58 protein-coding genes and 1 pseudogene (2 of these 59 running past the window's edge) are annotated in these 57,052 nt (G+C 62.8%); 41 read left to right on the top strand and 18 right to left on the bottom strand.

The window, feature by feature from the left end:
* Together H2510_RS07840 and H2510_RS07845 are read right to left on the bottom strand one after the other, a co-directional pair.
* Positions 1-300 carry the 5' portion of a DUF2505 domain-containing protein gene (locus H2510_RS07840; RefSeq protein ID WP_186627768.1) on the bottom strand. The gene continues 204 nt to the left of window position 1, outside the view, so only the first 300 of its 504 coding nucleotides appear in the window; it begins with the start codon at positions 298-300; the stop codon falls past the left edge of the window.
* 65 nt (positions 301-365) lie between these two features.
* Positions 366-872, bottom strand: coding sequence for a DUF2505 domain-containing protein (locus H2510_RS07845; RefSeq protein ID WP_186627769.1), 507 nt, complete (start codon positions 870-872; stop codon positions 366-368).
* 57 nt (positions 873-929) lie between these two features.
* On the opposite strand from H2510_RS07845, the gene H2510_RS07850 reads away from it, so the two are divergent.
* From H2510_RS07850 to H2510_RS07860, 3 genes are all read left to right on the top strand, one after another.
* Entirely contained in the window at positions 930-1,946 is a 1,017-nt protein-coding gene (locus tag H2510_RS07850) for a UDP-N-acetylmuramate dehydrogenase (protein WP_186627770.1), read from the top strand.
* Positions 1,947-2,053: 107 nt separating this feature from the next.
* A complete protein-coding gene (locus H2510_RS07855) occupies positions 2,054-3,607 on the top strand; it encodes an MBL fold metallo-hydrolase (protein ID WP_186627771.1) in 1,554 nt (517 codons plus the stop codon).
* Positions 3,608-3,698: 91 nt separating this feature from the next.
* Positions 3,699-4,937 (top strand): Ig-like domain-containing protein, encoded by a 1,239-nt coding sequence (locus H2510_RS07860; protein ID WP_397517332.1) that lies wholly within the window; start codon positions 3,699-3,701, stop codon positions 4,935-4,937.
* A gap of 24 nt (positions 4,938-4,961) precedes the next feature.
* On the opposite strand, the gene H2510_RS07865 is transcribed toward H2510_RS07860, so the two are convergent.
* Positions 4,962-5,717, bottom strand: a complete 756-nt coding sequence (locus tag H2510_RS07865; RefSeq protein WP_186627773.1) for an SDR family NAD(P)-dependent oxidoreductase — start codon at positions 5,715-5,717, stop codon at positions 4,962-4,964.
* A gap of 302 nt (positions 5,718-6,019) precedes the next feature.
* Between H2510_RS07865 and H2510_RS07870 the strand changes: the two genes are divergently transcribed.
* The 6 genes from H2510_RS07870 (at position 6,020) to H2510_RS07895 (ending at position 13,039) form a co-directional block, all read left to right on the top strand.
* Positions 6,020-7,315 carry an ROK family protein gene (locus H2510_RS07870; RefSeq protein ID WP_397517333.1) on the top strand — a complete coding sequence of 432 codons (1,296 nt, stop codon included), beginning with the start codon at positions 6,020-6,022 and terminating at the stop codon, positions 7,313-7,315.
* A 54-nt stretch (positions 7,316-7,369) separates the two neighbouring features.
* Entirely contained in the window at positions 7,370-8,203 is an 834-nt protein-coding gene (locus H2510_RS07875; protein ID WP_186627774.1) for an alpha/beta fold hydrolase, read from the top strand.
* A gap of 19 nt (positions 8,204-8,222) precedes the next feature.
* Positions 8,223-9,566 carry a D-inositol-3-phosphate glycosyltransferase gene (mshA, locus tag H2510_RS07880; RefSeq protein ID WP_315901289.1) on the top strand — a complete coding sequence of 448 codons (1,344 nt, stop codon included), beginning with the start codon at positions 8,223-8,225 and terminating at the stop codon, positions 9,564-9,566.
* Positions 9,563-10,045, top strand: a complete 483-nt coding sequence (locus H2510_RS07885) for a YbjN domain-containing protein (RefSeq protein WP_186627775.1) — start codon at positions 9,563-9,565, stop codon at positions 10,043-10,045. The genes mshA and H2510_RS07885 overlap by 4 nt, the downstream gene beginning before the upstream one ends.
* Before the next feature lie 103 nt (positions 10,046-10,148).
* Positions 10,149-11,738: an AMP-binding protein gene (locus tag H2510_RS07890; protein WP_186627776.1), complete on the top strand. Its 1,590-nt coding sequence runs from the start codon at positions 10,149-10,151 to the stop codon at positions 11,736-11,738.
* 86 nt (positions 11,739-11,824) lie between these two features.
* Positions 11,825-13,039, top strand: a complete 1,215-nt coding sequence (locus H2510_RS07895) for an ATP-binding protein (RefSeq protein ID WP_186627777.1) — start codon at positions 11,825-11,827, stop codon at positions 13,037-13,039.
* Positions 13,040-13,060: 21 nt separating this feature from the next.
* Here H2510_RS07895 and H2510_RS07900 read toward each other — a convergent pair whose 3' ends face one another.
* Entirely contained in the window at positions 13,061-13,675 is a 615-nt protein-coding gene (locus H2510_RS07900; protein ID WP_397517334.1) for a helix-turn-helix domain-containing protein, read from the bottom strand.
* 78 nt (positions 13,676-13,753) lie between these two features.
* On the opposite strand from H2510_RS07900, the gene H2510_RS07905 reads away from it, so the two are divergent.
* From H2510_RS07905 to H2510_RS20760, 4 genes and pseudogenes are all read left to right on the top strand, one after another.
* Entirely contained in the window at positions 13,754-14,404 is a 651-nt protein-coding gene (locus H2510_RS07905) for a cyclopropane-fatty-acyl-phospholipid synthase family protein (protein ID WP_186627778.1), read from the top strand.
* Between the two features lie 117 nt (positions 14,405-14,521).
* Positions 14,522-15,991: a carboxylesterase/lipase family protein gene (locus H2510_RS07910; RefSeq protein WP_186627779.1), complete on the top strand. Its 1,470-nt coding sequence runs from the start codon at positions 14,522-14,524 to the stop codon at positions 15,989-15,991.
* 191 nt (positions 15,992-16,182) lie between these two features.
* Positions 16,183-17,124, top strand: coding sequence for a hypothetical protein (locus H2510_RS07915; protein ID WP_186627780.1), 942 nt, complete (start codon positions 16,183-16,185; stop codon positions 17,122-17,124).
* Positions 17,109-17,270 (top strand): annotated as a pseudogene (locus H2510_RS20760) (ISL3 family transposase); the annotation flags it as partial. The gene H2510_RS07915 and the pseudogene H2510_RS20760, both read left to right, overlap by 16 nt.
* A gap of 11 nt (positions 17,271-17,281) precedes the next feature.
* Here the strand turns inward: H2510_RS20760 and H2510_RS07920 are convergent.
* Genes H2510_RS07920 through H2510_RS07935 form a run of 4 tightly spaced genes read right to left on the bottom strand, consistent with a single transcriptional unit; the run spans position 17,282 to position 20,346 of the window.
* Complete coding sequence (locus H2510_RS07920; protein WP_186627781.1) at positions 17,282-18,031, bottom strand: enoyl-CoA hydratase-related protein; 750 nt, start codon at positions 18,029-18,031, stop codon at positions 17,282-17,284.
* Positions 18,028-18,720, bottom strand: a complete 693-nt coding sequence (locus tag H2510_RS07925) for a nitroreductase (protein WP_186627782.1) — start codon at positions 18,718-18,720, stop codon at positions 18,028-18,030. The genes H2510_RS07920 and H2510_RS07925 overlap by 4 nt, the downstream gene beginning before the upstream one ends.
* A gap of 50 nt (positions 18,721-18,770) precedes the next feature.
* Positions 18,771-19,715 carry a TauD/TfdA family dioxygenase gene (locus H2510_RS07930; RefSeq protein WP_186627783.1) on the bottom strand — a complete coding sequence of 315 codons (945 nt, stop codon included), beginning with the start codon at positions 19,713-19,715 and terminating at the stop codon, positions 18,771-18,773.
* A 10-nt stretch (positions 19,716-19,725) separates the two neighbouring features.
* Positions 19,726-20,346: a TetR/AcrR family transcriptional regulator gene (locus H2510_RS07935; protein WP_315901290.1), complete on the bottom strand. Its 621-nt coding sequence runs from the start codon at positions 20,344-20,346 to the stop codon at positions 19,726-19,728.
* A gap of 101 nt (positions 20,347-20,447) precedes the next feature.
* On the opposite strand from H2510_RS07935, the gene H2510_RS07940 reads away from it, so the two are divergent.
* Together H2510_RS07940 and H2510_RS07945 are read left to right on the top strand one after the other, a co-directional pair.
* Positions 20,448-22,046, top strand: a complete 1,599-nt coding sequence (locus tag H2510_RS07940; protein ID WP_186627784.1) for an ABC transporter substrate-binding protein — start codon at positions 20,448-20,450, stop codon at positions 22,044-22,046.
* A 131-nt stretch (positions 22,047-22,177) separates the two neighbouring features.
* Positions 22,178-23,713 (top strand): acyl-CoA synthetase, encoded by a 1,536-nt coding sequence (locus H2510_RS07945; RefSeq protein ID WP_186627785.1) that lies wholly within the window; start codon positions 22,178-22,180, stop codon positions 23,711-23,713.
* Positions 23,714-23,789: 76 nt separating this feature from the next.
* On the opposite strand, the gene H2510_RS07950 is transcribed toward H2510_RS07945, so the two are convergent.
* Positions 23,790-24,263 carry a carboxymuconolactone decarboxylase family protein gene (locus H2510_RS07950; protein WP_186627786.1) on the bottom strand — a complete coding sequence of 158 codons (474 nt, stop codon included), beginning with the start codon at positions 24,261-24,263 and terminating at the stop codon, positions 23,790-23,792.
* A complete protein-coding gene (locus H2510_RS07955; RefSeq protein ID WP_186627787.1) occupies positions 24,260-24,613 on the bottom strand; it encodes a GNAT family N-acetyltransferase in 354 nt (117 codons plus the stop codon). Before H2510_RS07955 ends, H2510_RS07950 begins: the two co-directional genes overlap by 4 nt.
* A gap of 74 nt (positions 24,614-24,687) precedes the next feature.
* Here H2510_RS07955 and H2510_RS07960 point away from each other — a divergent pair, with 74 nt between their 5' ends.
* From H2510_RS07960 to H2510_RS07975, 4 genes are all read left to right on the top strand, one after another.
* Positions 24,688-25,659 carry a pirin family protein gene (locus H2510_RS07960; protein WP_186627788.1) on the top strand — a complete coding sequence of 324 codons (972 nt, stop codon included), beginning with the start codon at positions 24,688-24,690 and terminating at the stop codon, positions 25,657-25,659.
* 235 nt (positions 25,660-25,894) lie between these two features.
* Entirely contained in the window at positions 25,895-26,650 is a 756-nt protein-coding gene (locus tag H2510_RS07965; protein ID WP_186627789.1) for a phosphoglyceromutase, read from the top strand.
* A gap of 150 nt (positions 26,651-26,800) precedes the next feature.
* A complete protein-coding gene (locus H2510_RS07970; RefSeq protein WP_186627790.1) occupies positions 26,801-27,979 on the top strand; it encodes a cell wall metabolism sensor histidine kinase WalK in 1,179 nt (392 codons plus the stop codon).
* On the top strand, positions 27,976-28,665 hold the full coding sequence (locus tag H2510_RS07975; protein WP_084346208.1) for a response regulator transcription factor: 690 nt from the start codon (positions 27,976-27,978) through the stop codon (positions 28,663-28,665). The genes H2510_RS07970 and H2510_RS07975 overlap by 4 nt, the downstream gene beginning before the upstream one ends.
* Positions 28,666-28,725: 60 nt before the next feature.
* On the opposite strand, the gene H2510_RS07980 is transcribed toward H2510_RS07975, so the two are convergent.
* Positions 28,726-29,559, bottom strand: a complete 834-nt coding sequence (locus H2510_RS07980; RefSeq protein ID WP_261392814.1) for a hypothetical protein — start codon at positions 29,557-29,559, stop codon at positions 28,726-28,728.
* Between H2510_RS07980 and H2510_RS21200 the strand changes: the two genes are divergently transcribed.
* The 10 genes from H2510_RS21200 to H2510_RS08030 all read left to right on the top strand — a co-directional run bounded on the left by H2510_RS21200 (position 29,560) and on the right by H2510_RS08030 (position 37,623).
* Positions 29,560-29,982, top strand: a complete 423-nt coding sequence (locus tag H2510_RS21200; protein ID WP_397517335.1) for a hypothetical protein — start codon at positions 29,560-29,562, stop codon at positions 29,980-29,982.
* Positions 29,979-31,328: a DUF2157 domain-containing protein gene (locus H2510_RS07990; RefSeq protein WP_186627792.1), complete on the top strand. Its 1,350-nt coding sequence runs from the start codon at positions 29,979-29,981 to the stop codon at positions 31,326-31,328. Before H2510_RS21200 ends, H2510_RS07990 begins: the two co-directional genes overlap by 4 nt.
* Positions 31,329-31,335: 7 nt before the next feature.
* Positions 31,336-32,181, top strand: a complete 846-nt coding sequence (locus tag H2510_RS07995) for a sugar phosphate isomerase/epimerase (protein WP_186627793.1) — start codon at positions 31,336-31,338, stop codon at positions 32,179-32,181.
* 150 nt (positions 32,182-32,331) lie between these two features.
* Positions 32,332-33,168 (top strand): thioesterase family protein, encoded by an 837-nt coding sequence (locus tag H2510_RS08000; RefSeq protein WP_186627794.1) that lies wholly within the window; start codon positions 32,332-32,334, stop codon positions 33,166-33,168.
* Positions 33,169-33,199: 31 nt separating this feature from the next.
* Positions 33,200-34,015 (top strand): pyrroline-5-carboxylate reductase, encoded by an 816-nt coding sequence (proC, locus tag H2510_RS08005; RefSeq protein ID WP_186627795.1) that lies wholly within the window; start codon positions 33,200-33,202, stop codon positions 34,013-34,015.
* A gap of 127 nt (positions 34,016-34,142) precedes the next feature.
* Complete coding sequence (locus tag H2510_RS08010; protein ID WP_136171125.1) at positions 34,143-34,379, top strand: helix-turn-helix domain-containing protein; 237 nt, start codon at positions 34,143-34,145, stop codon at positions 34,377-34,379.
* Between the two features lie 232 nt (positions 34,380-34,611).
* On the top strand, positions 34,612-34,713 hold the full coding sequence (locus H2510_RS08015; protein WP_003402602.1) for a 30S ribosomal protein bS22: 102 nt from the start codon (positions 34,612-34,614) through the stop codon (positions 34,711-34,713).
* Between the two features lie 196 nt (positions 34,714-34,909).
* On the top strand, positions 34,910-36,025 hold the full coding sequence (locus H2510_RS08020; protein ID WP_397517336.1) for an NAD-dependent epimerase/dehydratase family protein: 1,116 nt from the start codon (positions 34,910-34,912) through the stop codon (positions 36,023-36,025).
* On the top strand, positions 36,022-37,116 hold the full coding sequence (locus H2510_RS08025) for a 1-acyl-sn-glycerol-3-phosphate acyltransferase (RefSeq protein ID WP_186627797.1): 1,095 nt from the start codon (positions 36,022-36,024) through the stop codon (positions 37,114-37,116). Before H2510_RS08020 ends, H2510_RS08025 begins: the two co-directional genes overlap by 4 nt.
* Before the next feature lie 18 nt (positions 37,117-37,134).
* The gene (locus H2510_RS08030) at positions 37,135-37,623 is read left to right on the top strand and encodes a GNAT family N-acetyltransferase (protein ID WP_186627798.1); all 489 of its coding nucleotides are present in this window, start codon (positions 37,135-37,137) and stop codon (positions 37,621-37,623) included.
* 19 nt (positions 37,624-37,642) lie between these two features.
* Here the strand turns inward: H2510_RS08030 and H2510_RS08035 are convergent, their stop codons facing one another.
* Entirely contained in the window at positions 37,643-38,572 is a 930-nt protein-coding gene (locus tag H2510_RS08035; RefSeq protein WP_084346389.1) for an HAD family phosphatase, read from the bottom strand.
* A 333-nt stretch (positions 38,573-38,905) separates the two neighbouring features.
* Between H2510_RS08035 and H2510_RS08040 the strand changes: the two genes are divergently transcribed.
* The 7 genes from H2510_RS08040 (at position 38,906) to H2510_RS08070 (ending at position 45,788) form a co-directional block, all read left to right on the top strand.
* Positions 38,906-39,178, top strand: a complete 273-nt coding sequence (locus H2510_RS08040) for a glutaredoxin family protein (protein WP_186627799.1) — start codon at positions 38,906-38,908, stop codon at positions 39,176-39,178.
* Between the two features lie 181 nt (positions 39,179-39,359).
* Positions 39,360-40,178, top strand: a complete 819-nt coding sequence (locus H2510_RS08045; protein WP_186627800.1) for a redox-sensing transcriptional repressor Rex — start codon at positions 39,360-39,362, stop codon at positions 40,176-40,178.
* Positions 40,175-41,557 (top strand): glutamyl-tRNA reductase, encoded by a 1,383-nt coding sequence (locus H2510_RS08050; protein ID WP_186627801.1) that lies wholly within the window; start codon positions 40,175-40,177, stop codon positions 41,555-41,557. The genes H2510_RS08045 and H2510_RS08050 overlap by 4 nt, the downstream gene beginning before the upstream one ends.
* Entirely contained in the window at positions 41,554-42,540 is a 987-nt protein-coding gene (gene hemC, locus H2510_RS08055; protein ID WP_186627802.1) for a hydroxymethylbilane synthase, read from the top strand. Before H2510_RS08050 ends, hemC begins: the two co-directional genes overlap by 4 nt.
* On the top strand, positions 42,537-44,099 hold the full coding sequence (locus H2510_RS08060) for a bifunctional uroporphyrinogen-III C-methyltransferase/uroporphyrinogen-III synthase (RefSeq protein ID WP_136171132.1): 1,563 nt from the start codon (positions 42,537-42,539) through the stop codon (positions 44,097-44,099). The genes hemC and H2510_RS08060 overlap by 4 nt, the downstream gene beginning before the upstream one ends.
* A gap of 74 nt (positions 44,100-44,173) precedes the next feature.
* The gene (hemB, locus tag H2510_RS08065; RefSeq protein WP_186627803.1) at positions 44,174-45,148 is read left to right on the top strand and encodes a porphobilinogen synthase; all 975 of its coding nucleotides are present in this window, start codon (positions 44,174-44,176) and stop codon (positions 45,146-45,148) included.
* Between the two features lie 16 nt (positions 45,149-45,164).
* Complete coding sequence (locus tag H2510_RS08070) at positions 45,165-45,788, top strand: hypothetical protein (protein ID WP_186627804.1); 624 nt, start codon at positions 45,165-45,167, stop codon at positions 45,786-45,788.
* 257 nt (positions 45,789-46,045) lie between these two features.
* On the opposite strand, the gene H2510_RS08075 is transcribed toward H2510_RS08070, so the two are convergent.
* From H2510_RS08075 to H2510_RS08095, 5 genes are all read right to left on the bottom strand, one after another.
* Positions 46,046-47,146 carry a hypothetical protein gene (locus H2510_RS08075; RefSeq protein WP_186627805.1) on the bottom strand — a complete coding sequence of 367 codons (1,101 nt, stop codon included), beginning with the start codon at positions 47,144-47,146 and terminating at the stop codon, positions 46,046-46,048.
* Positions 47,146-48,399, bottom strand: a complete 1,254-nt coding sequence (locus H2510_RS08080) for a phosphotransferase family protein (RefSeq protein WP_315901291.1) — start codon at positions 48,397-48,399, stop codon at positions 47,146-47,148. The genes H2510_RS08075 and H2510_RS08080 overlap by 1 nt, the downstream gene beginning before the upstream one ends.
* A 129-nt stretch (positions 48,400-48,528) precedes the next feature.
* The gene (locus H2510_RS08085; protein WP_186627806.1) at positions 48,529-49,566 is read right to left on the bottom strand and encodes an NAD(P)-dependent alcohol dehydrogenase; all 1,038 of its coding nucleotides are present in this window, start codon (positions 49,564-49,566) and stop codon (positions 48,529-48,531) included.
* A gap of 66 nt (positions 49,567-49,632) precedes the next feature.
* Positions 49,633-50,775 carry a serine hydrolase gene (locus H2510_RS08090; protein WP_186627807.1) on the bottom strand — a complete coding sequence of 381 codons (1,143 nt, stop codon included), beginning with the start codon at positions 50,773-50,775 and terminating at the stop codon, positions 49,633-49,635.
* A complete protein-coding gene (locus H2510_RS08095) occupies positions 50,775-52,133 on the bottom strand; it encodes a flavin-containing monooxygenase (RefSeq protein ID WP_397517337.1) in 1,359 nt (452 codons plus the stop codon). Before H2510_RS08095 ends, H2510_RS08090 begins: the two co-directional genes overlap by 1 nt.
* Before the next feature lie 446 nt (positions 52,134-52,579).
* On the opposite strand from H2510_RS08095, the gene H2510_RS08100 reads away from it, so the two are divergent.
* Entirely contained in the window at positions 52,580-53,134 is a 555-nt protein-coding gene (locus H2510_RS08100; protein ID WP_261392815.1) for a TetR/AcrR family transcriptional regulator, read from the top strand.
* 100 nt (positions 53,135-53,234) lie between these two features.
* Here the strand turns inward: H2510_RS08100 and H2510_RS08105 are convergent, their stop codons facing one another.
* On the bottom strand, positions 53,235-54,689 hold the full coding sequence (locus H2510_RS08105) for an ABC transporter substrate-binding protein (protein WP_186627810.1): 1,455 nt from the start codon (positions 54,687-54,689) through the stop codon (positions 53,235-53,237).
* Between the two features lie 792 nt (positions 54,690-55,481).
* On the opposite strand from H2510_RS08105, the gene H2510_RS08110 reads away from it, so the two are divergent.
* The 4 genes from H2510_RS08110 to H2510_RS08120 all read left to right on the top strand — a co-directional run.
* Positions 55,482-56,276 carry an SDR family NAD(P)-dependent oxidoreductase gene (locus H2510_RS08110; RefSeq protein ID WP_186627811.1) on the top strand — a complete coding sequence of 265 codons (795 nt, stop codon included), beginning with the start codon at positions 55,482-55,484 and terminating at the stop codon, positions 56,274-56,276.
* A gap of 137 nt (positions 56,277-56,413) precedes the next feature.
* Positions 56,414-56,536, top strand: a complete 123-nt coding sequence (locus tag H2510_RS20765; protein ID WP_261392816.1) for a hypothetical protein — start codon at positions 56,414-56,416, stop codon at positions 56,534-56,536.
* A gap of 72 nt (positions 56,537-56,608) precedes the next feature.
* Positions 56,609-56,767 (top strand): hypothetical protein, encoded by a 159-nt coding sequence (locus H2510_RS08115; protein WP_176224685.1) that lies wholly within the window; start codon positions 56,609-56,611, stop codon positions 56,765-56,767.
* A 65-nt stretch (positions 56,768-56,832) separates the two neighbouring features.
* Positions 56,833-57,052: the 5' portion of a hypothetical protein gene (locus H2510_RS08120; RefSeq protein ID WP_397517345.1), read on the top strand. The gene runs 245 nt beyond the window's last position; 220 of the gene's 465 nt are visible here — the first part of the coding sequence; its start codon is at positions 56,833-56,835; its stop codon lies off the right edge, out of view.

Genomic DNA, 57,052 nt, shown 5'->3' on the forward strand with positions numbered 1-57,052 from the left:
GGAGGCATCGTATTTGCCCGAAGTCGTTTCGCCGAATGGGTCGAAGTGCACGTTCCGGGTGATGATCATGTCCTTTTTGAGGACCGTCTGCGCGATGTCCGGCAGTTCGGTCCGCGGAATGATGTGGTGCATCACGATGTCGATTCCGTCGTCTCCGACCTCGAAACTTTTCAGCTCGTTGTGGGAGTACTTCTTCATCTCCTCGATACGGGCGTCCCAGTGATCGCGGCTGGACAACGCGGCGTACACCTGCTCGGTGGAGTGGGTGAACCGGGCTGAGTAGTTCATGCGGCGAGCCATAGTGCAACAGGGTACCGGCTTCGTCGGCGGGCCTGGCCAGGGTGCCTACCCGCCGGTATAACCGGTCAGCTCAGATTTTTCGCGATCCATTCCGCTGTGAATCCGTGCTCGTCGTCGATGAGCGAGAGGACCTGCTCGCTGATCATGGCTTCGATCTTGCCGCCGAAGATCGGCACCTTTACTTCCGTGGTGCCGGACAACGACATGGTCGACGCTTCGGCGTTTCCTTCGAGCAGCGTGGTTCCGGAGACCGCGGCGGGAGCTCCCTCGACTGTGGCACCGAACTTGCCCTCGGCGCGGTTTCCACCGATCGGGCCCCAGGACTCGGTGCGCTCGATGACGAGCGGGCCCTTCTTGAATGCGGTGACGGCAGCGGGCAGTTCTTCTTCCGGGATGGATTGGGACATGACGACGCTGATCGTCCCGTTAATTGCATGCACGCTGACCAGGCGTGCGCTGGGACCGCCGATCTCCTCGATGCGGTCCTTCCAGTACTGCTCGGACACGAGCGCGGCGTGCACCTTGTCGACGGGTGCGGGAACGGACGCGCTGTGCGCGATGGGGCGAGGCATACGCGGAGGTTACCGGGTGGCTCGGAGGACTATGTGAGACCGGTACCCTGGGTTCCCGTGCCTACCGCAATTTCCGAGCTCACCACGATGCGTGTCGGCGGCCCGGCTCGCGAGTTCGCCGTCGCCGCCAGTAGTGACGAGCTTGTAGCCCTGGTCCAGGATGCTGATGCGTCGGGGACGCCCGTGCTACTCGTCGGCGGGGGATCGAACCTCGTTGTCGGCGACGACGGCTTCGACGGCCTGGTCGTCAAGGTCGAGACGTCGGGGATGCGGATCGACGGTGAGTCGCTCTGGGTCGCTGCGGGGACGCCGTGGGATTCGGTGGTGGCCGCCTCGCTGGACGAGGGATTGGCCGGACTCGAAGCGCTCTCGGGTATTCCCGGGCTCTCCGGTGCGACGCCCGTTCAGAACGTCGGCGCGTACGGCACGGTGACGTCGGACGTGTTGGCGAGCTTGAGCGTGTACGACCGTGAGACCGGGGAGAGAGCAACCTGGACGCCGGATCGGTGTGGGTTCGGATTACATCGCCAGTCGGTGTTCAAGCACTCGAGCCGGTACGTCATTCTCGATACCACTATGAAGCTTCGTCGGTCCGAATCCTCGGATCCGGTCCGGTATGCGGGCCTTGCCGACCGACTCGGGGTGAGCATCGGCGACACGGTCGCAGCCAAGGAAGTTCGTGAAGCAGTGCTGGATCTGCGCGGGCAGAAGGGCATGGTTCTCGACGCCGAGGACCATGACACCTGGAGTGTCGGATCATTTTTTCTCAATCCGGTGATGACCACGGTTCCGGCCAAGGCAGCGCGCGCCCCGCAGTACCCTGACCCGTCGGGTATCAAGGTGCACGCTGCATGGCTCATCCAGAACGCGGGCTTCGCGCACGGGTACGGCCGTGAGTTCGGTGCAGGGACCGTCTCGCTGTCGACCAAGCACGTGCTGGCCGTCACCAACCGGGGCGGTGCACGCACAGCGGATGTCATGGCCTTCGCTTCACACATTCGCGACGGAGTCGAAGCAGAGTTCGGCATCACACTCGTCCCCGAATGCGATTTGGTCGGTTGCTCGCTGAACTGACCTGTTCACTCGGCATACCATCGAATAGCAGTTACATGGGAGTTCTGATCCGCAGCAGCTGCGGGAGTGCAGGCTATGGGTACCACTCATGAAAGAGGAGTAATTCTTTGCAGGTCACAAGCGTCGGACATGCCGGATTTCATATTCAGACCGATGCCGGCAGCATTCTGTGCGATCCGTGGGTGAACCCCGCCTACTTCACCTCGTGGTTCCCTTTCCCCGACAACTCGCAGCTGGACTGGGACGTTCTCGGCGATTGTGACTACCTCTACGTCTCGCACCTGCACAAGGATCACTTCGACCCGAAGAATCTGGCCGAGCACGTCAACAAGGACACGACCGTGCTGTTGCCGGACTACCCGGTCCCGGACCTTCGGCACGAGCTCGAGAAGCTCGGCTTCCACAAATTCTTCGAGACCACGACGTCGGTGAAGCACACGGTGTCCGGCCCCAAGGGCGACCTGGACATCATGATCATCGCGCTCCGCGCACCCGCGGACGGCCCCATCGGTGACTCGGGGCTCGTAGTGTCCGACGGCAAGACCGTCGCGTTCAACATGAACGACGCGCGGCCGGTCGACCTCGATGTCCTCACCGAGCAGTTCGGGCACGTGGACGTGCACATGCTGCAGTACTCCGGCGCAATCTGGTACCCGATGGTCTACGACATGGTCGAGCGCGCGAAGCGAACGTTCGGTGAACAGAAGCGTCAGCGTCAGATGGACCGTGCGCGTCAGTACATCGAGCAGATCGACGCCACCTGGGTCATCCCGTCGGCTGGGCCGCCGTGCTTCCTCGACGACGAGTTGCGGTTCCTCAACGACGTCTACGAAGATCCGTCGAACATCTTCCCGGACCAGATGGTCTTCCTCGACCAGATGCGTCGCAACGGCCATGACAAGGGTCTGTTGATGATGCCGGGAACCACCTCGACGTTCGAGGGCAGTGAGCTGCTCGCGCACGAGCATCCGATTCCGGTCGAGGAGGTCGAGGCGATCTTCACCACCGGAAAGGCCGACTACATCGAGGCGTATGCCCAGCGTCAAGCCGGGGTCATCGCCGCGGAGAAAGCTGCGTGGGCTCCGGCCGAGGGTGAGCTTTTGCTCGAGCCGCTTCGCGCCTTGTTCGAACCGATCATGATTCAGTCCGATCAGATCTGCGACGGCATCGGCTACCCGGTTGCGATGATGCTCGGCGAGGAAACCGTCGTACTCGATTTTCCGAAACGGATCGTGCGTGAGCCGATCGCGAAGGAACGGTTCCGCTACAGCTTCACGATCGCGCCCGAACTGGTTCGCACGGCCGTGCGTGACGAGGAGCCCGATTGGGTCAACTCGATCTTCCTGTCCACACGCTTCCGGGCTCGCCGAGTCGGCGGATACAACGAGTTCCTGTACACATTTTTCAAATGCTTGACGGACGAGCGCATTGCGTACGCGGACGGTTGGTTCGCCGAAGCACACGACGACACCGCGACCATCGTCAAGGACGGCTACGAGATCCAGCGTCGTTGCCCGCACTTGAAGGCCGATCTGTCGAAGTTCGGAATCGTCGAGGGCAACAAGCTGACCTGCAATTTGCATGGGTGGGACTGGAACCTCGACACCGGGCGTTGCCTGACATCGAATGGGCACGAGTTGCGGACGAGAAAGCTCGACTGACGGCTCGGGCCGAAGTGAATTCGATGTGAATCTGCCCGCACCGGCGGCTCGGATAGGCCGGACTGCGATCTCCGCAGGTACGTTGGAAAGCGTGCATACGCAGGTAGAACGGACAAATCGAACGCGATTGCTGTGGTTGATCACGGTTTTCGCAGCATTGGCGGCATTGGTTTCGGGCTGCACCATCGGCGGTAACGACGCGGGCTCCTCCGGCAGTGGAGCGTCCGCGGCCGAGGCCGCTCCCGTCGCCGAGGTGTCCTCGACTCCCGCCGACGGCGCCGAGGACGTCAGTCCTATCGCGCCGATTTCGGTGTCGGTGAAGAACGGGACGCTGGGCGAGGTCACGCTCACCAACGAAGACGGCAAAGTAGTTCAGGGTGCCCTCGCGCCGGACAAGACGTCGTATGCCGTCACCGAGCCGCTCGGGTACGGCATCACGTACAGCTGGGCGGGCACTGCAGTCGGCACCGACGGTAAGTCCGTCGCAGTCGAGGCAAGCTTCACCACGGTCGAGCCGGACAGCCGTACCTCGGTCAGCACCAACATCGGTGACGGCCAAGAGGTGGGCATCGCGGCGCCGATCATTCTGCAGTTCGATTCGGCGATCGAGAACAAGGCCGCGGTCGAGAAGGCATTGACGGTCACCACCAACCCTCCGACGCCCGGTGCCTGGGCCTGGTTCCCCGATGACAACGGCTCACGCGTGCACTGGCGCCCGACGAACTACTGGGCGCCCGGCACGGCCGTATCGGTCGAGGCCAAACTGTACGGCTTGGATTATGGCAACGGCGCGTACGGCGCTGACGATGTGTCCATCGACTTCACTGTCGGGCGCAGTCAGGTGGTGAAAGCTGATGCCACCAGTCACCGCATGCAGGTCGTCCGTGACGGCCAGACCATCATGGACATCCCTGTCAGCTACGGCGAGGGCGACGAGGAACGCAATGTGACGCGCAGCGGTATCCATGTGGTGACCGAGAAGCACGAGGACTTCCTCATGTCGAACCCGCCGTTCTACGAGAATGTGCGCGAACGCTGGGCAGTGCGGATTTCCAACAACGGCGAGTTCATTCACGCCAACCCGCTGACCACGGGTGTTCAGGGCGCATCCAACGTCACCAACGGCTGCATCAACCTCTCGGACGCCGATGCTCAGCAGTACTTCGCTACGGCGATGTACGGCGACCCGGTGGAGGTCACGGGTACGCGCATCGACCTCTCCGCTGCGGATGGCGACCTGTACGACTGGGCGATCGACTGGCCGACGTGGCAGTCGATGTCCGAGCTGCCCGTTGGAGCAGCGACTCCGGCGCCGGTCCCGGCAAACTAGTTACCGGACCCGGCTACGGAAGGGCTACGTGCGCGAAAAGCGCCCTGGACCCGCTTGATCACGCGGCTTGATGATGATCTGGTCCAGATTCACATGCGACGGACGCGACGCCACGAAGCCGATCACCTCGGCGATGTCCTGCGCAACGAGCGGGGTGATTCCCTGGTACACCGCGTCGGCCTTGGCCTCGTCGCCATCGAATCGCACCAGCGAAAACTCGGTCTCGACGGCACCCGGCGCGACCTCGGTGAGGCGGACGGGCCGGCCCAACAATTCGCCGCGCAGCGTGCGATGCAGCACCGCCTGTGCGTGCTTGGCCGAGGTGTATCCCGACCCGTTGTCGTACGCCTCGAAGGCTGCAACCGAGGTGATGGTCACCACGAGCCCGTCGCCGGATTCGATCAACTTGGGCAGTAGTGCCTTGGTGATACGAAGGGTCCCCAGGACATTGGTCTCCCACATCCAGCGCCAGTCCTCGAGGTCGGCGTCGATGACAGGTGCCAGTCCTTTGGCGCCGCCGGCATTGTTGATCAGCACGTGAACCCTGGGGATGACTGCGGTGAATGCGGCCACCGAATCCTCGTCTGTCACATCGAGTTCCAGTGCGGTGCCGCCGATTTCGTCGGCAATTGCTTCGAGTCGATCGAGTCGACGTGCCCCGATGACGACGTGGTATCCCTGGGCGGCGAGCTGGCGAGCAGTGGCTTCGCCGATTCCTGAGCTTGCGCCGGTGACGACGGCAATGCGAGCGTCGGGCGAAATGTTTTCGGACAATGTCATGCATCGATCCTAGACGCCGATTTCGCCTGCATACCGGACCCGGGATTGGTGAAATGGCCGTCCAGTGCTAATTTTGCCCCCATGTCCGCAAGCCTCACCCTCACGTTGCGGGTCACCTATGTGACCGTCGCCCTGGGGTCTCGGCTGCCACTTCCCAGGGAACTGTGTTGTCCCGGTCTCGGAACCTGCCGCTAGTTTCCGCACTCGCCTGGCTGAATCGCGTCATATTGCGCGTCTTCTGCCTCGAGTTTCATGCACCACCTGTCTCGCGAAGACGGGTTCATTGCTGAGGACCGAACACTGTGTCTATCGCCATTTTGCCTACTACGACGCCGATTCCATTGCGGCGCAACGCTCGATCCACTCCCACGCTCGCGGCATCGTCCGCACCGCCGAGGGCAGGTGTGCAGGTGGTCGCTCCGGATCTTCGGATCGCGGACAACCCTGCTGCATCGGTCCTTCGTGTCGCTTCCACGGAAGGCCCGATTTCACGTGATAGTGCTGCTCGTGCAACAGGCTTGAGCATCGCAACCGTCAACCGTCAAGTATCCGCACTGCTCGGTGTCGGACTTCTTCGTGAGCGAGCAGACCTCACCGCCTCCGGTGCCGTCGGACGTCCGCGGATACCGTTCGAGATCAACCACGAGTCCTACGCCACCATCGGAATTCACATCGGTGCCGTGGCCACCAAAGTCGTCATCAGCGACTTGCGTGGTCGTATTCTCGGCGCTGTCGAGATTTCGACGCCTCCAGCGTCGGCGCCGACTGCACTTGCCTCCATCACCCGGAGCGCAGGTGCCTTCGCCGCGCGGTGGCATCGCCGCACCCCACTTTGGGTGGGAGTTGCAGTGGGTGGTCGCGTCGATACGGCAACCGGCTCGGTCGATCATCCACGACTGGGTTGGGAAGGCGCTCAGGTCGGGACGATCATCGGTGGGGGACTGGGGCTTCCGGTGTCCGTGTCAGGGCACGTCGAAGCCATGGCCGCGTCGGAGCTGTTGCTGGCGCCGGTACGGACCGACGAGGTCACGACCGGAACGAGCCTGTACTTCTACGCCCGGGAAACCGCCGGAATCGCGCTGACCATCGACGGACGCGTCCACACTCCGTCGACCGGCCCGGGATCGATCGCGCATGTGCCGACCGGATCGGATGCACAGTGCTTCTGCGGCAGTCGCGGATGCCTCGAAGCCACCGTCAGCGATCGAGCCGTCGTAGCGGCGGCCGTCGAGCGAGGTGTGTTGACGGCGGACGATCCGCGCCGGTCGGTCGCGGCGTTGCATCAACTCGCACAGAATGGATCACTCGGAGCTCAGGAGGTGCTGACCGAGCGAGCGCAGGCACTCGGGAAGACCGTCGGGTTGTTGCGTGATCTCTTCAACCCGGATCGGGTCATGCTCGGTGGCCAGGCCTTCACCGAGTATCCCGCCGGAATCCCACACGTCGCAGCGGCGTTCTCGCGATCATCGACGTTGCCGCGCAGGGATATTCGCATCACCGGCTTCGGCGGCAAGGTTCAAGAGTTCGCGGCAGCAGTGGTCTCGCTCAGTTCGGTGTACTCCGATCCGCTCGCCTCCATGCGTCGGGCCGCAGCCTGAGCGGGCGTTGGGCCGCTGCCGAGTCGAGGCCGACTCTCGGCGACAATGGGCGCCATGGCAAAGAGCGAGGTTCGGCAGGCATCCAGCATCGACGGCACCAACATCGTCTATCGAGTTTCGGGTGATCCTGCCGCTCGACCGTTGGTATTGCTGCACGGTTGGGCGCAGTCCTCGGTGTGCTGGGGCGAGGGCGTGCTGAACGGGTTGGCCGACTCCTACCGGTTGATTGCCGTGGATCTGCGTGGACACGGATACTCGGACGCGCCTGCCGACGGGTACGCGGACCCCCTCAATTGGGCGGGCGACGTCCACGCAGTCCTCACCGCGGAGGCAATAGACGCGAATGCAGTTCTACTCGGCTGGTCCTACGGTGGTCTGGTGATCTGCGACTACCTCGCCGAGCACGGGAGCGCGGCGGCAGCGGGCGTCGTGCTCGTGGGCGCGATCACCGGTATCGGCCGCGGGGAAGCCGGCGGAAAGGTCGGGAGTTCGATGCGCGCGGCGATCCCCGATGCCATGTCGGAGGTGCCGAGCGTCGCCATTCGTGCACTCGGCAGCTTCGGTAATGCACTCACTGGTCCGGTCGAGGGGAAGGGCGCGCAGGCGCAGCAACTATTCGGGCTCACTCTCGCGACACCGCCTCGCGTCCGGGCTGCGTTGTTCGACCGGACGGCCTCACATGATGCTCTCCTGAGCAGCCTCGAGGTGCCGGCCCTCGTCCTGCACGGAACCGCCGATACGGTCGTCGACGTCTCGTCCGGACGGCACGCAGCGTCGTTGATCCCGCAGGTCACCGAGTCGTACTGGGAGGGTGTCGACCACGGTCCGTTCGTCACCGACCCCGCTCGTTTCGTGGCGGAGGTCGGGGCGTTCATCGAGGGTCTGTGAACGTCCGTACTGTGGGGGAGTGCAAACTGGAACGGTGAGTGGTCGCCAGTTGAACCGGGTTGCGGTGCTGTCTCTGCATACCTCTCCACTGGCACAGCCCGGCATGGGTGATGCCGGTGGCATGAATGTCTATGTGCTTCAGAGCGCTAAAGAGCTGGCCAAACGCGGCGTCGAGGTGGAGATATTCACCCGGGCGACGTCCTCGGCCGACGAACCGGTCACCGAGGCAGCACCAGGTGTTCTGGTGCGCAACATCGTGGCCGGACCGTTCGAGGGCCTGGACAAGCAGGATCTGCCGACGCAGTTGTGCGCATTCGCGGCCGGTGTACTTCGCGAAGAAGCGCGTCACGACGTCGGATACTACGACCTCGTTCACTCCCACTATTGGCTATCCGGACAAGTTGGTTGGCTTGCGCGCGATCGATGGGGTGTGCCATTGGTGCACACCGCTCATACGCTCGCCGCCGTGAAGAACGCATCGATGGCCGCGGGTGACTCACCGGAACCAGCAGCCCGGCAGATCGGTGAACAACAGGTCGTGGCCGAGGCAGATCGGTTGATCGCCAACACCTCGGGAGAGGCCCAGCAGCTCGTCGATATCTACGGGGCATCACCGGATTCGATCGACGTCGTTGCGCCCGGCGCCGATCTGACCAGGTATCGACCGGGTGAGATGAAAGCGGCTCGCGCGGAGTTCGGAATCGACCCGAGTGAGACGGTCGTCGCGTTCGTCGGCAGGATCCAACCGCTCAAAGCTCCCGACGTACTGCTCCGGGCCGCCGCGGAGCTTCTCGCACGTGACCCGAGTGTGCCGCTTCGGATTCTCGTGGTCGGCGGGCCGTCGGGCAGCGGTATGGACCGGCCCGACAGTCTCATCGAACTTGCTGCTGCACTGGGCATTTCGGCACGTGTGACATTTCTGCCGCCACAGCGTTCGGAGAAGCTCGCGCAGATCTACCGCGCCGCTGACGTGGTAGCCGTTCCGAGTTACAACGAGTCGTTCGGATTGGTTGCCATCGAAGCACAAGCATGCGGAACCCCCGTGATTGCTGCCGATGTAGGCGGTCTCGGTGTCGCGGTCCGATCGGGCGAGACCGGAGTGTTGGTGCAGGGGCACCGCACCGAGGACTGGGCCACTGCGTTGGGAAACATGCTGCGCGACCGTACTGCGCTCGCGCACATGGCATCTGCCGCGCCGATTCACGCCGCGGACTTCTCGTGGGAGCACACCGCCGAAGGTCTGATGGAGAGCTACCGGGCAGCCAAGTTCCACTTCGATCGCCACGAAGCGCCGAGTGAATTCTCGCCACGTCGAGCACGGGGACTGTGGAAACTACGAAGAGCAGGAGCCGTCACGGCATGAGCGACACGATCACCGTCATCGACGAGGTGTTGACCGAGCGCGGGCTCGAATATCAACGGAAGAACGACAATTCCTTCATCGTCGAGTTGCCGGGTGAGCGGAAGCTCAAGACCACGGCCATGCTCACAGTCGGTCGTCACGGCGTTCGCATCGAGGCATTCGTGTGCCGCAAGCCCGACGAGAACTTCGAAGGCGTCTACAAGTACCTGCTTCGTCGCAACCGCAGACTGTACGGAGTTCACTACACGATCGACAAAGTGGGCGATATCTACCTCGTCGGTGGGATGTCGCTGCATGCGGTGACCGGGGACGAGATCGACCGAGTGCTGGGGCAGGTTCTCGAGGCTGCCGACGGCGACTTCAATGTTCTACTGGAACTCGGTTTCGCCGAATCCATCAAACGTGAATGGGCATGGCGTGTTTCGCGGGGAGAACCGTTGACCAATCTCGCGGCCTTCGAGCATCTGATCGAGGACTGATCGGTGCGGCCGACGGCCGGTTGCGAACAGGCCTGTCGCCCGTTGTGACGGGGTTCACTGTAGGATTTCGAGCATCTGCCGTAAGCGTGTTCGAAGGAGAGCCATGAGCTTCAACAGCCCCTTTCCCGATGTCGAGATCCCGAACCTCAGTGTCTACGACTTTCTGTTCGGGTCCATCGCAGAGGCTGATCTGGACAAGCCTGCGCTCGTCGACGGCAGCTCCGGAGCAGTCACTACCTACAAGGCTCTCATCGGGCAGATCGACGGCGTAGCCGGAGCCCTCGCGGCCCGTGGCCTCGAGGTCGGCGACGTCGTGGCACTGCACTCGCCGAACATCCCCGCCTTCGCCTCGGTGCTGCACGGCATTCTGCGCGCCGGTGGTACCGCAACGACGATCAACGCGCTGTACACGGCCGAGGACATCGCCAAGCAGCTCACCGGGTCCGGCGCGAAGTTCCTGTTCACCGTCTCACCGCTGTACCCGCAGGCCAAGGCCGCGGCCGATAAGGTCGGTATGGCGGACGATCACATCATCGTTCTCGACGGCGCAGAGGGCCACCCCAGTCTGCGGGACCTACTGACCGAGGGCGCGCCGGCCCCGGACGTGTCGTTCGATCCGTCGACTCATATCGCCGTGCTGCCATACTCCTCGGGCACGACAGGCGTCCCCAAGGGCGTGATTCTGACGCACCGCAACCTCGTGGCGAACGTTGCCCAGATGGAACCTCGCGTCGGCATCGACACCGACGACGCGATCCTCGCGCTCTTGCCGTTCTTCCATATCTATGGGCTGACGGTTCTGCTCAACATCGCGCTGAAGCTGCGTGCGCGTCTGGTCACGATGCCGAAATTCGACCTTGTCGAGTTCTTGCGCATCATCCAAGACCACAAGCTCACCTACCTCTTCATCGCACCTCCCGTTGCCGTGGCGTTGGCCAAGCATCCGATGGTGGACCAGTACGACCTCTCCAGCGTGCACACCATCTTCTCCGGTGCTGCCCCGCTCGACGAGGAGCTCGGTAAGGCCGTCGCGAAGCGTCTGAACACGCGGGTTCGCCAGGGCTACGGGATGAGTGAACTCAGCCCCGTCAGCCATGCCATTCCATTCGACCGCGACGACATGCCGCTGAGTTCGGTCGGGCTGCCGCTGGCGAACACCGTCAACAAGATCGTCGACCCGGGGACACTCGAAGAGATCGCTCTTCCGACCGAGGGGCTTTCGGAGCCCGGCGAGCTGTGGGTCAAGGGCCCGAACGTCATGGTCGGTTACCTCAACAACCCCGAGGCGACAGCTGAAACACTCGACGCCGACGGCTATCTGCACACCGGCGACATCGCCGTCGTCGATGCCGAGGGCGTCGTGTACATCGTCGATCGCCTGAAGGAACTGATCAAGTACAAGGGCTACCAGGTGCCGCCCGCAGAACTGGAAGCGTTACTGCTGACGCACCCGGATATCGCCGATGCGGCCGTCATCGGAGTCATCGACGAAGCAGGCGAAGAGGTTCCGAAGGCATTCATCGTGCTGCAGGCCGATGCAAAGATCGACGCGGACGGCGTGATGGCCTTCGTCGCCGAGCGTGTCTCGCCGCACAAGAAGGTGCGCAAGGTCGAATTCATCGATATCGTGCCGAAGTCCGCGGCAGGCAAAATTCTGCGCAAAGACCTTCGCGCCGCGGAATCGGGCAAGTAGCAACAGCAGGTAAGGACAAGCGCACCCCGTTCCGCGAGGAGCGGGGTGCGCTGTGTGTTGGTGGGGGACTTCTAGGGGGCGTCGTCATGGTGGGGACAAGTAATCCGTACACCCCTGGCGCGGGGGAACGACCGCAGGCGTTGATCGGGCGAACCGATCAACAGGGCTTGTTCGACGCGCTGCTTATCGGGTTGGAGCGGCAACGATCCATGCGTTCGATGCTCGTGGTCGGGCTACGCGGGGTCGGTAAGACAGCACTGTTGCGCGATTGCGTGGAGAAGGCACGTGCGCGGAACTGGGTGATCATCGATATCGAGGTGAGCAAACGCGAAGACGACTCGTTTCGCCGTCAACTCACGTTCGAATTGCGGGGAGCCCTGCTCGGACTGTCACCCCGCTCACGGTGGGGCGAGGCTGCCACTCGCGCAGCCGCAGTGCTGCAGTCTTTCGGGCTCGGTGCAGACGGCTCGATGATGGCCAAGTGGGAGGTCGCAGCCGCTGATGGAGTAGCGGACAGTGGTGATCTGGCCGCCGACCTGACTCAGGTCATCTTGGCAATGGGCGACGCTGCACTCGAGAACTCGCGGGGCGTGGTGATAGCAGTCGACGAAATCCAGCTCTTGTCGCAGACTCAGTACGCTGCACTGGTCTCGGCATTTCACCGACCGTTCCTGCGTGAGTTGCCGATTACGTTGGTGGGGGCAGGTTTACCGCGCGCGGGCCTGACTCCCGAGATCGAGCGTTACGCCAAGCGGATCTTCGAGTTCCCTGTCCTGGGTGCCTTGACGGACTCAGACGCCCGGCGTGTCCTGAGTGAACCGGCGGCTGCACTCGGAGTGGAGTTCGAGAAGGCCGCGTTGGATGCTGCAGTCGAACTCACCGGCCGGTACCCCTACTTCCTGCAGGAACTCGGCAGTGCTGTCTGGTCCACGAAGGTTGGCAGCACCATCAGCGCGCAGGATGTTACTGCTTCGTCGGCGCAGTATTACAAGGCGCTCGATGCCACGTTCTTCGCCAGAAAGTTCGGTCCGACAACTGATCTGGATCGTTCGTATCTGCGGGCGATGGCAGAGGCCGGTCCCGATCCGCAGCACGAGAGCGATATCGCCCGGATGCTCGACCGCACGGTTACACAGTGTTCACAGACCCGCCGATCATTGTTGGACCGAGGTCTGTTGCACGAATTCGACAGTGGCGGTGTGGCATTCACTGCTCCCCACTTCGACCGGTTCATCAAGAGGATCATGCCTTCTCTCACCGTTCCCGCTCGGGCCGCGCGTCGGCGTCGGTTCGATCCGTAGCCGTTGCGATCCGTAGCCGTCCTATTCTGAACTCGCCCTCGTCGGGGCGGCGCGGACGTGCGCGCGTTCACCCTGCTTGCCGACGAGACTGAGAAACTCCACCGGGCCCGAGCTGGTCGCGCCGAACCAGTGTGGGGTCCGGGTATCGAACTCCGCAGCCTCGCCGGGTTCGAGAATCAGATCGAGCTCGCCGAGAACGAGACGTAGTCTGCCGTCGAGAACGAAGGCCCAGTCGAAACCTTCGTGAGTGCGGAGAACAGGAGTTGCGTCGTCACGCCCGGCGGGGAGGACGAACTTATAGGCCTGAATACCTCCAGGCCGACGCGACAAAGGCACGATGGTGGTGCCGTCATCGGTGGGCAGTGGACGCATGTTGATGCGGGGATCGCCGGTGGGAGGGGCGTCGACAAGCTCGTCCAGAGTGACGCCGTAAGCGCGAGCCAGCGGCAACAGCTGTTCGAGGGTGGGGCGCCGAAGGCCTGCTTCGAGTCGGGACAGCGTGCTGGTCGAAATGCCCGTCTCTTCGGCGAGAGCGATCAACGTGATGTCGCGGCGCTGTCGCAATTGCTTGAGCCGCGGTCCCACGGCGTCGATGGTGCGGTTCGTGGCCTTGTCCATGCGGTTCGACTTTGCCATTCGGCAACAAGGTTTGCAATGCCGTGCTGCTCCGGTCACTGTCGAAGAAGCCACCCATATCGAGAAAGAGAACATACGATGACGCACTCGTTCGACAAGAACTACTGGGACCAGATCTGGCAAGGAGACCGCGCTGCGGGAATGGCTGCCAGTGAACCGAACCTGCACCTCGTCCGCGAATTTGCAGACTCGACCCCCGGCACCGCACTCGAAGCGGGCTGCGGCGCCGGAGCCGAAGCGATCTGGCTCGCCGCACACGGCTGGCAGGTCACGGCAGCCGACATCGCCACCGATGCTCTCGCTCACGCGGCCCAGCGATCCACCGCCATGGGCGTCGCCGATCAGGTGCAGTGGATCGAAGCAGACCTGTCCACCTGGGAACCCGACGCGAAGTACGACCTGGTGACCACCCACTATGCGCATCCCGCGATGCCTCAGCTCGAGTTCTACGACCGCATCGCATCCTGGGTTGCCCCAGCAGGCACCTTGTTCATCGTCGGCCACCTTCATCACGAGAACCACGGCGCGGACACCGGGCATGGTCATGGTCATGGTGACGAAAATCCACCCGCGTCGGCCTCTGCGACGGCCGCCGGCATCACGGCGCGCCTCGACCCTGCCATGTGGGAGGTCGTCACCGCCGCCGAATCACACCGAGAATCGACTGCACCCGACGGCCGCCGTACCCCGATTCACGACGTGGTCGTCAAGGCCGTCCGCCGCCAGTGAGCTTGTGGGCGACCGGCGTGGGCGTGGTGTTCCACCGAGACGAACCACGAGTCGGGATCCCGACTGAAAACCGCGCAACCGGAACACCATGCCCACTTGTTCGGGTACCAATGAGGGATGGACGTCACTGTCGAGATCGCTCAGGGCCGGTTGCGCGGACAACGCGTCGGCGCTGTCACGTCGTTCCTCGGAATTCCGTACGCGGAAGCACCCTTCGGGCCGAACCGCTTTGCGGCACCGACGCCTCCGCCGAGGTGGGCGGGCGTTCGTGATGCAGTTGCCTACGGCGCGACGGCACCGAAGATCGGCTATCGGCCGCCGACCAGCACTATTCTCAGTGAGCCGGTGGTGCCGGGCGAAGAGTGCCTCAACCTCAATATCTGGACGCCGGATATTGCCGAGACCGGTTTGCCGGTCTTCGTGTGGATCCACGGTGGCGCATTCGTCAACGGCAGCAATGCAGTACCGATCTACGACGGCAGCGCCTTCGCCCGCGACGGGATCGTCGCTGTCGTCATCAACTATCGACTCGGAGCCGACGGTTTCGCACGGATCGAGGGTGCGCCGGCAAACCGAGGGCTGCTCGACCAGGTCGCAGCTCTGGAGTGGGTACGCGACAACATCGGAGTGTTCGGGGGCGATCCGGGGAAAGTGACCGTCGCGGGGGAGTCCGCCGGAGCAATGAGCATCGGGACGCTGTTGTCGATGCCGCGCGCGGATGGGTTGTTTTGCCGGGCGATCCTGCAGAGCGGCGCCGGTTATCACGTCATCTCCGAATCAACGGCAGCCAAAGTTTCCACTGCGCTCGCCCACGCGGTGGGGGTGAGCGCCGATGTCGAGGGGTTCGGTTCGGTCCCCGTCGACACGCTCGTGGATGCGCAACGCGACCTCGGTGACCGCATCACTGCCGAGGCGCCTACCGGAGCGTGGGGCGAACTCGCTTTCAACATAATGCCGTTCGAGCCCTACATCGACGGGGATATCGTTCCAGAGTTGCCGTACACGCGAATCGCGGAAGGCGCCGGTGCCGACGTCGACATGCTGATCGGAACCACCAGTGAGGAGTTCGCGTTCTTCCTCGTTCCAGCCGGGGTAACCCAGTACGTCGACGAAGCCCGCCTGCGCCTCGTGCTCGGCACGTATGGCGCCGACGTCGATGCCGCGCTTGCCGAGTATGCCGCACTGTCGCCCAACGCGTCACCGGGTGAGCTTCTCATCGCGGTGATGACCGACTGGTTCTTCCGATTGCCGGCGTTACGAGTCGTCGAGGCCAGAGGCGGGCAGGCATTCGTCTACGAATTCACTTGGCGGTCAACGCTGTACGACGGTAACCTCGGCGCCTGCCATGCCTTGGAAATTGGTTTCGTGTTCGACGCACTGGAGCGAAGCGAACGAATCACCGGAACCGGCCCACCGCAGCAGCTGGCCGAAAAAATGCACAGAGCCTGGGTGGATTTCGTGCGCGACGGCACACCCGGGTGGACTCCTTACGGTAGCGAGCGTTCGGTCATGATGTTCGGTGAGCAGTCCGGCGTCGTCGACGATCCCAGGGCGACGACGCGCGAACTATGGTCGGGGGTGCGCTGATCGGCATCACGTGGCGGTAGTGCGTGGCCTTCGGTGCGAGCATCTTTACCCGAGCTGGAGTGCCGTTCGGGGATCACGATTGGGGGAATCGTTGAAGGTCGACACTGAAATTTTGCGAATGTTCGCCGCGGCCCCGGGCGGTCTCGTTGCCTGGGGCGGTTCCAAAGTCATGCAGAATCTGTGGGATTGACATGGGTTCTGAAAGGGACTATCAGCAACCTCGCACAGATCTTCCAGTGCTGCAGTGGATTCCACGGTGGCCGCAGAGGATTCGGTGGACGGGTTTCTCGAGTGCAGTGTTCATTGCGGCGTTCGCCGTACTGGTTTTCGTAGCGTTGTTCAAGGGAGTTGCCAACGGAAGTTGGCTGGCCACTGCAGGATTCGTCGGTCTGGCCATCGTGTTCGTGATCATGGCCGCGCATATGTCGGGCACAGCTGGTATTCGGTACGTGTCACTTTCTCGACGCGTGAGAAGCTGTGACCACCCCCTCTACGGGAAAGGCGTCGAGATCGGACAGCAAAGACTGGCCTACGCGGCCATGTTGACTGTTCTGGCTGGGGCGATGACCTACGGGTTCGCGGCAGTTTTCGCATGGGCCGTTGGCCAAGGCTCGACACTTCTACCTGCTGGTCGTGACGGTCGTACCGGTGCAATGATCGCCGGTGCAGCCGGCGTCGTTCTGTTGGCCGCAATGCTACTGCTTGTGCTCTTACGCAATGTTGTGACCATGTCGATCTTCGAAAGCGGACTTCACAGGACGGTAGCGAAATGGCGGTTCGGTCGAGTGCAGGTTGTAGACAGTTTTCTGCCATGGGAAGACATCGACGACGTCGTTGCCGATGACTATGTCGTCCACGTCGGTAAGTCGGTCGCGAACCCGATAATTCGTCTGAGCCATCACGACGCCGTCCTTGACGACACGTGTGTCGGACAGGATCAGAAAGGAGAACTGGTCGTGCTCGCGTACTACATGGTGTCCGAGCCGAACATGTTGCTGGCGCTGGTGAACTTTATGCGTCAAAACCCTGATGAGCGAACAGCAGTGACGCGAACGGACGCCGTCGAGATGCTGCGGCCGCCCCTATTGTCTACTCGTTTTCGGCTCTCCAGCCTATCGACGGGGTCCGCATAATCGGCGTGGACGAGCACAAGTGGAGACACGTGCGTGGACACGGCGAACCCAGTTTCGTCACGGCGATCTTGGATCTGACGCCGGTCCACGACGGGACCTTTCCCGCTCGTTTGCCGGCCATGGCCCCGGGGCGTTCCACCGCGGCGCTGCTGGACGGTCAGCGGCCGCGCCACTGGGGCGGGCGCTTTTCGAAGAATGCGCTGATGCCCTCGCTCATGTCCTCGGAGGCGCGGAAAACCTCGATGGCCTGTTCGGTGGCCTGCCAGCCGAGCTTGTCCTCGGCGGCCGTGATTGCACGCAGCGCGCGCAGGGTTTCGCCCACCGCCATGGGGGAGGACAGACAGATGTCCTCGGCGAGCGCGAGTGCCCGCTCGAGCGCGCAGCCCGGCTCGGCCACCTCGTTGACCAGACCCAACTGGTATGCGCGTTCTGGTTCCAGATGGCGGCCGGAGATGAGTAGCTCCCGCGCGATGTTCGGCGGCAGTGCCCGGGCGGCGCGGAAGAGTGCGCCCGAGGTGGCGACGAGTCCGCGTCGGGTCTCGGGAAGCCCGAAACGTGCTGTGCGGGAGGCGATGATCGCGTCGCAGGCGAGTGCGATCTCGAACCCGCCGCCGAGCGCGAGTCCTTCGACCGCGGCGATGAGCGGCGTGCGGCGCTCGCGCCGAATGACCCCGTACTCCCCGCCCCGCTCGGTCCGCAGGCTCACGCCCGCGCTGAGGTCGGTGCCCGCGCTGAACACCTGAGTGGTCCCGGTGATGACGCCGGCCCACAAATCCGGGTCGTCCTCGAGCCGGTTCAGCGCCGCGTCGATGCCCTCCGCGGTGGCCCGGTCGATGGCGTTGCGTTTGGCCTCCCGCTCGAGGCGGATGACGAGGACCCGGCCAAGACGCTCCTCGACGACGCTCATGCCCGCACCCAGGTCGTGGCCGTGCCGATGTCCGCTCGCGGGGTGCGAAAGGAATTGGCGGGGTGCGCGTCGTCGGCGTAGCCGAACGAGATGGAACAGACCACCTTCCGGTCCTCGGGCAGGCCGAAGAAGTCGCGTATGTAAGGCGCGCTGCCGGCGAGCGCGGCCTGCGGGATCGTCGCCACGCCGAGGCTGTGTGCGGCGAGCAGGAAGGTGTTGACGTACAGGCCGCAGTCGACGGCTCCGTAGATCCCGAGGGCCTCGTCCGAGGTGATGACGGCGACATGGGGTGCGCCGAACAGCTCGAAATTCTTCATCGTCTGAGCCGACGAGGCCTGGCGGTCGCCGGGCGCGATGCCCACGCTGGCGTAGAGCTGCATCGCGCAGTCCTTACGGCGGGCGCCGTAGTCACCCTGATACGCGGTGGGGAAGGGGAAGTCCGGCGCCTGCGGAGAGGACCGCACGTACTCGCCGAGCCCCTTCCGGAACCGTTCGGTGCCCTCACCCTCGGTGATCGACACCTGCCAGGGCTGGGTGTTGCACCAGGACGGCGTGCGCTGCGCCATCTCGAGGATCTGCTCGATCGTGCTGCGGGGCACGGGGTCGGTGCGGAATGCGCGGCAACTGCTGCGCGTGTCGAGCAGCGCTTTCAGCTCGGTGTGGTGGCTGGGGGCCGGCGCCTCTATCAAGATGGGACTCTCCTAATTTGATTGCAGAACAGGGGGATAGCGCGTTGGGTTTAGTCGACACCGATGGGCGTGTCGCCGGCGATCGAAATTCGCTCCATGACGCGTCGCGCCGGGAAGTAGTCGCTCGAGGCGTAGTGCTGGCTGGCGCGGTTGTCCCAGAATGCGATCGTATTCGGTTGCCAGCGCAGCCGAACCTGCAGCTCTGGGCGCATGGCATGCCGGTAGAGCATGCGCAGCAGCTCGTTCGATTCGTCCGCGGAGACGCCGAGGATGCGCTGGGTGAAGGCGACGTTGACGAACAGCACGCGGCGGCCGGTTTCGGGGATGACCCGCACCACCGGGTGCGTGACCGGCGGGAACTGGGGTCGCAGCATATCGATCGCGTCCTGTGGCATCCCGGACCCGAACGAACGGAGCCAGTCGTGCTCGGCCTCGAGGTGGTCGATCCGCGCCTTGATGTCTTCGGGCAGCAGATCGTATGCCGCGCCCATGTCGGCCCACAGCGTGTCCCCGCCGACTGGGGGGATCTCGACCGCGCGCAGTACTGCCGCGAACGAGGGCGTCCGATGCCAGGTGACGTCGTTGTGCCAGATGTTCTCGGCGCCGACGGCGGTCGCGTCCTTGGCCAGCGTCGCGACGTCGATGTCGCTCTGCCCGGGCTGGGTGTACTTGTAGAACGGATGCTGCTCGAGCTCTCCCCACCGTGCGGCGAACGCGCGGTGCTCGGCCCGCGTGACGTCCTGGTCGCGGAAGAACAGCACCTTCCACTCGAGCAGCGCGCGTCGCAGCTCTGCCAGAACCTCCTCGGTGAGGTTCCCGCCGAGCTGGATGCCGGAGATCTCGGCGCCGATGGTGGGGGTCTGCGGGTTCAGCGTGAACAGCTCGTAGGGCCGGTCGTCCGCGGCTGCCGCTAGACGGGGGGCGATGATCGGCCCGAAGTATGCCAGCGGGTCGGTCGGGGTGGGGGCCGCAGTGCTGGGAAGCGCATATGTCATGGCGTGGCTCCTAAAAATATGGGGTGGGGGTCGAGACCGGGGCTTCGATCATGGCGGCGAGGGTGTCGACGAGGTTGGAGACGATCGCCGTGGTCTCGGCGTCGGTCCGTTCGGTGCCTTCCCTCGTGGCGAGGGCCGTCATGCTGAACATGACGGCGTTGTTCGTGCGCCAGGTCGCGATCTTTCCTGGCGCAGGGCAGAGTGCGACCAATAGCTGGTGGACGCGACGGTAGCTTTCCGCCTGCAGGTGTTTCTGGGTCACCTCGGCGAGAACCGGGTCGATCACTGCCTGCACGAGAAAGCGCGCGTAGCGGCTGCCGGGCCGGCCGAGTGTCTCCGCGGCGAGGGGGTGCACGAGGGCTTCCACGGCTTGTCGGACGGGCGTCGGATCATCGGACCTCTCGATCTCCTCGAGCAGTTCTGTCCTGCGGGCGTTGATGGGCCCCATTCGCGCTGTGACGAGGGCCTCGATGAGTCCCTCGCGGGACCCGAAGTGGTACTTGGCCGCCGACTTGTTGGACTGGTCGGCCGCGAGCTGGACGCCTTTGAGCGTGAGCGCGGGCAGCCCGCGTTCGGCGATGATTCGCTCGGCGGCGTCGATCATTGCGATTCGTGCCGTGATGGGGGTCACAAGATGTAGGTTAAGGTCGTAACCTTAAGCTGTCAAACGTCACCTGAGCTGGTGTTGGCGGCGAAGTCCGGCATGCCCTCGACCGAAGGAAAAAGAGCGATATGGCTTTGCGTGCACTATCGGGAACCGGCCGCGTGTTGACCGCGTTCGCTGCGGTGGGACTGCTCATCGTGGGTTGTTCGAGCGGCGAATCCGCCTCATCGGCGAGTTCGGACGACGTGGCCAACGGGCTCGTCGGGGTGCAGTCCGACGGCGATCCGAGGCAGGGCGGAACCATCGCTTACGCCGGCTACTCCTCGGTGAGCAGCCTGGACCCGGCCGCCCGTCAGGATGGCGGCTCCACTGGCGGCACCGAGATGGCCGCGCTCTACGACCTGTTGCTGCGCTATGACCAGGATGCCGGCGAGTACGTCCCCCAACTCGCGGAGTCGATCACCGCGAACGAGGACAACACCGTCTGGACCGTGAAACTCCGCGACGGCGCCACCTTCAGCGACGGCACGCCCGTCGACGCGTCGGCGGTGACCTGGAGTATCGAGCGCTACCTGGAGAAGAAGGGCACTCACACGCAGGTGTGGACGGCCTCGGTCGAGAAGACGCAGGCGACCGACGACTCGACGGTCACGTTCACGCTCAAGCGTCCGTGGCGGGAGTTCCCGGCACTGCTGACCAGCGGGCCGGGCATGGTCGTCGCGCCGTCGTCGATGGCCGGCGGCGAGTTCGCTCCCATCGGGGCGGGCCCGTTCACGCTGGAGCGGTTCGCCTCGCAGGAGGAGCTGGTGCTGACGGCGCGGGCGGACTACTGGGGCGGCAAGCCGTACCTGGACTCCGTGCGCTTCCCCGCGATCGTCAACGAGACCACTCGTCTGGAGTCGGTGCAGTCCGACAACGTGCAGATCGCCTACCTGCGTAACCCCGAGAACGTGCACAAGGCAGAGGAGGCCGGTCTGCCCGGCGCGGTGTACACGGCCAACATGAGCGGCACGGTAATCATCAACAACCGCGAGGGTCGCCCGGGCGCGGACGAACGGGTCCGTCGGGCGCTGGTCGCTGCGTACAGTCCCGATCTGTTCAACCAGCGCGTGCAGAGCGACAGCGGAGTGGCGAGCAGCGACATGTTCGCGCCGCAGTCGCAGTGGCACTCCGATGTCTCGGGCACCGGCTACGACCCGGACACGGCCCGCAGCCTGCTCGCCGAGGCCAAGGCCGATGGCTACGACGGCAAGATCACTTACGTCGGCACCAACGACCCCGAGACCCAGCGGAGTGCCCTCGCGATTCAGGCGATGCTCCAGGATGTGGGCTTCGAGGTGCAGATCACGTACGCCACCTCGATCAGCGACCTGGTCAAAATGCTGTACGCGCAGCACGACTACGACGTCTCCTACGCAGGCTTCAACGTGCTCGACGACGCGCCGTTCATTCGGATGTACGGCAATCTCCACAGCGCGTCCGCGTCCAACGTGCTCGGCTATGCGAACCCCGCCATGGACGAGCTACTGGGCCGTCTTCAGACGGCTCGCGACGATGACGAACAGCGCCAGACCCTGGCGGAGATCCAGACATTGGTCAACGAGACCGCGCCGATGGCGGTGACCGGTCCGTATCGGTTGTTCATGCCCTTTGCGGACAACGTGCGCGGCGTGCAAATGAGCTCGGACGGCATCTTGCTGTTCGACAAAGCGTGGACCACCGACTGATCACCTCTTCCGGGGAGATCGACGCGATACGACGCCAGCTGACCGAGCCCGGACGATCGTCAGTTTTGTAGAGACAAAACAATCCCGGCTCCGTGCCGGTGAAACCATTCGACCAACACTGGAGGACCTCGATGTACCCCGCACTGCACGCCCGCACCCATCCCGACCGCGTCGCCGTCCGGATGAGCGATGGCCCCGGCGTCACCTACGCCGAGCTCGACGAGCGCTCCATCCGGCTGGCCCGCGAACTGCGGGGGCGGGGTCTGCAGGTGGGCGACGGCATCGCGATCTTGTCCGAAAACCACGTCCGGTTCTTCGAGAGCTATTGGGCTGCAGTGCGTTCCGGTCTCTACATCACTGCGATCAACCGGCACAGCACGCCAGAAGAGGCCGCGTACATCATGGCGGACGCCGGCGCGAAGGTGCTGATCTGCTCGCACGGCCTGCGGAAGACTGCCGCCGGGCTGCTGCCGCTGCTCGACCCCGCCGTGCACCGCATCATGTTCGACGGCGTGATCGACGGCGTCGAACCCTACGAGGACCTGCTGGCGCGGCAGTCGGCGGAGCCTCTCGACGACGAGCCCCGCGGTCAGCTGATGCTCTACTCGTCCGGCACGACGGGCCGGCCCAAGGGCGTCAAGCGCGCGCTGACCGGCCTGCGGGTCGACGATGCGGCCGCACCCCGGAGCTCCGGTCTGGCCCGCAAGATCACCACGATCGACGAGGAGTCGGTGTACCTCGTGCCCGCGCCGCTCTATCACGCGGCGGCGTTCAACTGGTCGATCGCGGTGCAGGAGATCGGCGGCACCGTCGTGGTGATGCCGAAGTGGGATCCCGAGGAGTTCCTCGCCCAGATCGAGCGGCACCGCGTCACCCACACCCAGGTCGTCCCCACGATGATGGTGCGGCTGCTCAAGCTCGACCCGGAGATCCGCACTCGCCACGACTTGTCCTCGCTGCAGGGACTGCTCCACTCCGCCGCGCCGTGCCCTGTCGACGTCAAGCGGGGGGTGTTGGACTGGTTGGGTCCGATCGTCGACGAGTACTACACCGGCACCGAAGGTGTCGGCGTCACGTTCATCGCGGCGCGGGACTGGGGGGAGCGGCCGGGCACCGTCGGCCGGTCGGTGACGGGCGTGATCCATATCTGCGACGACGACGGTGCGGAGGTGGCTACGGGGGAGGTCGGGACCGTGTACTTCGCGCGGGACGACATACCCTTCAACTATCACAATGACGACGTGAAGACCGCCGGCGCGATGCACCCGGACCGGCCCACGTGGTGGACGATCGGCGACATGGGCCGCGTCGACGCCGACGGCTACCTGTACCTGACCGACCGCAAGGCGTTCATGATCATCTCCGGCGGCGTCAACATCTACCCCGCTGAGATCGAGGGCCACATGATCATGCACCCGGCGGTCGCCGACGTCGCCGTGTTCGGCCTGCCCGACGCAGACATGGGCGAGTACGTGCATGCCGTCGTGCAGCCGGCGGAGGGCATCGTTCCTGGTCCTGAGCTGGCTGCGGAACTCCTGGAGTTCGCGCGTGAGGGGCTCTCGCGGTTCAAGGTGCCGCGGGTCCTCGACTTCCGGGACGAGCTGCCCCGGATGGAGTCCGGCAAACTCCGCAAGGACGTCTTGCGCGCGGACTACCTTCCCGTGTGAGCTGAGAGTGGCCGGCCGTGGTGGTGCGGGGTATGGAATTTTCTTTGCGCTCGTGACACCCGTAGCTTTGCTTCGATCAGGTCGAATGCGGCCGTGCCACAACGGGATGCCCACTGAAGATCGAAATGCGGTTGAAAGAGTTGATGGTGATCGCGGTGAGGATCAGCAACGAAATCTCGTCGTCGGAGAGGCATTGCCGAACCAGCTCGTAGTCTTCGTCGCTCAAGTGTTCGTCGCTCACCAGAGTGACGGCTTCGGCGATGTGCAGGGCTGCACGTTCTTTCACGGTATACAGGGTGGTTTCGCGCCAGCTGGGTAGGACCGCGACGCGTTGCGGGGTTTCACCAGCCTTGAACGCTGCGGCGCTGTGGACGTCGAGGCAGAAGGCACACCCGTTGAGTTGTGAAACCCGAAGGTTTACCAGCTCCAGAATGATTCGGTCGAGCCCGACGTCAGCGGCCTGCGAGCGGAGTTCAACGGCGGCAGCGGCCATTGCCTTGTACACCGTTGGGCTTTGCTTGTCGATGAATACTCTGGAGGCTGCGGTCATTTGTTCTCGGCCTGGGCGATCTCGAGTGCGGCAGGCGTCACCGGGTCGACGACATCGTCGAAGTCGTGGTGTTTTTCGACGAATCTGGCAACGTACGAGCAGACCGGGACTATGCGCTTACCGGCATCGCGGGTGCGACTCAACGCAGCGGCTACCAATTCTCCCGCCAGGCCTTGTCCGGAATGCTCATCGTCGATCACAGTGTGATGAAAAATTCGCTGGTTGTCGGCATCGATGTAGGCAGCGAACCCGGCGCGCTGCCCGTCCACATGGATTTCGTAACGGTGATGATCGGGAGCATCGACTACTGTCGACCCGTGGCCAGCGTTGTTTTGGTCTCCATTGGTCATGATCCCACTATGCCCCAGAATGCCGGGCCGTCGTCAGAATCGGCATCCCGGATGTCACGAGATGAGGGTCGGTTGTGAGTAACCTGGAAGCCTCGCCGCAGGAGTTCGCATGTGAATCGCGTCCCGATCACGTAATACAAGTTCTCGAGGCGCGAGAAGTCCCGTTGGGTGGTCCTCGCGCAATGACCGTCCGGCGCACTCTGCCGCAGCGCGCTCGATCATTGATCGGGTCATGGTGTTTCGTCGATCATTACGGGCCCGATGACGTCTCTACCGGCGTTGGCATGCGGGTCCCGGGTCATCCGCATACCGGGCTGCAAACCGTGTCATGGCTTTTTCGCGGTGAAATCGAGCATCGTGACACCACTGGAACGCACGCGATGGTCCGCCCCGGTGAATTGAACGTGATGACTGCGGGCACAGGAATAGCGCACTCGGAATTCTCGACACCGGACACTTCCATCCTGCACGGTGTGCAGTTGTGGATAGCATTGCCGGCCGAGCAACGGTTCACCGAACCTGCGTTTCACCACTACGTTCCGCCGATAGTCGAGCACGACGGGGTGCGTGCAGCGGTCTTTCTAGGATCGCTGTTCGGACAGACTTCGCCCGTCGAAATGTTCAGCCCCTTGGTGGGAGCCGAGATCATCGTGGCGGCAGGGAGTACTGCACGCCTCGATGTCGATGTCACATTCGAACACGGCGTGCTCGTCGACACGGGTGAGGTCACCGTGTCCGGGGTAGCAGCCACCACCGGGCAATTGATCTATCACGAGCCCGGCGTGGAGACGATTACCGTGCACGCATCCACAGACGTCGACGCACGAGTTCTGCTCCTCGGAGGCGAACCGCTGAACGAGCGAATCATCATGTGGTGGAACCTCATTGGTCGCAGTCATGAGGAGATAGTCCAGTTCCGCGCGGAGTGGGAGCAGGCGCGTCGGGACACTTCGTCCGTCACGCAGTACGGGGCATTTCCCGCAGAATGGGAAAGCACGCTGCCTGCACCGGAATTGCCGAACACCCGGTTGCAACCGCGCAAATGAGATGGCGGCGAGCAGAGGCCGAGCGCGTGTACGAGTGAATCGACGTAAGTGCAACGCAGTGCTACCGAACCAGCAGCGGTGGGAAAACTCGTTGTGACGCGCAAGTCGGCAGACCGAACACCCTTTTTGCAAACCCCGCACACCTGCTCGGACCTGAATGTGGCGCGCAGGTCGGTAAAAAGGGTGTCCGGTCCACCCGCGCCAACTGTTGCGCGGTTCATGAGAAACTGACCCCATGAGTATCGGAACCTTGATTCTGCTCCGCCACGGCGAGAGTGAATGGAACTTCTCCAACCAGTTCACCGGGTGGGTCGACGTCCGCTTGACGGACAAGGGAGAGGCCGAGGGCAAGCGTGCCGGCGAGCTCCTTGTCGACGCGAACCTGCTGCCCGACGTGCTGTACACCTCCCTACTGCGTCGAGCGATCAGCACGGCGAACCTCGCGCTCGACGCAGCGGACCGGCATTGGATCCCCGTCATTCGTGACTGGCGCCTCAACGAGCGTCACTACGGTGCGCTTCAGGGATTGAACAAGGCGGAGACCAAGGACAAGTACGGCGACGAGCAGTTCATGCTGTGGCGTCGTAGCTACGACACGCCGCCGCCCGCGATCGAAGCAGGCAGCAAATACAGCCAGGACGCGGACCCGCGTTACGCCGACCTGCCGACCGTGCCGCTGACCGAATGCCTGAAGGACGTCGTCGACCGGCTCATCCCGTACTTCGAGGACACGATCGTTGCCGAGCTCGAGGCGGGCAAGAACGTTCTGGTCGCCGCGCACGGCAACTCGCTGCGGGCGCTGGTGAAGTATCTCGACGAGATTTCCGACGCCGATATCGCGGCACTGAACATTCCTACCGGCATTCCGCTGCGCTACGACTTCGAAGCCGGCGAGGGCAAGCTGGTTCCGAGCAACCCGGGCGGAACATACCTGGACCCCGAAGCAGCGGCAGCGGGAGCAGCAGCTGTCGCCAATCAGGGCGGAAAGTAGACGCTTCGGTAGTTCGGTTGGCTCCGTTCGTGTCCGATTCCCCGAACTCGAGATGAACGGTCGGAGAACACTGTCGCCGAGGGCGGTGGCCACCAGGGGAATGCCTGCGCCCCGTGTTTGCAACCTCCACATCGAACGTACGATTCCGGTGTGAGTGTTGCATCGGCTGTGCTGCTGGCTATCGCTGCGGCCTTCGTTGGGTACCTCGTCGGCGGTGTTCTGATCCCGTACCTCGCGACTCGGCATTCGGCGCGGACACGTGCGGCATCGGGATTGACGATGCCGCAGGTGCTGGACCTGATCATTCTCGCGTCCGAGAGCGGCATCGCCGTCGTCGACAGGTTCCACGACGTCGTCCTGTCGAATCCGAGGGCGGAGGAGCTCGGCCTGGTGCGGAATCGACTCATCGACGGTCGTGCATGGGAAGCCGCACAGAAGGTCCTCGGTGACGGGAATCCCGTCGAGGTCGACATCAGTTCGAAGGAAGCCAGGACGACGACGACGAGCCGGGACCGGATGGCGGTGCGGTGCGTGGCTCGGCTGCTGAGCAAAGAGGACCAACGTTTCGTTGTCCTGTTCGCCGACGACGACTCCGAGCAGGCCCGGATGGAAGCGACGCGTCGGGACTTCGTCGCCAACGTCAGTCACGAATTGAAGACACCCGTCGGTGCGATGAGCCTGCTGGCCGAAGCATTACTCGAATCCGCAGACGACCCCGACTCGGTCCGGCATTTCGGCGGTAAGGTCGTTGCCGAATCCAAGAGGCTGGGCAGCATGGTGAGCGAGCTGATCGCACTCTCTCGCCTGCAGGGCGCCGAGAGGCTCCCCGACCTCGACGTCGTGGATGTCGATACCGTCGTCAACGAAGCCCTCGATCGGTCGAAGCTCGCATCGGAGAACGCCGGAATCAGTGTCACCACGGACCACCCGAGCGGCCTCGAGGTGCTGGGGGACCAGGCGCTACTCGTGACGGCCCTCGCCAACCTGATTCAGAACGCGATCGCATACTCGCCCGATGGTTCACCGGTCTCGGTGAGTCGAGGTCTTCGTGGCTCGAATGTTGCGTTCGCGGTTACGGATCGGGGAATCGGCATCGCCAAGGAAGACCAGGAGCGGGTCTTCGAGCGATTCTTCCGTGTCGACAAAGCGCGTTCGAGAGCCACCGGCGGCACCGGCCTCGGTCTGGCGATCGCCAAACACGTCGCAGCGAACCACAACGGCAGTCTTTCGTTGTGGAGCAAGCTCGGCACCGGATCCACCTTCACCCTGCAGATCCCGGCGTACTTCGAAGAAGACGACCCTGCGTCGACAGAAAGAGAGACACAGTGACCAACGTGCTTATCGTCGAGGACGAGGAATCGTTGGCCGAACCTTTGGCCTTCATCCTCCGGAAGGAGGGTTTCGAGGTCACCGTCGCTGTAGACGGCCCTTCGGCGCTCGCAGAATTCGATCGGGCAGGCGCGGACATCGTGCTCCTCGACCTGATGCTTCCCGGCATGAGCGGAACGGACGTCTGCAAGCAACTGCGTTCGCGCTCAGGTGTTCCCGTCATCATGGTGACGGCGCGTGACAGTGAGATCGACAAGGTGGTCGGGCTCGAACTCGGCGCGGACGACTACGTCACCAAGCCTTACTCCGCCAGAGAGTTGATCGCACGTATCCGTGCGGTATTGCGTCGTGGCAACGATGCCGAGCTCGATGGCATCGTCGACACCGGTGTGCTGGAAGCGGGGCCGGTTCGCATGGACGTCGAACGGCACGTCGTGCTGGTGAACACCGAGCAGATCACGTTGCCGCTCAAGGAATTCGACCTGCTCGAATATTTGCTGCGGAACTCCGGGCGGGTACTCACCCGCGGTCAGTTGATCGATCGGGTGTGGGGTGCGGACTACGTCGGCGACACCAAAACCCTTGATGTGCATGTGAAGCGGCTGCGATCGAAGATCGAGCAGGATCCGGCCAAACCTGAACGCCTCGTCACCGTGCGCGGGTTGGGTTACAAGCTAGAGGGCTAGACGATCGTGTCGTAGGCGAGTGGAAGTGCTTGTCGACGAAGCATTTCCACCCGCCTATGACTACTTGGTCCGCTGCGCCTCGCGGGTTGCCGGGTGAACCGCGATGAGGCCCAATCCGCGACGACGCTTGCACAGCGACGCCAACTCTTCGTACGCGGGCTTTCCGAGCATCTCGGTCAGTTCGGGCTTGTACGACTCGAAAACCTGCTTCTCTCCGACGTGCGCGTCAGGAGAGCCGGAGCAGTACCAGGAAAGGTCGTGACCGCCCTCGCCCCATCCGCGACGGTCGTATTCGCCGATGGTCGTCTTGAGGATCTCGGTGCCGTCGGGCCGGGTGATCCAATCCTGCGTGCGGCGGATAGGCAGTTGCCAGCACACGTCGGGCTTGACCTCGAGCGGCTCGATGCCTTTGCGTAGGGCCATCGAGTGCAGCGCGCAGCCGATGCCCCCGGCGAATCCGGGGCGGTTCTGGAAGATGCACGCACCTTTGTACCGACGTGTGCGCAGGGATTGCTCGTCGTCGAGGTCGTCGAGTTCGACGTAACCCTTCTTTCCGAGCCCCTTGTCCATCAGTTGCCAGTCTTCCGGCGTGAGTAGCTTCACCGACTCGTCGAGCTTGCGCTTGTCGTCGTCATCGGACAGGAAGGCTCCGTGTGAGCAACAACCGTCGTCGGGGCGACCGGCAACCGTGCCCTGGCAGGCCGGAGTGCCGAATACACACGTCCAGTTGGACAGAAGCCATGTCAGATCGGCCGCAATGATGTGCTCGGCGTTGTCGGGATCGGGAAATTCCACCCATTCGCGAGGAAAATCCAGATCAACTTCTGCAGCAAAAGTCTGCTGCCCACTACCTGGTGTCACAAGAGAGGACGGTAGACCCAGTACCGTGGTCATGTGCGATTAGGGGTGCTCGACGTCGGAAGCAACACCACACATCCATCGGTGATGGATGAGATTGTCGGTGGCCTCCCCGACCCTGAACTTCCCGCGAACGAACGCTTCGACGTTCTGCGGGGTGAGCTCGAATCGGAACTGCCGACGGATTTACCGGCTGCGGGCGAGGCGGACCGTACGGTGGGAACGTCGAGGACGTTTCGATCGTTGGTCCGAAGGCCGGGCGCGGACCGTGCAGGATGGGGATGCGTCGGTGTAGATCGGTCACCACAGTCGGTGTCAGGAGCTTTGGTAGCGGAGGCGAGCATGCGAGCACTGTCGATCGACCCGATCGAAATCCGTCCGAGGGCGCTGAGGGAAGGTTTGATTGTGCGGAAGCTGGACACCGAAACGACCGGCGATCCGGTAGTGAGTTCGAAATGACGAACAACAACGCGAACCCGGAGGACACCGGGCAGATCTCCGTTGCCGAGCTACTCGCGCGGAACGGTCAGAAGTCGAACCTCAATTCGGGCGGACGCCGCCGTCGAGGCGTCAAGGGCGGTATCTCCGTCGCCGAGTTGACCGGGGAAATCCCCGTCGTGCGCGACGAGCCGGCCTCTGCCGAAGCACCGGTCGTCGAACCGCCGCGTGCCGCCGCGCCGCCACCGCAGCCGACGCCCAAGCCTCAGTTCCAGCAAACGACTCGCAGGCAGCAGGAGCCGGAATTGTTGTCGGGATCGACGACAGCTGCAGCCGATCTACTGAATCAGGCTCACGACGAGAACGAGCGTCGGCCTTACGGGTCGGCAGCCACGCAGCGACCGGTGCCGGTCCGTTCGCGTCAGGAAACAGTGTCGCGTCAGGAAACAGTGTCGCGTCAGGAAACAGTGTCGCGTCAGGAAACAGTGTCGCGTCAGGAAACAGTGTCGCGTCAGGAAACAGTGGGGAAGCCGAACCAGGAAGCGAAACCGGTCGAGCGCAGTTCCCGCACGTCAGGCTTCGTGCAACGTAGTCGGTTCTCACGCACCGAAGCAGATGCTGTTCCGAAGACCGACGTGGTCGACAAGCCGTCGCAGGCTCGGCCACTTGCGGCAGATCAGCCCAGCACAGCCGCGATGCCAGCGCAGTCGCGACCGCAACTCTCCGATCCGGTCCGGCCCAGGACGCCACTGAACCCGGTCGTGGCAGCTGAAAAGAAGGCAGTCGAAAAGAAGTCACCGGAAGCCGAAAAGAAGACAGCGGCGTCGCTCGCTGCAGCACCGACACCGGATACGAAGCCGAAGCTCGGAAGAGCGTTCGAGCGTCGCGCAGCATCGAAGCCCGACGACGCTGTGACCGAGGTGACCGATGCCGTCAAGGTCGGACCGGTCGACAAGAAGGTCGAGCCGGTCGACAAGAAGGTCGAGCCGGTCGACAAGAAGGTCGAGCCGGTCGACAAGAAGGATGAGAAAGACCAGGTAGTCGCCGAGGACGATCTCGCGACGGAGGCCGCGGACGCCTCGAAGGAACGAGCCGACAAGAAGAACGCTGCCAAGCAATGGCTCGCACTCGCAGGACAGGGCGCCGTCGCAATCGTGGTGGGCGCACTCTTGTTCAAGGGCTTCGAGAAGCTCTGGGACATGCTGCCGTGGGTTGCCCTGATGTTGGCAGTCATCGTCATCGTCGGGTTGGTAGCTGTGGTGCGAATTCTGCGTCGAACCGACGATTTGCTCAGCATGGTGATAGCCATTGCGGTCGGGGTGTTCGTGACGTTGGGACCGCTGGCTTTCCAATTGAGTACGGGCTGACTCGACGGTGGCGCCGAAAGGCTTGGTAGCAGTCGGATTGTCCACAGCTTCGGTGTATCCGCAGAACACCGAAGCGGCGTTTCGCTATGCGGCAGAGCTCGGCTACGACGGCATCGAGCTGATGGTGTGGGCCGAATCGGTGAGCCAGGAAGTCGATGCCGTTGCGTCGCTCTCTCGCAAGTATTCGATTCCGGTGCAAGCCATCCATGCCCCTTGCTTGCTGATTTCTCAACGAGTCTGGGGCGCCGACCCGGCCGCAAAGCTGGAACGTTCGGTGCAGGCCGCAGAGAAATTGGGTGCCTCGACAGTTGTCGTGCATCCGCCGTTTCGGTGGCAGCGGAAGTACGCGGACGGATTTGCCGATCAGGTGGCGGACCTCGAGATGGGTTCGGACGTCGTGGTCGCCGTCGAGAACATGTTCCCGATGCGGGCGGACCGGTTGTTCGGGCGCAAGGAAGGATCTGCGGCGAGACTTCGCAAGCGTGGCGGCCCGGGTGCTGCACTATCGGCGTTCGCGCCGTCCTACGACCCGACCGATTCCGGGCACGCGCACTACACGCTGGATCTGTCACATACGGCAACTGCCGGGACCGATGCGTTCGAGATGATGGATCGCATGGGTGCGGGCCTGGCGCATCTTCATCTGGCCGACGGTAGGGGCGCGTCGGTCGACGAGCATCTCATTCCCGGGCACGGCGAACAACCGTGCGCCGAGGTGTGCACAGAGTTGGTTCGTCGCGGTTTTCGCGGGCAGGCCGTCATCGAGATCAATACGCAGAACGCGCGCACGCTGCCCGAACGGGCGTCGATGCTCGGGCAGGCCTTGGCATTCGCACGGCGGTATCTCGGGTAGTTCGGCTCCCTCGACAGCGCGCTCATTTTCGGACTCCCACGGTGGGGGGGGGGGGGATCGCCGAGACCGACCTGGCGATGACGCCGGTGGAATCCGCGCACAAACGATTTTCACCCACCCATGACTCCACCCCCACGAAAGGCTCGACCGATGACCGAACCCAGCCCCTTTCGTTCGGCTACTGCACTGACGACCCTCGCGCGTACCGACGTCGAGGGTTCCTTCGCAGCAGTGATCGACTCCGTCTGGACCATCGGCCCAAAGGTGCACGGTGGCACGATGCTTGCCACCTGTGCGGCGGCAGCGAAGGCTCAGCTCGACGACACGGAGGCGCAACCTCTCGCCGTCAGCGTCAGCTACCTGAATGCGCCCGACCCCGGCCGAGTCGATCTGACGACGATCGTCCGCAAGCGTGGCAAGCAAGTGTCGAGCGTCGACGTCGAGATGTCTCAGGCCGGCCGGGTGGCGGTGCGGGCTGTCGTCACTCTGGGGCGCCCGGATACCGACTCGCCGCGACACGAAGTGCCCTCGGCGCTCGCGTCGATGCCGATCGAACCCCCTGCAGATGCCGACGCGGTCGGCGGAGAACATCCGATGGCGTCGGTAGTGCACCTGGCGCAGGGGTGCGACATGCGAATCGACCCGACATCGGCGCACTTTCTTACCGGTAAACAGGGCGAATCAGAGATTCGTATGTGGGTCCGGCCCCGTCCGGGCGACGAAGCCGATGCCGACACCGCAGTTCTGTTCGCACACATGACCGGTGACATCTGTGCACCGGTGACGATGAACCGCGGACTGTTCGGCTGGGCTCCGACCGTGCAGTTGACGTCCTACCTTCGTCGTCGACCCGCTCCCGGCTGGCTGCGGGTAGCTGCGAGCAGCACCGTGATCGGCGCTACGTGGTTCGAAGAAGATCATCTGGTGTTGGACTCGACCGGAGCCGTGGTCGTGCAGAGCAGGCAGCTGGCGATGGTCCCGCGCTAGGCACGGAGAGGTCGCCTCTAGAGTTGCGGCCATGACGAGAATTGCTGTAATCGGCGGCGGCCGCATCGGTGAGGCGCTGATCGCGGGCCTGCTCGAATCAGGGCACCCTGTCCGCGACCTGGTGGTAGCGGAGAAGTTCGAGGCCCGAGCCCGCGAGTTGGCCTCTGCGTTCGGGATCCTGACGGCGTCGATCGGGGAGGCATCGGAGAACGCCGACGTCATCGTGCTGGCGGTCAAGCCTGGCGATGTGGATGCCGTGCTCACCGAGGTCGCCAAGGTCGACTTGGACGGAGAACGCGAACAACTGATCGTCTCACTCGCCGCCGGGGTGCCGACTTCGAAGTTCGAGTCCAAGCTTCCAGCAGGCTTCCCGGTCGTCCGGGTGATGCCGAATACGCCGATGCTCGTGGGCGAAGGCATGAGCGTGTTGGCCCCGGGGCGACACGCGAAGGCCGAGCACCTCGCACTCGTACGGACCGTTCTGTCCTCGGTCGGCAAGGTGGTGACGGTGAAAGAGTCTCAGCTCGACGCCGTCACGGCTGTTTCGGGGTCCGGGCCGGCGTACTTCTTCCTCGTCGCCGAGGCGATGATCGACGCGGGTGTCGGCCTCGGATTGGCCCGGGATGTGTCGACTTCTCTCGTCGTTCAGACGATGGTGGGGTCCGCGGCGATGCTCGATCGGTCCGAAGAGTCCGCAACGGAGCTTCGTTACGCGGTAACTTCTCCTGGCGGTACGACGGCCGCAGCGGTGCGTGAATTGGAAACAAATGGCCTCCGAGCAGCGTTTTTCGACGCTTTGGGGGCCGCGAAGCGCAGATCCACTGAGATGGGCATCACAGCTGAATAGGGATTCGATTGCCCACACCCGTCGCAGTAACCCCATTGGTCCCGCTAAGCTCATCAATAGCACGTGCGTGTCTGTTCGGCAGGAGGGGAAGCCTGCCGCGCGAGACGTGCCGGAGGTAAGTGGATCAATGACGCCTATAAGCAAGCCTTCCAAGGGTTCGTCCCTGGATGGCCAACCAGCTTTTGCTGGAACGCAGTTCCTCACAGTCGCCGAAGTGGCGTCACTGATGAGGGTGTCCAAAATGACTGTGTACCGACTGGTACACGGCGGAGAGTTGCCTGCGGTACGGGTGGGTCGATCGTTTCGTGTGCACGCGAAAGCTGTGCACGATTACCTCGAGACCTCGTACTTCGATGCGGGCTGAGTAGCGCTCGCGCTCTCGGGTGAAGTCGGGCCGGTTTCGCAGATGAATGTCTGCACCGGTAAGATCTACACTCGTCGTGCCAGTCGCTGTTGTTGCATCGGGCTCTGGCTTCTGCAGCGCCCGAGCGCCAGCTTGGGGATCGACAACTCCGTAAGGGGTTCGAGGATGCCAGGTAGGCGTACGCAACTTCGCGTGCGCGAAAACGTAGACAAGAACGTGAGGAACACCCGCCATGGGTTCAGTGATCAAGAAGCGTCGCAAGCGCATGTCGAAGAAGAAGCACCGCAAGTTGCTTCGTCGTACCCGAGTTCAGCGCAGGAAACTCGGTAAATAGAGTTCCTCGAAAGAGGCCCGTCACCTTATGGTGTCGGGTCTTTTTTGTTTGATGAGGCACCCAGTTTTCGACGTCGGGAGTCCTGAAAGGCACTCTTGTCCGGATCTGCATTCTTCCTGCACAGGGTGCCATTTCTCGTACTCTCACATCTTCGCTGGATTCCAGTAGGCTGCTTGTTGCGGCACGAATTCTGGGGGTGTGTGTGAACTCGAACGATCGAGGCGTCGCGGCGCCGAAAGTGGTCCTCGTGACCGGTGTAAGCCGTTTTCTCGGGGGGTACCTCGTCACTCGGCTCGCGCAGAATCCATCGATCGAACGAGTCATCGCTGTCGATACGCTCTCACCGAGCAAAGACCTGCTGCGCAAGATGGGCCGCGCCGAGTTCGTGCGCGCCGACATCCGCAATCCGCTCATCGGCAAGGTCGTCCGCAGCGCGGGAGTGGACACCGTCGTCCACGCCGCCACCATTGCCAAACCGCCCAGTTCCGGCGGTCGAGCAACCATGAAGGATCTCAACGTCATCGGGGCGATGCAACTCTTCGCCGTCTGCCAGAACTCACCGACCGTGCGCAAGGTCGTCCTGCGGTCTTCGTCGTCTGTTTATGGGTGCAGTGCCAAGGACCCGGTCAATTTCACCGAGGAGATGAGTGCCCGACGTCCGCCGCAGGGCGCCTACGCTCGGGACACCATCGACATCGAGGGCTACGTTCGCGGGCTCGGCCGTCGCCGTCCTGACGTCGCTGTGTCGATTTTGAGGATGGCGCCGCTGATCGGACCACGGCTCAACGGGACCATCTCGCGGTACATGACGTCACCGATCATCCCGAGCATTCTCGGCCGCGATGCACGCATGCAATTGCTGCACGAAGAAGACGCCCTGGCCGCACTCGAGAGGGCCACGATCGGCGGACCGGCAGGCACGTTCAACGTCGGAGCCGACGGTACGATCATGTTCTCTCAGGCCATCCGGCGGGCGGGTCGCATCGAAGCGCCCGTGCCGTTCGCGTTGTTCAAGAGTGTAGGTCGAGCACTGATGGGTGGCATGATGCGCGAGTTCACCACCGAACAACTCGACTATTTCCATTTCGGCTGCGGGCTCGACACGACCCGTATGAGATCCGATCTTGGTTTCGAACCGCGGTGGACAACCGTGCAGGCTTTCGACGACTTCGTTCGCGGTGCAGCACTGCGCCCGGTCCTCAAAACCGAGTGGGTCGATGCCGCAGAGAAACAGTTGTTGTCGATTGTCGATGCAGGTGCAGCAGTGTCGACGAAGGTACTGACCGTCGCGAGTCCGGGACGAAGGAGGTGAGCGACGTGGCGAAGGTAATTCCGCTGCACGGCGGTGGGTCCGGTAGAACGGCGTCCGCGAGAAACACAGACCAAAGCCGGGTAGAACGAAGTCGCAGCCGCCACCCGTCCTCGTACACCGAGGTCCGGCCGCCCACACCACTCATCACGCCGACCCTCGCCACACCGCCGGTGACAGCCACACCGCCGGTGACAGCCGCACCGCCGGTGACGACAGTTCCGGTGTCCGTGCCCATCGACGCGATCAGAGAAAAACTGGTCGACCAGATTGCCGGAACCGCCGAGTTCCTGCGACGTCGGCTCGCCGGGGACTATCAGATCGACGAATTCGGGTACGACCCCCACTTCGCCGATGCCGTATGGCTTCCGCTGCTGCGGCCATTGTTCGACAAATGGTTCCGCGTCGAGGTCAAGGGCATCGAGAACATCCCGAACGACGGCGGTGCACTCGTTGTCGCCAATCACGCCGGCGTCATCCCGATCGATGCGTTGATGACCTCCGTCGCCGTGCGTGATCACCATCCCGCGCACCGACCGCTGCGAATGTTGGCAGCCGACATGGCATTCGAGATGCCCGGGGTCGGATCGATCGCACGCAAAGCGGGACACACGCTCGCCTGCAACCCCGATGCCGAGCGACTGCTACGCATGGGGGAAGTAGCGGCGGTCTTCCCCGAGGGCTTCAAGGGAATCGGCAAGCCGTTCAGCGAGCGCTACAAACTGCAACGGTTCGGCCGCGGCGGTTTCGTATCGGCCGCCTTGCGTACGGGAGCGCCGATCATCCCTTGCTCGATCGTGGGATCGGAAGAGATCTACCCGAAAATCGGCGACCTCACCACCCTCGCTCGGCTGATGGGGATGCCGTACTTTCCGGTCACGCCACTCTTTCCGCACTTCGGCCCACTCGGTCTCATCCCGCTGCCGTCGAAGTGGTACATCGAGTTCGGTAAGCCGATCTACACCGACTCGTACGAAGCCCAAGCTTCGGACGATCCGATGGTGCTCTTCGAGTTGACCGACCACGTTCGCGAAACGATCCAGCACACGCTCTATCGACTTCTCGCCAAGCGTCGCAACGTCTTCCTCGGGTAGCTCTGTAAAGTCCTCGCGGTGCTGATCCGTGACACCATCACCGAAGACCTGCCTTCGATACTCGCCATTCACAACGACGCCATCGCCACCACGACGGCGATCTGGGACGAGACCGAAGTAGGGCTCGACGAAAGAATCACCTGGTTCGACGGCCGTCTCAGGGCCGGATTTCCCGTCCTGACGGCCGTCGTCGACGGTTTCATCGCGGGGTACGCGTCGTACGGGCAGTGGCGTCCGAAAAGTGGGTACCGGCTGACAGTCGAGCACTCGGTCTACGTCGACAAAGCTTTTCACCGTCGGGGCATTGCCAGCGCCCTGCTAGCGGAGTTGATAGCGCGCGCCCGGACCGCCGGAATCCACGCCATGATCGCGGGTATCGAAAGTGGCAACACCACCTCGATCGCGTTGCATGACAAATTCGGCTTCGTCACCGTCGGACAGCTCCCCGAAGTGGGGGTCAAATTCGACCGGTGGCTCGACCTGACGCTGATGCAACTAAGCCTGTGACGTCTTGAAGTAGAGCTGGTCAGGCAGCCCGACGGCGCCCGAGCACGGCAGCGAGCCCGCCGCCGACGGCACCGATGGCAAGGGCTGTCGGGACCCCGATCCTCGCGGCCTTACGCCCCGTCCGGAAATCTCGAATCTCCCAGCCTCGGTTCTTGGCCACTTCCCGCAGGTCCGCGTCTGGATTGACGGCGACGGCCGTGCCGACCAGCGACAGCATGGGAACGTCGTTGTGGCTGTCGGAATAGGCGGTGCACCGTTTGAGGTTCAAGCCCTCGCGGACGGCGAGTGTACGAACGGCGTGAGCCTTGCCGAGTCCGTGCAGAATATCTCCGACCAACAGGCCGGTGAAGATTCCGTCCTTGCTTTCGGCGACGGTTCCGAGTGCACCGGTAAGACCGAGTCGTTTGGCGATGATCTGAGCCAGCTCCAGTGGTGTCGCGGTGACCAGCCAGACCTGCTGACCTGCATCCAGGTGCATCTGTGCAAGTGCGGCGGTGCCCGGCCAAATCTTGTCGGCAATCATCTCGTCGTAAATTTCCTCGCCCAGGCGAGTCAGTTCGGCGGTCGATCTTCCGGTGATGAAAGACAAGGCTTTTTCTCGGCCACTGGCGACGTCGTCGCTGTTCTCCTTGCCGCTGACTCTGAATTTCACTTGCTGCCAAGCGAACTGGGCCAGATCACCGCTGGTGAAATACTTTCTGGAGGCCAGACCGCGGGCGAAGTGAATGATCGACGCGCCCTGCACCATCGTGTTGTCGACGTCGAAGAACGCAGCGGCGGTCAGGTCGAGTGGTACCGAGCCATCGCTGTCGAGTTGGAGCGCGAGTGCCGCATCGGCACTCGCCTCTCCGGCGACGTTGGCGCGGACCTGCGCGTCGGTAGGGCCGAGTGGACTGCGGAATCGACGTTTCCGTCGCTTGTCGGCGGCTGGCTGCCGGGTGTCGACCATGACTGCGTCCGGCACCTCCGTTATCGGCAAGTCCGGCAGTATCGCGTCCTCATGAACTACCTCGGCCCTGTCTGCTGCCTCGGGCTCGTGCGCTGTCGAATCGTGTGAATCCGACACCTGCGTTTGTGAATCGCCGGAATCTTCGCTGCTGATGTCAGGCGTTTTCGGGTTCCCGTCGGTCATCTTCTTGCGCACCTCCCTGCTCGAGCACTGCCACAACCCTAGTCCGTGTCACGGTGGGTGAGCGCGTACGCGCGGGCTCGATCCACACCCGTGGCGCCCCGGGCTGCCTGTGAGCTTCGTCTCTGCACCTGGCGGTGAGACAGTATGGGTATGAGCTCCAACGAATCTTCCGTGGTTCTTCTCACCCGCGCCGGTTGTCACACCTGTGTCGTCGCGTTCGAGAAGTTGACTGCAGTGTGTGCTGATTTCGGAATCGTTCCCTCGGCGGTCGATGTGGACCAGGCAGCGGCTACCGACCCTGACCTGCGGGCGGAGTACGGAGACCGTGTTCCCGTGGTGCTGCTCGACGGGCGCGAACACAGCTACTGGGAGGTCGACGAGCCACGATTGCGAGCGGATCTGACGGTCAGCAGGGCACCCTAAGAACGTGCGATTGCTCTCGCTTTGCAGGTGAGGGCCCCTCTAGCACGGATCCAGCGACTTTGTTCATTCGTTCACAAGCGGTTACCGTGGTGCGAACAATATCAATGCTCGAAAGAGTCGTGATCTGGATGTATCAGGATCAGCGTGAGGACCGGCATCGCTGCCGTTCGGACGAGGAGCCATGAACGTGACCGAAGAGCGCCCGGCTGTACCGGCGACCGTTGAACGGTCTGCTGGGGTCGAACGCGTTATTCCACAGGCTACGGTGACGCGTTTAGCGGCCTACTTGCGGGTCCTCGGAATTCTTGCCGACGACGGAGTAATCATCGTATCGAGCGAAGAACTGGCCAACGCCGCGGGTGTCGGCTCGGCAAAACTGCGCAAGGATCTTTCCTTCCTCGGCCCCAACGGCGTGCGTGGAGTCGGTTACGACGTCATGCGCCTGCGGGCCAAGATCGAGAGCGCACTCGGTCTCGATCGTGGACACAAGGTCGTCCTCGTCGGTGTCGGGAATCTCGGTGAGGCACTTGCGCGATACGGCGGCTTCGGCCGTCGCGGATTCTCGATGGTCGGACTTTTCGATCGGGATGCGAAGAGAGTGGGCACCGACATCGATGGACTCGAAGTCCTACACGTGGACCTGTTGGAACAGTCGTGTCGCGAACTCGAAGCCACGATCGGTGTGATCGCCACCCCCGACGCGGCCGCTCAGAGTGTTGCCTCCGCGTTCGTCGCAGGCGGCGTGGAGTGCATCCTCAGCTTTTCCCCGGTGATGCTCGACGTGCCGGATAGTGTCGAGGTGCGTCGAGTCGATCTGGCAGTGGAGATGCAGGTTCTGTCTTTCAACAGTTCGCGAAACGAGGCAGCTCATGGATCGCCGAGTCGGCCCGGAAATCCGCGCCTCGGACGTAGCCGAGGACCACGAGTGACGCCCGGCTCCTTACCCGGAGCCATCAGCCCTAGCAGTTCGACAAGAAACGGATCGGTGATTGCACCGTGAGTGTCCTTCTCGTCGGGATTTCGCACCGTAGCGCTCCCGTCGCAGTTCTCGAACGTGTCGCTGTCACCGACACGGATCGGCCGAAACTTACCGACAATCTCATGGCTACCGGATTTATCTCCGAAGTCATGGTGGTCTCGACGTGCAATCGCGTCGAGGTCTACGCCGTTGTCGACGCTTTCCATGGCGCTCTGACCGCAGTCGGCGAAGTGCTTGCCGAGCACTCCGGTCTGGAAGTGCAAGAACTGACCCAGCACGCATACGTTCGATACAGCGAAGCAGCCGTCGAGCATCTTTTCGCCGTCGCCAGTGGCCTCGATTCGATGGTCATCGGCGAACAACAGATTCTGGGACAGATTCGTGCTGCCTACGCGGCCTCGGACAACCAGCAGGCTTCCGGTCGAGTGCTCCACGAACTTGCGCAGCAGGCGCTGCGCGTCGGCAAGCGCGTTCACTCGGAGACCGGAATCGATTCCGCCGGCGCATCCGTCGTTTCGGTGGCGATCGAGCGCGCAGCGGCGATGTTCGGTGGGAGCCTCGCAGGAAAGACTGCCGTAGTGGTGGGCGCCGGCGCCATGGGCGGACTGTCCGTGGCACATCTCGGACGTGCCGGAATCGGTCGCCTGATCGTGGTCAACCGCACCCGCGAACGTGCCGAGCACCTCGCTGAAACTGCAATCTCCGCCGGTGTGGCCGCGTCGGCGATGGATTTCGACGAACTCCCCGCTGCACTGTCGAACGGCGACGTGCTGGTCACCTGTACGGGCGCGGTCGGTGCTGTCGTCTCCCTCGCGGATGCACATCTCGCGCTTGCCCAGCGAGATCCAGGGCGACTTCTTGCCATCTGCGATCTCGGACTGCCCCGCGATGTCGATCCCACGGTCGCTGGGCTACCCGGCGTCAGCGTGTTCGATATGGAGTCCCTCCAACGGGACCCGGCTGCAGGCGCGGCATCTTCCGACGCTGCTGCCGCTCGTGAAATCGTCTCCGCCGAACTTTCCGGATACCTCGCCGGTCAACGCCTCGCCGAGGTCACCCCGACAGTGACAGCGCTACGCCAGCGCGCCGCCGAGGTCGTCGAAGCAGAACTCATGCGACTCGATTCGCGACTGCCCAGCCTGGACTCGCCGCAGCGCGACGAGGTCGCCCGGACAGTGCGACGCGTCGTGGACAAGCTCCTGCATTCGCCCACTGTCCGCGTCAAGCAACTAGCCACCACCCCTGGCGGCGACTCCTATGCAGCAGCGCTGCGGGAGTTGTTCGAACTGAGCCCGGGAACGGTCGACGCTGTCGCCAGCCCGATCGAGATCAATGGAATGGAACTCGTGGACGATTTCACTGCCAGCCGGATCGACGGCAAGAAGGGACCACAGCGGTGACCGTCGTAAGAATCGGAACACGAGGAAGCCTGCTCGCAACGACCCAGGCCGACACAGTTCGGCGTGGGCTGATCGCAGCAGGTCTCGATGCAGAACTCGTGATCATCAAAACTGCCGGTGATATGTCGGCCGCTCCGGTGCAGACCATCGGAGTCGGCGTGTTCACTGCGGCGTTGCGTGAGGCACTCACCGACGGCAAGGTCGACATCGCAGTGCACTCCTACAAGGACCTGCCTACCGCTCCCGACGAAAGATTCGTCATTGCTGCGATCCCCGAGCGGGAAGATCCGCGCGACGCGCTGGTCGCTCGTGACGGCCTGGTACTCGGCGAGCTACCCGTGGGAGCAACCGTCGGGACGTCGGCGCCGCGTCGTGCAGCGCAGTTGCGCGCACTCGGCCAGGGTCTCGATGTCAGGCCCCTGCGGGGCAACCTCGACACTCGTATCGGGAAGGTGGCGTCCGGAGAACTCGACGCCGTCGTCGTGGCACGGGCCGGACTCGCTCGGATCGGCAGGCTCGACGTCATCACCGAAGCACTCGATCCGGTGCAGATGATCTCTGCTCCGGCGCAGGGTGCATTGGCCGTCGAATGCAGGATCGCCGATACCGACCTCATCGAGGCGATTCGCACGCTCGACGACATGAACACGCGCACCTGCGTTGCCGCCGAACGTGGTCTGCTGGCTGAATTGGAAGCAGGATGCTCGGCTCCCGTGGGTGCCATCGCCGACATCGTCGAGTCCATCGACGAGAGCGGCCGTGTATTCGAAGAATTGTCGCTGCGTGCCTGCGTGGCCGCACTCGACGGCAGCGATTCCATTCGCGCGTCGATCGTCGGTTCCACCGACAATGCAGAGGAGCTGGGCCGCGACCTGGCCCGCGAGATGCTCGATCTCGGCGCCCGCAAGCTGGTCGACATAACCGAGCCGGCAGCTAATGCTTCTCACCACCCACACAAGAAAGCACTGGAGAACAACCGATGAGCCCAGTCCGCAAGAATGCCAACGGACGGATCCTGTTCGTGGGATCGGGGCCGGGTGACCCAGCTCTGCTGACGGTCCGAGCCCGCGAAGTACTCGGCTCCGCCGAACTCGCGTTCACCGATCCCGATGTCGACAAGGGCGTTATCGCGCTCGTCGGTCACGATCTTCCGCGCGACCCTGAAACCGGCGAGACCGGAGTCGATGTCCGACCGGCACTCGGCGAGCCTGCCGAGGTCGCCAAAACCCTCCTGGCCGAGGCTAAGAACGGCCACGATGTCGTGCGTCTGGTGTCCGGGGATCCGTTGACCACCGACTCGGTCATTGCCGAGGTCAACGCTGTCGCACGTACACAGGTTCAGTTCGAGGTTCTTCCCGGACTGCCGTCGGGATCAGCGGTGCCGAGCTACGCCGGAATGGCGTTGGGTTCCGGACACACCGAGGCCGACGTCCGAGGCGAGGTCGACTGGGCGGCGCTTGCTGCCGCACCCGGGCCGCTCGTACTGCACGCGACGTCGGGGCATCTGGCCGAGACGGCCAGTGCGCTCGTCGAACACGGTCTCGCTCCGCAGACACCCGCGGCCATCACGGTCCGGGGCACGACTCGTCAGCAGCGCACCGTCGAGGCCACTCTCGCCACGCTGAACGATGCAGGCAGTGAGCTCGTCGGTTCGCTCGTCGTCACGGTCGGCAAGGTCGTTTCGGGCCGAAACAAGATGTCCTGGTGGGAGTCTCGCGCACTGTACGGCTGGACCGTTCTGGTGCCACGCACCAAGGATCAGGCAGGCGAGATGAGCGATCGTCTCGTGACGCACGGTGCCATCCCGATCGAGGTTCCGACCATTGCCGTCGAACCTCCGCGTAGCCCCGCTCAGATGGAGCGTTCGGTCAAGGGACTCGTCGACGGCAGGTACCAGTGGGTCGTCTTCACCTCGACCAATGCGGTTCGCGCCGTGTGGGAGAAGTTCGAAGAGTTCGGTCTCGATGCCCGTGCATTTTCGGGTGTGAAGATCGCGTGCGTCGGCGAAGCGACGGCGGAGAAGGTTCGGTCGTTCGGTATCAACCCCGAACTGCTGCCGTCGGGCGAGCAGTCTTCTCTCGGTCTTCTCGAGGACTTCCCGCCGTACGACGAGGTGTTCGACCCGGTCAATCGGGTTCTGTTGCCGCGTGCCGATATTGCTACCGAAACGGTTGCGGAAGGACTTCGTGAGCGTGGGTGGGAGATCGACGATGTCACTGCCTACCGAACCGTGCGCGCTGCGCCGCCTGCCGCCGAGACCCGCGAGATGATCAAGACCGGAGGATTCGACGCAGTGTGCTTCACGTCGAGTTCGACTGTTCGAAATCTCGTCGGTATCGCTGGGAAGCCGCACGCACGCACGCTCGTTGCGTGCATCGGTCCGAAGACGGCAGAGACTGCTGTCGAGTTCGGTCTGCGGGTCGACGTTCAGCCGGAAACCGCACAGGTCGGTCCGCTCATCGAGGCACTGGCCGAGCATGCTGCTCGTCTGCGTGCCGAAGGTGCATTGCCGCCCCCGCGTAAGAAGAGTCGCAGGCGCTGACGCCCACGTTGCGTGGAAATAGCTCTGGTAGAGCTGTTTCCACGCAACTGCACGACGAAGGAGGGCCCGTACAGTTGTTTCCCGTAGACCGCCCCCGCCGACTGCGCCGAACTCCGGCGTTGCGTCGGTTGGTGGCTGAAACGTCTTTGCAAGCGCGGCATCTGGTGTTGCCCATGTTCGTGGCGGACGGGCTGAGTGAGCCGCGAGAGATTTCGTCGATGCCCGGTGTCTTTCAGCACACGCTCGACTCCCTGAGCGTTGCGGCAGAAGAGGCCGTGGCGGCGGGCGTGGGTGGTTTGATGCTGTTCGGCGTGCCACGCCCTGAGGACAAGGACGCGGAGGGTTCCGGAGCAAGTGATCCCGACGGAATCCTCAATCGCGGACTTCGGCGCCTGAAGGCCGATCTCGGTGACTCGACTGTGCTGATGGCGGACACGTGCCTGGACGAATTCACCGATCATGGACACTGCGGCGTACTGACCGCCGACGGCGTCGTGGACAACGATGCGACGCTGGCACGGTACGTCGAGATGGCTTTGTCGCAGGCAGATGCCGGCGCGCATCTATTGGGGCCGAGCGGAATGATGGACGGGCAGGTAGCCGCGATCCGGGAAGGTCTGGATGCGGCAGGCCACGACGCCGTCGGACAGCTCGCCTATTCGGCCAAGTACGCGTCAGCTTTCTACGGTCCTTTCCGGGAGGCAGTCGGGTCTTCGCTGCAGGGTGATAGGCGTACTTACCAACAGGATTCGGCCAATCGCCGCGAAGCTGCCCACGAAGTCGAGCTCGACTTGGCGGAGGGGGCGGATATGGTGATGGTCAAACCAGCCATGTCGTATCTCGATATTCTGCGAGACATCGCCAATATTTCTCCGGTTCCTGTTGCCGCATATCAGATTTCGGGTGAGTACTCGATGATCACCGCGGCCGCGCAGAACGGTTGGATCGATCGCGACGCGGCAATACTGGAGTCCCTGACCAGTATTCGACGGGCCGGCGCCGATGTGGTGTTGACCTATTGGGCGTCGGAAGCAGCTGGGTGGCTATGACCGAGCACGGTGAGAGATGACCGATCCATCGCACCCCGAAGGCGATAGTCCCCGGCCACAGCCGGACTGGGAACGCTGGGAGGCCGAACACGGCCCGCCGTCGATGAATATTCCGTCGTTCGATGCCCTGCCGCTCGAGTCCGTCCAACGACCGGCGCCGGTGGACGTCGAGACTTCGCGGCATCTGTGGTGGGGCGTAGCCCTACTGGGCATGCTCGAGTTGCTGATGACGCTCGTTGTCGTCTACGGCGACAAGTCGATCTTCGCGCAGCAACTCGTCGACGATGTCGCGCTCCAGCAGCCATCCGTGCCGCTGACCGCGGAGTCGGCGGAGAGTTACCTGACCGCAGCGCTCGTCTTCATGGTCTTCCTAGGAGTGGGTTTCGGAGCGCTGTTCTTGTTCTGGGTGAACAAAATGCGGCTCGGTCGGATGTGGGCACGGATGGTCCTGACGATGATCGGGACGGTGACAGTGGTTCTTGCGTTGCCTCAGCTGTTCGGACTCGGTTCCGCCGACGGTGCATTGTCGCTGTCGATGGCGGTGGCTGGTATCGCGCAAGGTGTCCTCGCAGCCGGTGCGATCTATCTGATGCACCGCAAGGAGTCCAACGAGTATTTTCTCGCTTCACGCAAGAATTGACTGTCGGCGTGTAACTTGCGCCACATCGCAAATGTATTTCTGGCAACGAGCACCATTCCATCGTCGACACCACCTGTCCGTACGGCAGTCGTCCGCCGCATGCTGCCTGGGCATGCGGCGGACGGTCGGAGGGCCGGTCAATGTTAAGGGAGATTACGCGGTCGCCGCGTTGTTCTTCTTCGATGCTCATGAACGATACGTACTACCGAGGAATTGCCCAGGCGCTGCCAGTGCTTACTTTCGACGATGGAGGCCGGTCATTTCGCGAGGGTGATGGCTGTGTCGAAGCCGGATGGCCGGTGAATGCCGGCCACGCGATGCTCGAACATTCCCGAGCCCTTGGCTCCGTCACAATCGGCCACAACCACGTATTCGTTGACGCCGGTGAAGCTGCGCTGTGCGAGTGCGGACTCGGTGGTGTCGTACCGGGATGACAGACTCCAGTCCGCACCCATCCAGCGTCCATGGCTCCACTCTGGGTCGGAGCCATAGCCGCCGCCGATTTGTAGCGTGATCGACGTCTTCGGTGTTAGATCCACCAGCACTGGCTTGCCCTGGGGGTCCGTCATATGCAGACGCGCGGTGGTCATCCGACGGCTACCGGGTGCGTAGACGATCTCCACTCGCGGCCAGCCTAGTTGTTCGACGCGGCCGTCCTTGTATACCCGGATGGCGTTGTTGAGTGAGCGGTGCCCGTTCGCGTCCTCTTGAGCGATGAACAGGATTGCGAACTCTTCGAAGCGCAGCGGACAGTAAACCCACCAGAACCCCTCCGCGGGTGTCTCGGCTAGCCGACCGCCTGGGTCCGGGTCACCGGACGGTCGGATGCCCCACGAGCGGTCGCGGCTGCCCATCCAGATCGAGGGGTCAATGGTGTAGTCGTCGCCATCCACGGTGATGGCACCAGACCAGGAACCGAGCTGCGCAAAGCGTGAGGCGTCGAGGTTGGGGCGCAGGTTGTTCATCAATAGGTGTCGCTCCTCGAGGATCGCCGGGAACGAGCCCTCCCACGTCAGGTCGAAGGACAGGTCGGGGTGCTCGCAGAGTAGGCGGATCTTCTGCAGAGGCTCGATGACCTCAATGCTGTAGTCCCCCACCCGGTTGCAGTTATAACGGGTCTGCAGCGCGTCGGAGAAGCGGACGGCACGCTGGTCGGTGCCTCGTTTGACTGTCGCGAAAGCATCGACCACTCCGAGATTGGGGTATACGCCGAAGCCAGAGACGAGGAAAATATCGCCGGTCTGATCGTGGGCGTTGAAATAGTAGCGGTCGTAGAAGTTCCGATCACTGGTCTCGGTGCGGGCCATGGAGAGCGGGACCTGGTGGATGGGAAACTCGTCGAGGGGATCCGGAAACATTAGATACTCCATTCGTATTTGTCATGGATGAGTTGGTTGAGCATGCTGTGGTGAAGTACGTATTCGTCGGCGGTGGCGGGTGCTGTGGTATCGCCGAAATGCACAGTCCGTTGCTTGATGCGGGCGAAAATGATCGCGCACCGTACAGCCGCGAAGACCAAATGGAAGCGCATGTCGTTGAGCTTCCTGCCAGAGATTTGCTGGAACTCGTCGATGACGTCTGCGGGACGCAGGAATTTCGGCAAGCCCGGTCTGCCGAAGGCGTCAGCCATATCTTGATACATCCTGTGGAAGAAGATGAACCAGGCGACGTCGAGCTCGGGTGGGCCAGCTGTGGCGGCCTCCCAGTCCAGCACGGCTGTCGGCACCACGCCGTCGTAGAGGATATTGCCGATCCGGGCATCACCCCAGCACAGAGTGGTGTTCGAGACTGTGGAAGGCCAGTGCGCGCGTACCCAGTCAAATCCCGCCTCGATCGATGGGATGCGCATTCCGCCGGAGTTCAGGGTCCACTCGTAATAGGACCACGCCTCATCGAACACCGACTGCAGCCGCTGCTGTGGGGTCTGTCCGGGGGACAGGCCGAGGATAGCCTCGGGATTCGGGGTGCGATGGATTTCAGCCATCACTACGATGGAGTTGCGCTGCAGCTCTGCTAGTCGGCTCGGATTGGCACCGAGCATCCAACTGTCGAACACATACGGGGGATTGTCCTGTGGCGCATGGCCTTCCGCGCGGTCCATAACCAGAAATGGCCGGCCCAACACGTCTCCGATGTCCTCGATCCAGCGGACTCGCGGGACAGGAACCGCGCCGAAGTCTGCGACAGCGTTCATCACCCTGGATTGTGCGCGTAGATCATACTCAGGAAACACTGGGAGCGCGGATTCCTCCGGGACCATCCGCAGCACTTGCGGAGTACGTTTTGTGATTCCGTCGATGATCCGCACGGTGCTGAACAGCACCGAGACACTGGACATCCCGGTGGAGCTATTGCGACTGACTTCCTCGACTCTCAGATCCGGATCGCCGGTTTGCTTCGCGAGCCAGTCCCGCAGATCCCTACGCAGGTTGGTCAGGTTGGTCTGTGTGGTGGTGACCGTCGTGTTCACCCCAGCAGGGATCTCATCTTTATTTGCCATACTCGGCTCTCCAATTGTGTATCTTGTCCGGCTCCCTCTCGAGGCAGCTGGTTGATTTACGACGCGGGTGGTCAGGAAATCGTCGATGCTGGCCTCGAACCCCTCGACCACCCGCGCTCCGCGTCGGCGGACCACACGGACGCACCTGAGTAAAACTCCTGACCGTCGACCTGAGCAGGGACTTCTACCAGGCTGCTGTAGGCCACGATCGGCAGCACGGGGCCGAATTACTCGTGTTGGTCATGGAATTAGTACCGCCCTTCCGGAGATCAGGCCGTTCTCGAGGCGTCCGAGGACCTCGACGCCGGCTGAGAGAGGGAAGGTTTCGACCTCGACGCGAATCTTGCCGTCGGCGGCCAGCGCGAGAGAGTCGATCAGGTTGCGGCGGGTACCCGCGTAGGTCTTCTTGATAGATGCGCCCCATGGCCAGCTGTCTCCGAGAGCTGCGTCGGCGGCCACTCCCGGTTCGCCGCCACCGAGTCCGATCATCCGGTACGCGCCGCCCGGTGCCACCGCCTGGACGGAGAGTTTGGCAGTAGCGTCGACTCCCACAAAATCGAACACAGCATCCGCGCCCAGGCCATCTGTGCACTCCAGGATGCGGGCTGCGGTGTGCTCGTCGGCGTTCATAGCGAGGTCGGCACCCAGACTGGTCGCCAGCGTCCGCTTGCCGGCGTCGACGTCGACAGCAATCACCCGAACCGGACTGATGGCACGCAGTATCTGCACACCGATGTGGCCGAGGCCCCCGACTCCAATGACGACGGCGGTACCACCGGGGCGCAGATGTTCTCGAGCGCCGTGAATCGCGTGGTAGCTCGTAAGGGCGGCGTCGGCAAGCGGGGCTGCCTGCGTCGGGTCCAAATCTCCGCTGGGGACGAACGAAGATGCGGGGACCCGGACATACTCGGCCATGCCGCCATCCGGGCCGAGCCCTGGACACGGCGGCATCGCTGCACGACCCGCGGCCAGACAGGCGTTCTCGTATCCCGTAGCACATGCGCGGCACACCCCGCATGACCAGCACAGGTAGACCACACCGGCCTCACCGACAGCGATTCCCTCCACTGCGGTGCCTACCGCGACGATCGTGCCGGCAATCTCGTGGCCGAGAGTCAGCGGCCGGTCCCGGACGCTCGTGGAGTGCACAAGGTACAGGTCCGAATGGCAGATTCCGGCGGCGGTCACTTTGAGCAGTACGTCAGCAGGGGCGGCCGTCGGCACCGGTACCTCCGTCAGCTCCACTGTGCCCGGAGCGGTGACCTGAATAGCCTTCATTGTCGCGGGGGGTGTCCACATCGTGTGGTCTCGACTTTCATGAGGAGGGGGCCGGGCTGGAGCGAATCAGTTATCGATCGCGGCGTACACCGCGTCGAGGTAGCCATTGACGTTGGGTGCACCCACGAGCTGCGGGGCCATCTTGTTCATTACAAATGCCATGGTCATCCGCCGGTCCAGATCGTTGATTACCAGCGAGCCGCCATAGCCGGTCCACCAGCAGATACGGCCGTCGGGGATCGATGGCATCGAGTCTGGGCTAGGTAGGCCGTAACCGACACCGAAGCGGATGTGGGTGCCCAGGACACGGTCCACGCCATCGGCTTGGACCTCGAAGATCCTCTCGATCGTGCTGGGCGAGAGGTACTTCCGCCCATCCACGACGCCGTCATGGGAAATCAACGACTGCAGCCGAGCCACCGAGTGAGCGTTTCCTTGGCCGTTCGCGGCACCGATCTCGGCCGCGAGAAAATCCCGGTCGGTGGAAATCGAGGTGGGCATCGCGGGGTTCGTCATCGTCTTCACGAACACGCCCTCCGGTGGCAACGCAGAAAAGTCGAACTCGCTAGGGGGCGGCGGGATCAACGGTGCGACGCGTGCATCGATGTCGGGCGGCGTCCCGATCCAGTAGTCCTCACACATGGGCCCCGCGAATTCCTCTGCGAACACTTCGCCGAGCGTCCGGCCTGTGATCAGTCGCACGATCTCGCCAATCAGGTGACCGTGGTTCAGCGCCTGATAGCCGGAGCCCTCGCCCGGTGTCCACCAGGGTGCCTGCGCCGCAAGCAACGACGCGGCACTCTGCGTGTCGTAGATGTCGGTCACCGAGACCCTCTGCTCCCAGCCGCAGACGCCCGATGTGTGGCCGAGGATATGACGAACCAGCACCGATTGCTTGCCCTCGGCAGCGAACTCCGGCCAATACGTCGACACTGGGGCGTCAAGATTCAACTGGCCGCGCTCGACCAGCAGCAGGGCGACGAGTGCTGTCATGGTCTTGGTCAGGGAGTATGTGTTGGTGACGGTGTCTTGGGCCCACTCTCGGCCCGTCTCTATATCGGCGACTCCGCCCCACAGGTCGATCTCGACCTCGCCGTCGACGATCAGGCAGAGGGAGGCGCCAACCTCCAGACCAGCGTCCATGTTGCCTTGCAGCAGCTTGCGGACCTCGCCATACCGGGGTACGCACACACCCCGGAGCGGTGCCATCAGACGGAGACCTTTACCGATTGGGTCTTTACGCCGGGGGTCTTCTCCGCAACGCGCTTCACGCCGGCGGCGATCTCCTTGTGCAGATCCCGCGTGTATCGGCGCAAGTCCACCTGAATCGTATGGCGAGCGGCTGCGTAGTACTGGCTGAGGTGCTCTCGCTCGTCGCGCATGATGATCTCCTGCATCTGACCGACGCTCGGTAGCTCATACTCGCCGGTTAGATGCCGAGCTATGAAATGGCTCTGCTGTTCTGCGAGGTTGACGATGGTGGGCGAGGACTGCGCCAGTCCGGCGTAGTACAGATTCTCGATTCCCGGCTTGATCATGCGCTTGAACAACGGCAGCCGGTTCTCCTCGTCCGGCACGATGGCGGGATCGGTGAAGAACGGGAAGGTGATGTTATACCCGGTGGCGAAGACGATTGCGTCCGCAACGATCCTGGTGCCGTCGGTGCAGACCACAGCGTCGCCGTCGAGCCGCGCGATCCCGGGAACACAGGTGACATCGCCGGATCCAGCCTTGGCCAAGAAGTCGATGCTCACCGAGGGGTGCGAGCCCAAGGGCTCGTGGTCGGGCTTGGGCAACCCGTAAGACTCCATGGTGCCGAGTTGCTTCTTGATGTTCTTCCGCGCGATCCTCAGCGCGATCCTCTTGGGAATCCACATGGGCATCATCATCTTGTCCGCTGGTTTGCCCCCGCGATACTTGGTCAGGACCCAGACACCGCGGCGAGCGGAAACCCAGACGTGCTTGGCAATCGAGCGGTGCGAAAGTTCGGAAGCAATGTCCAGTGCAGAGTTGCCCATGCCGACAACGATGACATTCTTGCCACGCATGTCCACAGGCTCGAACGGGCTTCGGTAGGTGTGGCTGTGCAGCATGTCGCCATCGAACTCGCCGGGGTACTCCGGCGTCCGCGGATCCCAGTGGTGGCCGTTTGCCACCACCAGGGCTTCGTACAACCGCGTCTCGCCGGTGTCGAGTGTGACAGCCCACTTGCCGTCGGGCTGGCGGACCGCGTTCTCGACCGTGGTGTTGAACGTGATCAGCTCGCGAAGACCGAAGTGGTCGACGTAGTCGCGAAAGTACTGGTGGATCACAGAGTGGTGGGGGAAGTGCGGCCAGTCGTCGCCAGCAGGGAACTCCTCGAACTGCAGACGACTGGTCGAGGTGTCGATGTGCAGCGACTCGTAGCAGGAGGACCAGCCGTTGGGGTTGTTGTGGTACCAGTTCCCGCCCACATCGTCCGAGGCCTCGAAGCAGTCGAATGGAATGCCGTAGTCCTTGAGACGCTTGGCTGTGGTGAATCCGGAACAGCCGGCTCCGATGATGCAAACGGTGGGCAGTGAGCTCACGAGGCACCTAGCTTTCATGTGGTCGACGCTCTTCTGCAGCCGACGTGGTTATGTTCTATCTCACACTTTAACACTCACTGACTACTTGTCTAGTAAATAACGAGATGTGTTCCATACGGGCGCGCAGCGGGCCCGAGGAGCCCACCATGTGCCTGGGCCGTTGCCCGGGTATTCGATGACTCGGATTCCGGTTCTGCCTACAGTGGCCTTCGAATACTGTGGTGTTTTGGTCAACCGGTCCGACCATCAATGCGCAGCCAGTACCGTGCCCTCCGCTGGAGACGTGGTCACGGTTTTATTCGCCGACGACCCGTCGGTAGAATTCAGTGGGGACGTGCCGCGAATCTGAGGGGAGCATCGCAAGTGACTGCGCAGCTGTGTGATGGGACGCCCCGGCGATGACGTTGCGGGATGAGCAGAAGCGTCAGACGAGGCTCAAGTTGTTGATGACCTCGCGCGAGTTATTCGTCTCCCACGGCTATGCGGCGGTGACCATCGATGACATCGCTTCTGAGGTCGGCTGCAGTAGGGCGACTTTCTACCTGCACTTCAGCAGCAAGATGGACGTGCTGCAGAAGATCGGCGCGGAGACGATGGAGAAGCGCCCGACCGAGATCTATGCTGACCTCGACCGCACGCTGGAGTCCGGCTTGCAAGCGGATTTCACCGCGTGGGTCGGTCAGTCGCTCGCCTGGTTCGAGGCGAACAAAGATATTCTTCCAGCCTGGGACGAGGCGCTCACGCTCGAACCAGAGTTCAAGGCCATCGCGAAACAAGCAATCTACGATTTGCCTATGGCGATGCCTTCCTACTTGAAGCGTTGGGGAGCAGATCGGCAAGACGAGGCGCGGCTGCGCGTCGAACTGCTGGTGAGCCAGCTCGAGCGCTTCTTCACCAGGTGGGCTGTCCAAGGGACGATCGAGTACTCCGGCGACGCGGCGGCAGCGGTATTGGGCGACATCTGGTTCGCCGCCCTGCAGCCCCCGACGGCACGACACTAGGTCGTGCCGTCGGGGATACTCGGTTGTTCAGGTCGTTGAGGCTGCAGATGCACAGTCATAACCTCTCTGACTTAGGTGCACATCCTGTTGTGAAGCATTCTCAGTTGCCAGAGCGCCATGCTTGGTTGAAGAGCAGAATGCCATCAGAGCTCGGAATGATCCCGTGGATGTTGTCGTTCCACGGGATGTAGTAGCGGCCAGCATCTATGGTCACCATCGGAGCGGTCTCATTGACCAGCATTTGGATCTCATCGAGGACGGACTGGCGTTGCTGCTTGTCGCCAGCGGTCTGTAGATCTGCGAGCAGCCCATCCATCTGCGGATCGGCGTAGCCGAGCACGTTGGATTTTGATTTGCTGTGCAGGTTGCCATACAGGCGGGTGAACGGGGACTCATCGAGAACATTGAATCCCGAGTACAGCAGGTCATAGTCGTTCTTGACATAAACGGCGTTCAGGAGTGCGTTGATATTGGGTACGTAATCGATCTCGACATCAAATCCGACGGAGTTCAACATTGCCTGGAATGCAAGTGCATCCTTCTGGACGTCAGCCATCCCAACATAGGTGAGCTTGCCGTCGTAGCCATCGGCTTTGGCCTCATCTAGGTAGCGACGGGCTGCTTCGGGATCGTAACCGGAGGGCTCCACATCGCTATCCCACTCGGACCAATCCTGGAACAGCGACGAGCTAGGCAAACCTAGCCCGTTGGAAAACCGAGTATCGAAAGCTTCAGGATCTATCCCGGCGACGATGGCTTTTCTGACGCGTAGGTCTGCGCCAGCGCGGCCTTCACGCTGATTGATCAGGCCAACTCCGCCCATAGAGGCGCTATAGACAAGCCCCGGAAGTCCCGCGTCGAGCGCCGCGTGCACGTTGTCTGGGTAGCGCAAGTATGCGAGGTCGATTCCGCCGGCCTGTAGTGTCTCGAGTTTGCCCGGCTCACTAACGATCGCGGGGAACCGCACGGTGTCTACATTCGGGGCACCATCCCAATAGTCCGGTCGGGCGCTGAGGATAAGTTCTTCCTGCGGTGAAAACTTATCTACGGTGAACGGGCCGGCTCCGACTGGTGTGAATTGGCCGCCATCTTCAGCTGAAGGGGCAACGATCATGCCCGGGCCAGTGGCGAGCATGCTGGGAAACTCATTCCATGGCTGCTTCAGCGAGAAGACAACAGTGCTGCTATCACGTGCCACTGAATCGGCCACGCTAGTTGACCATATTTGAGCGTGCGTGCCGGCTTTCTCGACGTAGCGATTGATGCTCCACACCACCGCATCGGCGTCTACGGGGGTGCCGTCATTGAATTTGGCACCATCGCGGAGTGTGAGCGTCCACTCCGTGCTGTCGTCGTTTCCGCTTAGGGATTCCCCGAGCTGAGGGACGTACTCGCGCGACTCTAGGTCGTAGCGTATGAGTAGGTCGTAGATTGCGGCCATCTCTGTGCCGCCGGTGGCCCCGCCATCTTGGCGCGCCGCGGGGTCGAGGCTGGAGACACCGTTGTAGGTTGCGTAGGAAATCTGGCCGCCACGCGAGGGAGCATCGTCGGACATATCTCCAACTACCCCGGTGGAAAGGTCCTGGTACACGACCTTTTCGTTGGCCCCGTCGCTGCCGCAGCTTGTGATGACCAGAATCGAAACAAGACATACGCCGAGGACGCCCAAATACCTGCGTCGTAATCGTCTACCAATTGGATTCACTGAGGGTCCCGTTTCTTCGTGTGGGGTCGTGTTCCTTGTCGATCGCACATCGTCCGCTTCTTCATTGGCGTGGCCCTGAAAAGCTGCACAACCGCGCCCGATGAGCAATTGGCAAGCTTTCCGACAGTTTCGCTGATGCATTGACCACTTGGTTGACATGCCGCCATCGACGGCTCATTATGACCTGAGACACACCTTCGTTGTCAAGAGAGGGCCAGATGACAAGCCCGACGGGTATCGCTTCAGGTACGTGGAAGCGGTCCGCTGTAATCAGGCACCTGGAAGGTCGCAGGTTGACGTTTGAGCGTCTCGGCGGCATCAACCATGGCTAGACCGTCCATCAGGCAAGAACGGGCAGTTCGTCATCCAAGCGCTGGTTCTAGGAGGACCACATAGGACAATCCGGCTCGACGGCAGAATTCCGGGGAAACGGTGCAGGCGACGACAGGCGGCGCTGAAGTGTCTAGATAGTCCTTCACATGCGAGCTTCTGCCGCGAATGCAATGACTGATTGCTCTCCCAGCCGACGCCGTGCGCACAAAGACGAGTCACCGCATAGATCGAGACCCTATTTGTCAGACAATATTCACGAGCTTGATCGCGCGGAAGATGGCGTGATCTCGGAAGGGTGGTACTCCTGCCATGAAAGACGGCAATATTTCAGATCGATTTCAGGACAAGGTCGCCTTCGTCACCGGAGCGGGGTCGGGGATAGGTCGTGCGATCGCCTCGCGTTTGGTGGCAGAAGGTGCCCGCGTTGCTGGTGTGGACATCAACGCCGATGCGCTTGCAAATGTCGCAGAACTGCTTGGCCCCAATTTTGTCCCTATGACTGCCGATGTGACCGATGAACGTGAAGTAGCGGAAACAGTAAAGACGACCGCAAGTGAACTCGGCGGTATGGACCTTGCCTTCCACGTGGCTGGTGCGGCGCGGAACGATCGGATCGTTGACCTACAGGAAGACGACTGGAATTTCACCATTGACCTGGTGCAGAAGGCTGTTTTCCTGTGTACCAAACACGTCGCGCGAGTAATGAGAGAGCATGCGTGGCCCGGCTCGATCGTCAATGTCGCTTCAGTCAACTCTCGGATGCCGATGATTGGTGGCAGTGCCTACGCTACTGGCAAGGCTGGAGTTGAGATGTTCACCCGAAACGCGGCCCTTGAACTGGCAGAAGACGCGATCCGAGTCAACGCAGTCCTACCAGGGCTCGTCGACACGCCTCTTGTCTCTTCCGTGCTCCGCGACGAGTCGTTGGTGCGGGCATACTTGGAGCGAATACCCTTGGGATTCCCTGCTACACCAGAGTTGATCGCAGGACCGTGTCTTTACTTGGCGAGCGAGGACGCAGCGTATATCACCGGTGCAGCGCTGACGGTGGACGGCGGTTGGACGACCACGGGTTATCCGAACTTTCAACGCCAGTCGGAGTGACCGTTCTGTAGATTCCGCAGTCCGCCGAAAATTTTCTCGCTTCACGCCAGAATTGACTGTCGGCGTGTCACTTGCACCCCCTCTCTGTCCGTGTGAATAGCATCACTCGGTATCATCCTCGAGTGATCGGATCCCACATGACGCAATCGGAAGTCCGCGAGGTCGAGCAGGAGCGCGGTAAGCCCTGGGCGCTTCTCGGTTTGCTGCTGGCAGTATCCGTTGCGGTATTCATCATGGCGCTCGGATTCAGTGCGGGTTGACCTGTGGTTTTGTCTTCCGTGGCCGCCTGAGCTAGCGTGAAATCCATCACAATCGGCGGTCAGAGGAGTCGTATGCAGGTTCGGACCGAGGCCAGGCAAACTCCCCATGTCGATCGCACCGAGCGTGTGGATCACAGCATGCGGATGGAGTTGCTGTTGATCGGCCTCGTAGTGACCATGGGCATCCTCGCGGCGATCGCGATCGTCCTGCCCGCTGTCGTCAGTAGCTGACGCCTCCGACCCGGGGCGCTTGCACAGTGACATATGGACGCGAGGCCGGTTCGCCGTTGCCGGACATGGAATTGCTGTTCGGCGAAGAAGGCGCTCGCTGGCGGGCACTGCTGTGGGGGCCGCTGTTCTGCGTGCTGGTGTTGGTGATCGAACTCCTGACCGGCCCCGTTGTCCACTGGCTCGCTCTGGCGCTGTTTGCACTCATCCTGGTCGGGTTCACCTACGTACAGGTCAGTGCCGCGCGTAGGCATGTCAGCGTCGCGGTGACGCCTCAGCAACTACGGC

The organism is Rhodococcus sp. BP22, assembly GCF_014281965.1.
Classification (GTDB): domain Bacteria; phylum Actinomycetota; class Actinomycetes; order Mycobacteriales; family Mycobacteriaceae; genus Rhodococcoides.

Coding starts and splice junctions, on each gene's coding strand:
- H2510_RS08110 (WP_186627811.1), top strand. CDS start 55,482: ATGAAAGACGGCAATATTTCAGATCGATTTCAGGACAAGGTCGCCTTC.
- H2510_RS07955 (WP_186627787.1), bottom strand. CDS start 24,613: ATGACCAATGGAGACCAAAACAACGCTGGCCACGGGTCGACAGTAGTC.
- H2510_RS07950 (WP_186627786.1), bottom strand. CDS start 24,263: ATGACCGCAGCCTCCAGAGTATTCATCGACAAGCAAAGCCCAACGGTG.
- H2510_RS07895 (WP_186627777.1), top strand. CDS start 11,825: ATGGTGGGGACAAGTAATCCGTACACCCCTGGCGCGGGGGAACGACCG.
- H2510_RS08090 (WP_186627807.1), bottom strand. CDS start 50,775: ATGGCACCGCTCCGGGGTGTGTGCGTACCCCGGTATGGCGAGGTCCGC.
- H2510_RS07885 (WP_186627775.1), top strand. CDS start 9,563: ATGAGCGACACGATCACCGTCATCGACGAGGTGTTGACCGAGCGCGGG.
- H2510_RS08060 (WP_136171132.1), top strand. CDS start 42,537: ATGAGCCCAGTCCGCAAGAATGCCAACGGACGGATCCTGTTCGTGGGA.
- H2510_RS07945 (WP_186627785.1), top strand. CDS start 22,178: ATGTACCCCGCACTGCACGCCCGCACCCATCCCGACCGCGTCGCCGTC.
- H2510_RS07915 (WP_186627780.1), top strand. CDS start 16,183: ATGGGTTCTGAAAGGGACTATCAGCAACCTCGCACAGATCTTCCAGTG.
- H2510_RS07875 (WP_186627774.1), top strand. CDS start 7,370: ATGGCAAAGAGCGAGGTTCGGCAGGCATCCAGCATCGACGGCACCAAC.
- H2510_RS07920 (WP_186627781.1), bottom strand. CDS start 18,031: ATGAGCGTCGTCGAGGAGCGTCTTGGCCGGGTCCTCGTCATCCGCCTC.
- H2510_RS08115 (WP_176224685.1), top strand. CDS start 56,609: ATGCAGGTTCGGACCGAGGCCAGGCAAACTCCCCATGTCGATCGCACC.
- H2510_RS08010 (WP_136171125.1), top strand. CDS start 34,143: ATGACGCCTATAAGCAAGCCTTCCAAGGGTTCGTCCCTGGATGGCCAA.
- H2510_RS07940 (WP_186627784.1), top strand. CDS start 20,448: ATGGCTTTGCGTGCACTATCGGGAACCGGCCGCGTGTTGACCGCGTTC.
- H2510_RS08105 (WP_186627810.1), bottom strand. CDS start 54,689: ATGTCCGACGATGCTCCCTCGCGTGGCGGCCAGATTTCCTACGCAACC.
- H2510_RS08000 (WP_186627794.1), top strand. CDS start 32,332: ATGACCGAACCCAGCCCCTTTCGTTCGGCTACTGCACTGACGACCCTC.
- H2510_RS07865 (WP_186627773.1), bottom strand. CDS start 5,717: ATGACATTGTCCGAAAACATTTCGCCCGACGCTCGCATTGCCGTCGTC.
- H2510_RS08085 (WP_186627806.1), bottom strand. CDS start 49,566: ATGAAGGCTATTCAGGTCACCGCTCCGGGCACAGTGGAGCTGACGGAG.
- H2510_RS07845 (WP_186627769.1), bottom strand. CDS start 872: ATGCCTCGCCCCATCGCGCACAGCGCGTCCGTTCCCGCACCCGTCGAC.
- H2510_RS07890 (WP_186627776.1), top strand. CDS start 10,149: ATGAGCTTCAACAGCCCCTTTCCCGATGTCGAGATCCCGAACCTCAGT.
- H2510_RS07965 (WP_186627789.1), top strand. CDS start 25,895: ATGAGTATCGGAACCTTGATTCTGCTCCGCCACGGCGAGAGTGAATGG.
- H2510_RS07980 (WP_261392814.1), bottom strand. CDS start 29,559: ATGACCACGGTACTGGGTCTACCGTCCTCTCTTGTGACACCAGGTAGT.
- H2510_RS07900 (WP_397517334.1), bottom strand. CDS start 13,675: ATGGCAAAGTCGAACCGCATGGACAAGGCCACGAACCGCACCATCGAC.
- H2510_RS07905 (WP_186627778.1), top strand. CDS start 13,754: ATGACGCACTCGTTCGACAAGAACTACTGGGACCAGATCTGGCAAGGA.
- H2510_RS08045 (WP_186627800.1), top strand. CDS start 39,360: ATGAACGTGACCGAAGAGCGCCCGGCTGTACCGGCGACCGTTGAACGG.
- proC (WP_186627795.1), top strand. CDS start 33,200: ATGACGAGAATTGCTGTAATCGGCGGCGGCCGCATCGGTGAGGCGCTG.
- H2510_RS20765 (WP_261392816.1), top strand. CDS start 56,414: ATGACGCAATCGGAAGTCCGCGAGGTCGAGCAGGAGCGCGGTAAGCCC.
- H2510_RS08015 (WP_003402602.1), top strand. CDS start 34,612: ATGGGTTCAGTGATCAAGAAGCGTCGCAAGCGCATGTCGAAGAAGAAG.
- H2510_RS08040 (WP_186627799.1), top strand. CDS start 38,906: ATGAGCTCCAACGAATCTTCCGTGGTTCTTCTCACCCGCGCCGGTTGT.
- H2510_RS08035 (WP_084346389.1), bottom strand. CDS start 38,572: ATGGTCGACACCCGGCAGCCAGCCGCCGACAAGCGACGGAAACGTCGA.
- H2510_RS08070 (WP_186627804.1), top strand. CDS start 45,165: ATGACCGATCCATCGCACCCCGAAGGCGATAGTCCCCGGCCACAGCCG.
- H2510_RS08075 (WP_186627805.1), bottom strand. CDS start 47,146: ATGTTTCCGGATCCCCTCGACGAGTTTCCCATCCACCAGGTCCCGCTC.
- H2510_RS07930 (WP_186627783.1), bottom strand. CDS start 19,715: ATGACATATGCGCTTCCCAGCACTGCGGCCCCCACCCCGACCGACCCG.
- H2510_RS07910 (WP_186627779.1), top strand. CDS start 14,522: ATGGACGTCACTGTCGAGATCGCTCAGGGCCGGTTGCGCGGACAACGC.
- H2510_RS08100 (WP_261392815.1), top strand. CDS start 52,580: ATGACCTCGCGCGAGTTATTCGTCTCCCACGGCTATGCGGCGGTGACC.
- H2510_RS07990 (WP_186627792.1), top strand. CDS start 29,979: ATGACGAACAACAACGCGAACCCGGAGGACACCGGGCAGATCTCCGTT.